At 37.3% G+C, this 57,671-nt stretch carries 59 protein-coding genes and 2 riboswitches (2 of these 61 cut by a window edge); of the genes, 53 read left to right on the top strand and 6 right to left on the bottom strand.

The features are described from left to right. Positions 1–575, top strand: the 3' portion of a protein-coding gene (locus SPI61_RS04775) for an ATP-NAD kinase family protein (protein ID WP_321136978.1). Its footprint begins 532 nt before the window's first position; only the last 575 of its 1,107 coding nucleotides appear in the window; its start codon lies off the left edge, out of view; the stop codon is at positions 573–575. 33 nt (positions 576–608) lie between these two features. On the opposite strand, the gene SPI61_RS04780 is transcribed toward SPI61_RS04775, so the two are convergent. After that, a complete protein-coding gene (locus SPI61_RS04780) occupies positions 609–1,211 on the bottom strand; it encodes an S-layer homology domain-containing protein (RefSeq protein WP_321136979.1) in 603 nt (200 codons plus the stop codon). Between the two features lie 239 nt (positions 1,212–1,450). On the opposite strand from SPI61_RS04780, the gene SPI61_RS04785 reads away from it, so the two are divergent. The 12 genes from SPI61_RS04785 (at position 1,451) to SPI61_RS04840 (ending at position 14,330) form a co-directional block, all read left to right on the top strand. Continuing rightward, positions 1,451–3,499 (top strand): S-layer homology domain-containing protein, encoded by a 2,049-nt coding sequence (locus SPI61_RS04785; protein ID WP_321136980.1) that lies wholly within the window; start codon positions 1,451–1,453, stop codon positions 3,497–3,499. 55 nt (positions 3,500–3,554) lie between these two features. After that, positions 3,555–4,811, top strand: coding sequence for a hypothetical protein (locus SPI61_RS04790; protein ID WP_321136981.1), 1,257 nt, complete (start codon positions 3,555–3,557; stop codon positions 4,809–4,811). Position 4,812: 1 nt separating this feature from the next. Further along, the gene (locus SPI61_RS04795; protein ID WP_321136982.1) at positions 4,813–6,141 is read left to right on the top strand and encodes a phosphoglucosamine mutase; all 1,329 of its coding nucleotides are present in this window, start codon (positions 4,813–4,815) and stop codon (positions 6,139–6,141) included. Between the two features lies 1 nt (position 6,142). Next, positions 6,143–6,970 carry a DegV family protein gene (locus SPI61_RS04800; protein WP_321136983.1) on the top strand — a complete coding sequence of 276 codons (828 nt, stop codon included), beginning with the start codon at positions 6,143–6,145 and terminating at the stop codon, positions 6,968–6,970. Continuing rightward, positions 6,970–8,001, top strand: coding sequence for a tRNA 2-thiouridine(34) synthase MnmA (gene mnmA, locus SPI61_RS04805; RefSeq protein ID WP_321136984.1), 1,032 nt, complete (start codon positions 6,970–6,972; stop codon positions 7,999–8,001). Before SPI61_RS04800 ends, mnmA begins: the two co-directional genes overlap by 1 nt. Positions 8,002–8,008: 7 nt before the next feature. Continuing rightward, entirely contained in the window at positions 8,009–8,968 is a 960-nt protein-coding gene (locus SPI61_RS04810; RefSeq protein ID WP_321136985.1) for an adenylyltransferase/cytidyltransferase family protein, read from the top strand. Further along, positions 8,955–10,088, top strand: coding sequence for a GNAT family N-acetyltransferase (locus SPI61_RS04815; RefSeq protein WP_321136986.1), 1,134 nt, complete (start codon positions 8,955–8,957; stop codon positions 10,086–10,088). The genes SPI61_RS04810 and SPI61_RS04815 overlap by 14 nt, the downstream gene beginning before the upstream one ends. 194 nt (positions 10,089–10,282) lie before the next feature. Further along, positions 10,283–11,452, top strand: a complete 1,170-nt coding sequence (locus SPI61_RS04820) for a TlpA disulfide reductase family protein (RefSeq protein ID WP_321136987.1) — start codon at positions 10,283–10,285, stop codon at positions 11,450–11,452. 32 nt (positions 11,453–11,484) lie between these two features. Beyond that, on the top strand, positions 11,485–11,601 hold the full coding sequence (locus tag SPI61_RS04825) for a CD1871A family CXXC motif-containing protein (RefSeq protein WP_414601517.1): 117 nt from the start codon (positions 11,485–11,487) through the stop codon (positions 11,599–11,601). After that, positions 11,594–12,502 (top strand): 4Fe-4S binding protein, encoded by a 909-nt coding sequence (locus SPI61_RS04830; protein WP_321136988.1) that lies wholly within the window; start codon positions 11,594–11,596, stop codon positions 12,500–12,502. Before SPI61_RS04825 ends, SPI61_RS04830 begins: the two co-directional genes overlap by 8 nt. A gap of 33 nt (positions 12,503–12,535) precedes the next feature. Beyond that, the gene (locus tag SPI61_RS04835) at positions 12,536–13,201 is read left to right on the top strand and encodes a response regulator transcription factor (RefSeq protein WP_321136989.1); all 666 of its coding nucleotides are present in this window, start codon (positions 12,536–12,538) and stop codon (positions 13,199–13,201) included. A gap of 4 nt (positions 13,202–13,205) precedes the next feature. After that, positions 13,206–14,330 (top strand): HAMP domain-containing sensor histidine kinase, encoded by a 1,125-nt coding sequence (locus SPI61_RS04840; RefSeq protein WP_321136990.1) that lies wholly within the window; start codon positions 13,206–13,208, stop codon positions 14,328–14,330. A 161-nt stretch (positions 14,331–14,491) separates the two neighbouring features. On the opposite strand, the gene metK is transcribed toward SPI61_RS04840, so the two are convergent. The 3 genes from metK to SPI61_RS04855 all read right to left on the bottom strand — a co-directional run bounded on the left by metK (position 14,492) and on the right by SPI61_RS04855 (position 17,401). After that, complete coding sequence (gene metK, locus SPI61_RS04845; RefSeq protein ID WP_321136991.1) at positions 14,492–15,664, bottom strand: methionine adenosyltransferase; 1,173 nt, start codon at positions 15,662–15,664, stop codon at positions 14,492–14,494. Between the two features lie 82 nt (positions 15,665–15,746). Then, positions 15,747–15,836: riboswitch (SAM riboswitch) on the bottom strand. Positions 15,837–15,873: 37 nt separating this feature from the next. Further along, positions 15,874–17,052 carry a cation:proton antiporter gene (locus SPI61_RS04850; protein ID WP_321136992.1) on the bottom strand — a complete coding sequence of 393 codons (1,179 nt, stop codon included), beginning with the start codon at positions 17,050–17,052 and terminating at the stop codon, positions 15,874–15,876. A 16-nt stretch (positions 17,053–17,068) separates the two neighbouring features. Continuing rightward, positions 17,069–17,401: a hypothetical protein gene (locus tag SPI61_RS04855; protein ID WP_321136993.1), complete on the bottom strand. Its 333-nt coding sequence runs from the start codon at positions 17,399–17,401 to the stop codon at positions 17,069–17,071. Between the two features lie 228 nt (positions 17,402–17,629). Between SPI61_RS04855 and guaB the strand changes: the two genes are divergently transcribed. From guaB to SPI61_RS04880, 5 genes are all read left to right on the top strand, one after another. Then, positions 17,630–19,087, top strand: a complete 1,458-nt coding sequence (guaB, locus tag SPI61_RS04860; protein WP_321136994.1) for an IMP dehydrogenase — start codon at positions 17,630–17,632, stop codon at positions 19,085–19,087. Positions 19,088–19,324: 237 nt separating this feature from the next. After that, on the top strand, positions 19,325–21,343 hold the full coding sequence (locus SPI61_RS04865) for a heavy metal translocating P-type ATPase (RefSeq protein WP_321136995.1): 2,019 nt from the start codon (positions 19,325–19,327) through the stop codon (positions 21,341–21,343). Between the two features lie 93 nt (positions 21,344–21,436). After that, the gene (locus SPI61_RS04870) at positions 21,437–22,018 is read left to right on the top strand and encodes a hypothetical protein (protein ID WP_321136996.1); all 582 of its coding nucleotides are present in this window, start codon (positions 21,437–21,439) and stop codon (positions 22,016–22,018) included. A 1-nt stretch (position 22,019) separates the two neighbouring features. Then, positions 22,020–22,658 carry a B12-binding domain-containing protein gene (locus tag SPI61_RS04875; RefSeq protein ID WP_321136997.1) on the top strand — a complete coding sequence of 213 codons (639 nt, stop codon included), beginning with the start codon at positions 22,020–22,022 and terminating at the stop codon, positions 22,656–22,658. A gap of 10 nt (positions 22,659–22,668) precedes the next feature. Then, entirely contained in the window at positions 22,669–23,652 is a 984-nt protein-coding gene (locus tag SPI61_RS04880; protein WP_321136998.1) for a uroporphyrinogen decarboxylase family protein, read from the top strand. Positions 23,653–23,688: 36 nt separating this feature from the next. Here the strand turns inward: SPI61_RS04880 and SPI61_RS04885 are convergent, their stop codons facing one another. Together SPI61_RS04885 and SPI61_RS04890 are read right to left on the bottom strand one after the other, a co-directional pair. Then, positions 23,689–24,468: an ABC transporter permease gene (locus SPI61_RS04885; protein ID WP_321136999.1), complete on the bottom strand. Its 780-nt coding sequence runs from the start codon at positions 24,466–24,468 to the stop codon at positions 23,689–23,691. Further along, positions 24,458–25,090 (bottom strand): ATP-binding cassette domain-containing protein, encoded by a 633-nt coding sequence (locus SPI61_RS04890; protein ID WP_321137000.1) that lies wholly within the window; start codon positions 25,088–25,090, stop codon positions 24,458–24,460. Before SPI61_RS04890 ends, SPI61_RS04885 begins: the two co-directional genes overlap by 11 nt. 172 nt (positions 25,091–25,262) lie before the next feature. Here SPI61_RS04890 and map point away from each other — a divergent pair, with 172 nt between their 5' ends. From map to SPI61_RS05065, 35 genes are all read left to right on the top strand, one after another. Continuing rightward, positions 25,263–26,021, top strand: a complete 759-nt coding sequence (gene map / locus SPI61_RS04895) for a type I methionyl aminopeptidase (protein ID WP_321137001.1) — start codon at positions 25,263–25,265, stop codon at positions 26,019–26,021. Further along, the gene (locus SPI61_RS04900; protein ID WP_321137002.1) at positions 26,014–27,357 is read left to right on the top strand and encodes an MATE family efflux transporter; all 1,344 of its coding nucleotides are present in this window, start codon (positions 26,014–26,016) and stop codon (positions 27,355–27,357) included. The genes map and SPI61_RS04900 overlap by 8 nt, the downstream gene beginning before the upstream one ends. Beyond that, positions 27,347–27,670 (top strand): DUF1667 domain-containing protein, encoded by a 324-nt coding sequence (locus SPI61_RS04905; RefSeq protein WP_321137084.1) that lies wholly within the window; start codon positions 27,347–27,349, stop codon positions 27,668–27,670. The genes SPI61_RS04900 and SPI61_RS04905 overlap by 11 nt, the downstream gene beginning before the upstream one ends. 177 nt (positions 27,671–27,847) lie before the next feature. Then, complete coding sequence (locus SPI61_RS04910) at positions 27,848–28,459, top strand: peptidylprolyl isomerase (protein WP_414601518.1); 612 nt, start codon at positions 27,848–27,850, stop codon at positions 28,457–28,459. A gap of 77 nt (positions 28,460–28,536) precedes the next feature. Further along, positions 28,537–29,757, top strand: a complete 1,221-nt coding sequence (hflX, locus tag SPI61_RS04915; protein WP_321137003.1) for a GTPase HflX — start codon at positions 28,537–28,539, stop codon at positions 29,755–29,757. A gap of 1 nt (position 29,758) precedes the next feature. After that, a complete protein-coding gene (locus SPI61_RS04920) occupies positions 29,759–30,382 on the top strand; it encodes a YigZ family protein (RefSeq protein WP_321137004.1) in 624 nt (207 codons plus the stop codon). Then, the gene (nadE, locus tag SPI61_RS04925; RefSeq protein ID WP_321137005.1) at positions 30,382–31,104 is read left to right on the top strand and encodes an NAD(+) synthase; all 723 of its coding nucleotides are present in this window, start codon (positions 30,382–30,384) and stop codon (positions 31,102–31,104) included. Before SPI61_RS04920 ends, nadE begins: the two co-directional genes overlap by 1 nt. A 1-nt stretch (position 31,105) precedes the next feature. Then, entirely contained in the window at positions 31,106–31,834 is a 729-nt protein-coding gene (locus SPI61_RS04930) for a YebC/PmpR family DNA-binding transcriptional regulator (RefSeq protein ID WP_321137006.1), read from the top strand. Between the two features lie 5 nt (positions 31,835–31,839). Further along, positions 31,840–32,502 carry a TIGR01906 family membrane protein gene (locus tag SPI61_RS04935; protein WP_321137007.1) on the top strand — a complete coding sequence of 221 codons (663 nt, stop codon included), beginning with the start codon at positions 31,840–31,842 and terminating at the stop codon, positions 32,500–32,502. Next, positions 32,489–33,133 (top strand): deoxyribose-phosphate aldolase, encoded by a 645-nt coding sequence (deoC, locus tag SPI61_RS04940; protein ID WP_321137008.1) that lies wholly within the window; start codon positions 32,489–32,491, stop codon positions 33,131–33,133. Before SPI61_RS04935 ends, deoC begins: the two co-directional genes overlap by 14 nt. A 192-nt stretch (positions 33,134–33,325) precedes the next feature. Beyond that, positions 33,326–33,775, top strand: coding sequence for a division/cell wall cluster transcriptional repressor MraZ (gene mraZ / locus SPI61_RS04945; RefSeq protein ID WP_321137086.1), 450 nt, complete (start codon positions 33,326–33,328; stop codon positions 33,773–33,775). Then, positions 33,762–34,694, top strand: coding sequence for a 16S rRNA (cytosine(1402)-N(4))-methyltransferase RsmH (gene rsmH, locus SPI61_RS04950; RefSeq protein ID WP_321137009.1), 933 nt, complete (start codon positions 33,762–33,764; stop codon positions 34,692–34,694). The genes mraZ and rsmH overlap by 14 nt, the downstream gene beginning before the upstream one ends. A 9-nt stretch (positions 34,695–34,703) precedes the next feature. Next, positions 34,704–35,135 carry an FtsB family cell division protein gene (locus SPI61_RS04955; RefSeq protein WP_321137010.1) on the top strand — a complete coding sequence of 144 codons (432 nt, stop codon included), beginning with the start codon at positions 34,704–34,706 and terminating at the stop codon, positions 35,133–35,135. Then, on the top strand, positions 35,135–37,345 hold the full coding sequence (locus SPI61_RS04960) for a penicillin-binding transpeptidase domain-containing protein (RefSeq protein ID WP_321137011.1): 2,211 nt from the start codon (positions 35,135–35,137) through the stop codon (positions 37,343–37,345). Before SPI61_RS04955 ends, SPI61_RS04960 begins: the two co-directional genes overlap by 1 nt. A gap of 1 nt (position 37,346) precedes the next feature. After that, complete coding sequence (mraY, locus tag SPI61_RS04965) at positions 37,347–38,318, top strand: phospho-N-acetylmuramoyl-pentapeptide-transferase (RefSeq protein ID WP_321137012.1); 972 nt, start codon at positions 37,347–37,349, stop codon at positions 38,316–38,318. Continuing rightward, the gene (gene murD, locus SPI61_RS04970) at positions 38,315–39,643 is read left to right on the top strand and encodes a UDP-N-acetylmuramoyl-L-alanine--D-glutamate ligase (protein ID WP_321137013.1); all 1,329 of its coding nucleotides are present in this window, start codon (positions 38,315–38,317) and stop codon (positions 39,641–39,643) included. The genes mraY and murD overlap by 4 nt, the downstream gene beginning before the upstream one ends. Next, a complete protein-coding gene (locus tag SPI61_RS04975; RefSeq protein ID WP_321137014.1) occupies positions 39,621–40,730 on the top strand; it encodes a putative peptidoglycan glycosyltransferase FtsW in 1,110 nt (369 codons plus the stop codon). The genes murD and SPI61_RS04975 overlap by 23 nt, the downstream gene beginning before the upstream one ends. Then, entirely contained in the window at positions 40,727–41,794 is a 1,068-nt protein-coding gene (locus SPI61_RS04980; RefSeq protein ID WP_321137015.1) for a UDP-N-acetylglucosamine--N-acetylmuramyl-(pentapeptide) pyrophosphoryl-undecaprenol N-acetylglucosamine transferase, read from the top strand. The genes SPI61_RS04975 and SPI61_RS04980 overlap by 4 nt, the downstream gene beginning before the upstream one ends. After that, positions 41,795–42,559 (top strand): cell division protein FtsQ/DivIB, encoded by a 765-nt coding sequence (locus SPI61_RS04985; RefSeq protein ID WP_321137016.1) that lies wholly within the window; start codon positions 41,795–41,797, stop codon positions 42,557–42,559. Further along, positions 42,549–43,268 (top strand): DUF881 domain-containing protein, encoded by a 720-nt coding sequence (locus SPI61_RS04990; RefSeq protein ID WP_321137017.1) that lies wholly within the window; start codon positions 42,549–42,551, stop codon positions 43,266–43,268. Before SPI61_RS04985 ends, SPI61_RS04990 begins: the two co-directional genes overlap by 11 nt. 4 nt (positions 43,269–43,272) lie before the next feature. Then, complete coding sequence (locus tag SPI61_RS04995) at positions 43,273–43,941, top strand: DUF881 domain-containing protein (protein ID WP_321137018.1); 669 nt, start codon at positions 43,273–43,275, stop codon at positions 43,939–43,941. A gap of 2 nt (positions 43,942–43,943) precedes the next feature. Beyond that, positions 43,944–44,294 (top strand): small basic family protein, encoded by a 351-nt coding sequence (locus SPI61_RS05000; protein ID WP_321137019.1) that lies wholly within the window; start codon positions 43,944–43,946, stop codon positions 44,292–44,294. A gap of 31 nt (positions 44,295–44,325) precedes the next feature. Further along, positions 44,326–45,402, top strand: a complete 1,077-nt coding sequence (gene ftsZ, locus SPI61_RS05005) for a cell division protein FtsZ (protein ID WP_321137020.1) — start codon at positions 44,326–44,328, stop codon at positions 45,400–45,402. An 87-nt stretch (positions 45,403–45,489) separates the two neighbouring features. Continuing rightward, positions 45,490–45,963 carry a transcriptional regulator NrdR gene (nrdR, locus tag SPI61_RS05010; RefSeq protein WP_321137021.1) on the top strand — a complete coding sequence of 158 codons (474 nt, stop codon included), beginning with the start codon at positions 45,490–45,492 and terminating at the stop codon, positions 45,961–45,963. After that, complete coding sequence (locus tag SPI61_RS05015; RefSeq protein WP_321137022.1) at positions 45,950–46,783, top strand: Cof-type HAD-IIB family hydrolase; 834 nt, start codon at positions 45,950–45,952, stop codon at positions 46,781–46,783. The genes nrdR and SPI61_RS05015 overlap by 14 nt, the downstream gene beginning before the upstream one ends. Continuing rightward, positions 46,777–47,241, top strand: coding sequence for a tRNA (cytidine(34)-2'-O)-methyltransferase (locus SPI61_RS05020; protein ID WP_321137023.1), 465 nt, complete (start codon positions 46,777–46,779; stop codon positions 47,239–47,241). Before SPI61_RS05015 ends, SPI61_RS05020 begins: the two co-directional genes overlap by 7 nt. Positions 47,242–47,331: 90 nt before the next feature. Then, positions 47,332–48,945, top strand: a complete 1,614-nt coding sequence (locus SPI61_RS05025) for a Na/Pi cotransporter family protein (RefSeq protein WP_321137024.1) — start codon at positions 47,332–47,334, stop codon at positions 48,943–48,945. Positions 48,946–49,041: 96 nt separating this feature from the next. Beyond that, a riboswitch (glycine riboswitch) is annotated at positions 49,042–49,136 on the top strand. Between the two features lie 221 nt (positions 49,137–49,357). Next, positions 49,358–50,296, top strand: coding sequence for a thioredoxin-disulfide reductase (gene trxB, locus SPI61_RS05030; protein WP_321137025.1), 939 nt, complete (start codon positions 49,358–49,360; stop codon positions 50,294–50,296). A 15-nt stretch (positions 50,297–50,311) separates the two neighbouring features. Beyond that, positions 50,312–50,626 (top strand): thioredoxin family protein, encoded by a 315-nt coding sequence (locus SPI61_RS05035; protein ID WP_321137026.1) that lies wholly within the window; start codon positions 50,312–50,314, stop codon positions 50,624–50,626. 227 nt (positions 50,627–50,853) lie between these two features. After that, a complete protein-coding gene (locus tag SPI61_RS05040) occupies positions 50,854–52,140 on the top strand; it encodes a glycine/sarcosine/betaine reductase component B subunit (RefSeq protein ID WP_321137027.1) in 1,287 nt (428 codons plus the stop codon). A 95-nt stretch (positions 52,141–52,235) separates the two neighbouring features. Next, positions 52,236–52,709, top strand: a complete 474-nt coding sequence (gene grdA / locus SPI61_RS05045) for a glycine/sarcosine/betaine reductase complex selenoprotein A (RefSeq protein ID WP_321137028.1) — start codon at positions 52,236–52,238, stop codon at positions 52,707–52,709. Positions 52,710–52,743: 34 nt separating this feature from the next. After that, the gene (gene grdB, locus SPI61_RS05050) at positions 52,744–54,054 is read left to right on the top strand and encodes a glycine reductase complex selenoprotein B (protein ID WP_321137029.1); all 1,311 of its coding nucleotides are present in this window, start codon (positions 52,744–52,746) and stop codon (positions 54,052–54,054) included. Positions 54,055–54,107: 53 nt separating this feature from the next. Beyond that, positions 54,108–55,649 (top strand): glycine/sarcosine/betaine reductase complex component C subunit beta, encoded by a 1,542-nt coding sequence (gene grdC / locus SPI61_RS05055; protein ID WP_321137030.1) that lies wholly within the window; start codon positions 54,108–54,110, stop codon positions 55,647–55,649. 11 nt (positions 55,650–55,660) lie between these two features. Further along, positions 55,661–56,842, top strand: coding sequence for a glycine/sarcosine/betaine reductase complex component C subunit alpha (gene grdD / locus SPI61_RS05060; RefSeq protein WP_321137031.1), 1,182 nt, complete (start codon positions 55,661–55,663; stop codon positions 56,840–56,842). 217 nt (positions 56,843–57,059) lie between these two features. Beyond that, a protein-coding gene (locus tag SPI61_RS05065) for an S-layer homology domain-containing protein (RefSeq protein WP_321137032.1) crosses the window boundary here: on the top strand, positions 57,060–57,671 show its 5' portion. The gene runs 759 nt beyond the window's last position; only the first 612 of its 1,371 coding nucleotides appear in the window; the start codon lies at positions 57,060–57,062; the stop codon falls past the right edge of the window.

Consider the following 57,671-nt stretch of genomic DNA (forward strand, 5'->3'; position numbering starts at 1 on the left):
AAGCGTTTAGAAAAGAAATTTTGAATGTAAAGCTCTACGGATATATGTATGTGCCATATGTTTCGAATTTGATGCAGGCGTTAAAGAGTCCGTCAACTGCCGGGGGACAAGCTGATATCGATACGATTTGTCACTGTGCCGTCGACAATATGGAAGAGGACGTGCTCTATTTTATAGGAACGGGCTCAACTCTAAAACCGATTGCGGAGATTTGCGGCTATGATGGTTCTCTTTTGGGAGTCGATGCGGTTTTAAATAAAAAACTTGTCGGGAAAGATTTATCGGAAAAGGAAATATTGGAACTCATTCAAAAATATGGAAAGAGCAAAATCATTGTCACGGTTATTGGTGGACAAGGTTATATATTCGGTCGCGGCAATCAACAGTTTTCACCTGAGGTAATAAAAAAAGTAGGAAAAGAAAATATAACGGTGCTTGCGACGAGAAAAAAATTAAATTCAATCCAAGGGCCTTTAAGAGTCGATACGGGAGACGAAGACGTAAATGATATGCTAAGAGGATATGTAAAAGTTTTAGTGGACTATGATTTCTACTCAATGAAAAAAGTTGAATAAATAAAAATAACTCTCAATCAATTCGATTGGGAGTTATTTTATGTCAAGATTCAAAACGTCTTTTAATTTTAGAGTTGAACCTTTTCTCTCTATATTAAGTGCATTTATAATCATTTTTGAAAGTTCGCCCCGCTTAATGCTGTCGCCGTCTTTTGCAGATACGCCTTCAGCAAGACCAAGCGAATCGGAAAGCGTTACGATTAAATCCGGATTCTTTGCCTCTTCTTCGTAGCCCAAAATTCTAAGCAGGATTGTTTCAAGCTGAAGAACTGTAACATCGTCGCCGACGCCGAATTTTGTCTCGGATTTTCCTTCCATAATTCCTTTTTCGGCAGCCCAGATAATGAACGGTCTGTAATAAGCTTTGCTGTCAACATCTTTAAATTCAAGCTTTCCTGTCATAGACTTTGCTCTTTTTTCCTCTGAATAAAGTCTTGCAATGATTATTACAAGATCCTGCCTTTGAAGAGTTTCGTCGAGCATCAAATCGCCCTTTGTATCGCCTTTCATAATATCAGCTTTTTCAAGAAGTTTCGCTTCGTTATAATATCTAGTTGGATAAGCTTTTACAGTTGAATTTATACATAATAAAATGACTAAAAACAAAGTAAAGAGCGAATTAAATATTCTCTTCAACTCAGTGAGCTCCTTTCAAGTTTATACAAAAACAATAAGTGCGTCCGCACCTACTTATATGATACTTTATATAGGGGCTTTTTTCAATAGAATTTGTATAAACGTCACGAAAATGTAATATAACGAAATTAATATTTCAATTGTGAAACATAAATGTAACACTCATGTGATTGACATTTCAATGTTTAAAGTGTACAATTATAGATAGATTCGAATGAATTTACTTAAGGAGGATGGAAATGAACAAGAAGATTACTAAATTTGCGGCTATAGCACTGGTTGTTTTAATGCTACCGGTTTCGACATTTGCCGCCAGTTTTAAAGATATCACAAATAAACATTGGGCAAAGACTTATATTGAACAATGTGCGGACCTTGGATTTATAAACGGATTCCCGGATGGAACTTTTAAACCGAATGCACCGATAAGATTTACGGAACTCGTTAAAATGTTGTCGAACTTTTTAAATGTATCCGAAGCTGATATGCAAGTTGCAGAAAGCACATATGGGGCGACTTTAAACAGTTTGAAACCGACGGCATGGGTAAGACCGTATCTTTTAAAATGTCTTTCAAAAGATGTAATAAGTGTGGATTTGCTAAATAATGCTGCTAAGAGCGGTTCGCCGTCTATGATAAAGGACAATGCACAATATCCGTTTTCAAGAAGCGACACGACAATGTTATTCTGTAGAGCCATGGGACTTGACCCGGTTCCTACAAATTTAACTTATAAAGATACAGAAAAGATTAAAACTTCTGTAATTCCTTATATTGGAGCACTTCAAAAAGTTGGAGTTTTAAATCCGCAAGGAGACGAAAACGGAAATTTCAGACCTACAGATCCACTTTCAAGAGCTGAAGTTGCAAAAATGCTATATGTTGCAAATTCATATATCCAAGCAAACGGAAACAAATTGAATAACAATCCGACACCGGTTCCTACAACACCGACAGCACCTTCAAATCTTGAAAATGTTATGGGTGTAGTAAAGTCAATGTTCGGAATGGGCAGCGGACAAAATTACATCTCAATAAATACTCCGAATAACGAACTTAAAGTTTATAACTTCCCGGCAAGTGCAAACGTTAAAGTTAACGGTAAAACAAGCAGCGCATCAAATGTTAAGGAAGGAATGGAAGCGGTTCTTACAATTTCAGGGGAAACTGTTTATTCGGGAGAATTTAAAGACGCTATAAAAAATATTGAAGGAACGATTAAAGAAATCAGAAGCAACAATTACGATGCAAAGATTGAATACAAGGAAAATAACAGCACAAAAACTATAACTCTCGACTTTAGAAACGCCGACATAAAACTCGACGGCAAGACTGCAAGATTTGATGAATTGAGAGAAGGATATGATGTAAAAGTAACTTATAGCGAAGACAAAGCAACAAAAGTTGAAGCTAAGAAAAATATTACATTTGCGGGATTCTTTGAAAAATTTGAATATGACTCAAGAAATAGAGAATACAGAGTTTATTATAGACCTGATTCAAATTCAAGCAGAAGTGAATATTATGTTTTAGACGACAATGTCTATATCAATAAATCAAACCGTAGCATAAGTGCAAGATCGTTAACATCAAGAAACGGAAACACTTATTTCACAAAAGGTCAACCTGTAAGCTTCGAGTTCTACAGAGGAAAAAATGATATTGTCACAGGAATCTACTACGATTTTGATGGCAATGTAAGAGACGGAAATATTTACGGATATATTTATAACGACGTAAGAAGAAATTACTCTACGATAGATATATCACCAAAACTATATAAAGATACTCGTAGAAGTGAATATATCTCAATAAACATCGATAGTTACACTGATGTTTATGCATACAATAGCAATAGAAGATTGGACTTAGTAAATCTAAGAAGAGATATGCTTGTTAATATAAAAATGAAAAACGGTGTAGCAACATCAATTGAAATTTTGAACAACACATATGACGGAATTCCGGCAGGAACATATGTTGGAGAATTGTATCAAATCTATTCTCGTGAAGGATATATAGATTTAGATACGTCTGTAAAAAGCAACTATTACTACAATTCTTATGACAATGCAAAGATTGAAAACGGTCCAAACCAAATTCCATTTGACGATTATAAAACAAAATTCTATTTGGATGGAAAAGCTATGTCAATCACTCAAATGATGCAAGCAATAGAAAATCGTTCATACAATGTTTACTTTGAAGCAGTTGTTAAGGTTGAATTGAAAGACGGCAAATATATTGCAACGGAAGTAAATGCTAAAACAACACCTTTTAACTATTAAACCAAAAGCCCTTCGGGGCTTTTTTTATTACATAGAATTCGGGTATAAATAAGATATGAACAAAAATTTTGAAATCAGATATTTAAAAAGAGCAATTTATATTTTAAACAAAATATATGAGTTGTCGGGATATGATGCATATTTGGTTGGAGGTGCGGTTCGAGATTTTCTTTTAAATCGAAGCACCTCTGATTTTGATGTTGCGATAAATGTAGAATCCGTTGACGTTTTTAAAGATAGATTTTTTAGAAATGAATTCAAATTTTTAAGATATGAAAAGAGTTATAAAGCTTTCAAGTTTATAGACAAAAAGACGGGGCTCAAGTTTGAATTTACGCCTATGCGTAAGGAGTTTTATGGAAAAGGGAATAAACCGAAAATAGTTTTCACGGACAGACCGGAGATTGATTACAAAAGGCGAGATTTTACGATTAATGCATTATATATGGATAGAAATGGAACAATTCTTGATTTTTCAAATGGTATTTCGGATTTATATAATGATAAACTTAGATTTATCGGTGATGCTGAGAAAAGAATTCACGAAGACCCAAAGAGAATTATTCGAGCGATTAAATTCTCCGAGTCTTTAAATTTGAAATTTGATAAAGAGACTTATAATGCTATAGATAAATATTTTTATTTGGTTAAAAATATAAATAAAGAATATAGATTTAAAAATTTTAAGAAATTTATTTTAAATCAAAATCCTATATTTTTTAATCTGATTTGCAAAGAAGGATTGGTATATAAAAATTTTTATTTAAGTAAAATTCAAGATAGAGAACAATTAATTCGAAATTTTTTAGAAAAAAACTATATAAAATTTGAAATTTTAGTCACTGCATTAATTATTAAAATGGAAATTACCAAAATGGAAGTATTTTTAGACTTTATAGGTTTTACAAACAAAGAGATTTTAAAAATTAAATCGCTTGTTAATTTTTATATTTCTTCAGAGGATTTTTTGGATATTTTAGTTAAAATTTTGGGTAAATATGGAATCGATACACTTTATGATTTATATGATGTTTTAAATTTCATTCGATTTGTGTGGGGACTTTCGGACGAAGAAAGTGAAAAAATTGACAAATTGGCAAAAATCATTCATAATATAGAGAGGGGTTTGATTCCAACTTCGATTAACGAGGTCGATATAAACGGCGAGGACCTAATGAAAATTGGATTCAAAGGAGCCCAAATCGGCGAGATTTTAAATGAGCTTTTCGAAGCTACATTGTTTGGAGAGAAAAATGAGAATGAACATCTAATCAATCTTGCTGAAATTTCTTATAAAGAAATCCGGAGGTAATATGAAAAAATATTTTGGTACGGACGGAGCTCGCGGAATAGCTAATAAGGAGCTTACAAACGAGTTTCTATATAAAACGGGAAGAGCGATTGTAAAATATTTAAAAAAGGACAGACCGACTGTTGTCGTTGGAATGGATACAAGAATTTCGAGTAAGATGCTTCAGATGAGTTTGATGTCGGGCGTAATTGCCGAAGGGGGCATTGTCTACGACTTGGGAATTGTACCGACACCGGCAGTCGCATATATTGCGAGAAAAAACAATGCCGATATTGCGGTTATGATAAGCGCAAGCCACAATCCGTATGAATACAACGGCGTGAAACTTATCGGAGGCGACGGTTACAAGCTTTCCGATGAAATCGAAGAAGAAATCGAGTCCATTATCGATTCGATTGAAGGCGATGAAAAAAGTTACGATGAAATTGGAGAATACCGCGACGGAACTGATTTTAAAGAAGATTATGTAAAACATATTTTGGAAATTCCAAAGCACAGTTTAAAGGGTCTGAAAGTCGGTATCGATTCGGGCGACGGAGTTATGAGTTATTATGCTGAAAGAATTTTCAAAGAGCTCGGATGCGAGGTTAAGAAGATTTTCTCAAACGGCGACGGAAGACACATAAACGAAAAGAGCGGTTCAACATGTCCGGAAAAGGTTGCTGAGCTTGTTTTAAAAGAAAAGCTTGACTTCGGAGTCTGTTTTGACGGGGATGCCGACAGAGTTATATTCTCCGATGAGAAGGGGAATGTGCTCGACGGGGATCATATTATTGCGTATTCTGCAAAGAATTACCTCGAAGAAGGTAAACTTAAAAACGACGGTGTTGTCACTACAACTATGAGCAATATGGCTTTCGAAGAATATTTGAAAGAAAATAATATAAAACTCGAAAGAGCCGATGTCGGCGACAGATATGTTATGGAGGGAATGAGAAAACACGATTTTGTGATTGGCGGTGAAAAATCCGGACATATAATTTTTCTCGACCACAACACAATGGGGGACGGTGTACAAACTGCGGTCATTGTTGCAGATATGCTCGCAGCGAGAAATGAAAAAGCATCGGTCATCGGTGAAGCCTACAAAGATTATCCGCAAGTCCTCGTAAATGCAAGTGCGGACGATAATTTAAAGAAAACTTTTAGAGAAAATAAAAATATTTCGCTTGCAATTGAAAAGATGCATGAGAGACATCCGAACTATAGAGTTTTAATCAGACCTTCGGGAACTGAAAAATTTGTAAGAATTATGCTTGAAGGAACGGATTTGGAAGAACTTAAAGCTGAGGCAAATACTCTTAAAGATGTAATAGAAAAGGAGGCATAACATGATAAAAATTGTTGTGGATTCTTGTTGTGAACTTAATTTGGATATGATGGAAGGCGTTGATGTTTCATTTGTTCCATTCAAGTTGTCAATCGGCAGTAATGATTTTCTAGATGATGAAAATTTAAATATCGAGGATTTCAGAATTAAGATGGAAGAATCGAAAGAACCGGTTAAAACGGCATGTCCGTCTCCGATGGATTTTTTTGAAAAATTTGAAGGCGATATAGTTTATGTAGTAACTATAACAAGCGAGCTTTCTGGAACTTATCAATCGGCAATGATTGCAAAGGAAATGTATTTAAAGGAATATCCGGGAGCAAAGGTTCACGTTTTCGACTCAAGAAGTGCAGTTGCCGGAGAGACTGCTGTTTTTCTAAATCTTGTTAAATGCATAAAAGAAGGTAAGTCTTTTGAGGAGACGGTCGCAGATACGGAAGATGTTATTAATCGTTCATCGACTATAATAAATCTTGCAAGTCTTTCGAACCTTGCGAAGAACGGAAGAATTCCGAAAATTGCGGGAAAACTTTCGAAAGTTTTAAATATTAGAATGATTGGAAAAGCGAAAGATGGGAAAATCGTGCCGGTTTCAATTGAAAGAGGCTTGAAACGCTCGGTAAAATCTTTAGTAAATAAAGCGCTCGATATATGCGACAAGAGTTTAAAGACGGCGATTGTCATCAGCGAAGCGAATGCACTTGAAGCTGCAAAAGAAGTGAGGGAAATGCTTCTTAAAGATTTTCCTGACAGAATTATAGAAATTACGGGCATGAAGGGTCTAAGTACCACTTATGCCGAAGAAGGCGGATTGGTGTTACATTTATAATGAAAGTATTATTAGCTATGAGTGGCGGAGTTGATTCGTCGCTATGTGGGCATCTCTTGCAGGAAATGGGCCACGAGGTCCACGGTGTTACATTTGATACGGGGATGACCGATAGAGAAAAATTTAAAAAGGATGTAGAAGATGCAAAAGCTGTGGCAGAGTCTTTAGGATTTGGCCACAGCGTTGTGGAATATAAAGATTATTTTAGAAAAAATGTTGTCAATCCATTTATAGACGCCTATCTTGCCGGAAAGACTCCGAATCCGTGCATTATTTGTAATCGTGTTCTAAAATTCGGGACTCTTATGGATTATGCAATTTCGCACGGATATGATATGCTTGCGACGGGCCACTATGCGAATGTTGGCAAAATTGGAGATAGATATTTACTTAAAAAAGCGAAAGATGAGAGAAAAGATCAGACGTATTTTATGTACGGTGCGTCAAATTTGGACCGCGTGATTTTCCCTCTCGGCGGTTTTACAAAAACTGAAACGAGAGAACTTGCCCACAAGATTGGAATCAAGACTATGGACAAAAAGGATTCTCAGGAGGTTTGTTTTATCAGTACGAATTATCGTGACTTTTTAAATGCTGAAAATGTGAAGCTCCCGGTTGAGGGTAATTTTATTGATATAGATGGAAATGTACTCGGAAAACACGAGGGAACTTTTAATTATACAATCGGGCAAAGAAAGGGACTCAATATTGCACTTGGTGCAAGAGCCTATGTCATTGATATCGATACAAAAAACAACACCGTGACTTTGGGAGATGAGTCATATCTTTTCAAGAAAACGGTTGTTGCTAAGATGCCGGAAACGGTGGACGCAAATCTTCTTGAAGACAAGGTTTATGAAGTAAAAACGAGATATAAGCTTCATGGAGACCCGGCAAGAGTAAGGTTTGACGGAAAGTATTTAATCGGCGAGTTTGAAAAAGGAGTAAGAGCTCCTGCCGTCGGGCAATCTATGGTTGTTTATGACGGCGATTATGTTATTACCGGGGGTGAGATAGTCGATGCCTACTAAAATTAATATGGATTTAGATTTTGAAAAAGAGGAATTTATAGATTTTTTGGAAAAAGAAAATCTCACTTTTGACGGATGCGATGAGGCATATGCAATAAGAGAAGATGGTAAAATCGTTGCAACCGGTGCGTACAAGGGAAATGTTTTGAAACTTTTTGCAGTGCTTGAAGAAAAGAGAGAAGAGGGATATATTCCGAAAATTGTAACTTTTTTAAAGGATTTACTTTTTAAAAAAGGAATAACCGAAACATTTATTTTCACAAAGCCTGAATACAAAAATGTTTTCACCTCGCTTTTCTATACGGAACTTGCTTCTACCGACAAGATGCTACTTTTAACGGACAATATAAAAGCCTATGAGGATTGGATTCAAAGCATCAGAGAGTTGGGCGATTTTAATGCCTGCGTTGTTATGAATGCAAATCCGTTCACAAAAGGTCATAGATATCTTGCAGAGACCGCGGCGCGTGAAATTACAAATATTATAGTTTTTGTGGTTGAGGAAGAAAAGAGTTTCTTCGATTTTAAAACCAGATACAAAATGGTCGAAAAGGGGCTTGAAGACATTTGGCTTCAAGTTGCGCCGGGCGGAAAGTTCATAATTTCAGAAACAACTTTTCCAAGTTATTTTCTAAAAAAGAGCGATGACATTTCTAGGGAATTTGCTAAACTTGATGCGGATCTTTTTGTTGGAAGAATTGCGAAGGATTTGGGGCTCAAGTTCAGATATGTCGGTGAGGAGCCGAATGATGAACTTACAAGCTCTTATAATGATGCTCTCATTGAAAGGGCAAAAGATACAAATTTGAAAATCAGGGTTGTTCCCAGAAAGGAAATAGATGGAGAGCCAATTTCGGCGTCCTTTGTCAGGGAACATTTAACGAATATGGAAGAGGTAAAAAAATATTTGCCTCAAACAACAATTGAGATTTTAGAGAAGGGAGGTGCATTTGATGATAGAAATTAGAGAGGTTGTTAGCGATAAAGATATAAATACATTTATCGATGTGCCGAATAAGATTTACAATGATAATGACTATTATATAAAGCCTCTGAGGGGGGATTACAAAAAGTATATCACCGGAAAGACTACCGCTGTGAATGAAGTCGGAAAGAGCAATATGTATATTGCTTATAAAGACGGAGAGCCGGTTGGACGAATTTTGGTCGGAATGAATGATGAACTCAATGAGTATCATGATCTTAAAGATGCATATTTTTCTCAATTTGAATCAATCGACGACAAAGAGGTTTCAAAAGCTCTTTATGACACAGCCGTTAATTGGGCGAAAAATCATGGGGCAAACAAGCTTAAAGGACCTATGAGTCTTCCGGGCGGAGATGACAACAGAGGATTCTTATTGGACAATTTTGACGATTATCCATATATCCAAAATGCCTACAATAAATCTTATTATAATGATCATATAGTTGATTACGGGTTTAAGAAGTATCGAGACTGTTTTGCATTTTCTGCAAAGCCGACGGACAGTATGATTGAAAGATATGAACGAGTTATTCCATATGCTATGAAAAAATACAAGTTCAGACTTGACAGTATTCGACTTGACAAAGAGGGAATCAAAAAGGATGCGCGTGACATCAGCAATGTAATTAAAATGGGTATGCCTAAAAATGAAGAATGGCAAGACTTGATGCCACCGTCAGACGAAGAGATTAACGATATCGTTTCTGCTCTAAGGCCTTTTGCAGACGCCGATCTTATTTATATTGCTAGAAATGAAAATGATGAGCCTATTGCTTTCAATATAACGATGCCGGACTACAATCAAATCATTAAGCGCATGAACGGTAAGATGAATCTATCCGGAATTATTAAGTTCTTATATTATAAAAAGAAGATCGACCGTTTAAGATTTTTTGTTTTATTTGTTATACCGGAATACAGAAACAAGGGTGTCACACAAGCGATGTATCTAAAGATGCTTAGAACCGCGATTGAAAAGGGTTATACAGAAGTCGAAGGAAGTACAATTTGGGATTACAATGTTCCTATGATAAACGACATTCTTAAAGTCGGGGGAGAACTTTCAAAGACATACAGAGTCTACGAAATTGACTTATAAAATGAAAAAATAAATAGAAAATAAGATAGATGAGCCGCGATTGAAATATGTCGCGGCTTTTAATTTATATAAATTAGTATTGTAAGATGTACAAAAATAGAGATTTAAAAAAATTTTAAAAAACTTTATTTTCTTAACACTATCTTTATATTCGATTTGTTATCATAGACGTATAAGATAAAGGAGGATTTCTTATGAAAACAAGTTTTAAAAAAGAATTAATAACATTTTTAATTTTAGCAATGACATTATTTATGTTTGCTTGCACAAAAGGTAGTGACCAAAAAGGTCAAGAGAAACCTGCAACGGAAAACGATGCAGAAGATTCAAAGGCAATTGTTGCTGATGAAAATGGAACGTCAATGGAAGTTTCGGAAGATGCGATGAATCAAAAAATAAAGGCAAGTGATTCATCATACCCGGTTATGGATGAATACAATATGGAAACTATGGGCCTTAAGTTTAAACTTTCTGAAAGAATCAAAAAGGCTCTAAACAACAAAGAAATGGTTATGCTATGCAATGAAATGCTGAAGGACGGATACACAGATATTTCTTATGCGCAGTTTGATTTTTACAAATTGACAGACGAGCAAAGGGAAACTGAAGTCGGAAAGATGGGCGACGAATATATGAATTGGGTAAACAGCCTTGAAAAGGTCGGCTCAATCGGCGTTTATGAAAAGGCTTTGGAAGATAAAATTGGGGAAACAACCAAGTGTGACAACAACAGAAAATTCGGTGAATCAAAAGACGGTGAATATCTATATTATCAAGGAATAAACACTTCATCCGACAAGGAACTTCAAGACGCACTTTTGGACAGCGAATTTGAAGTTATTGAAAAAGGTGAATTTAACGGAATGTCAGCATTTGACCCACCGAAAAAGGATATGAACGGAAGCTCGATTCTACCGCTTGAAACAGAAAATCTCGACGGTGAAAAATTCGGCGATGAAAATATTAAAAAAGCTGATTTGACTTTAGTAAATGTTTTTGCAACATGGTGCACCGCATGCATTCAAGAAATTCCGGATTTGGAAAGAATTTACAACGAATACAAGGACAAGGGATTAAATATTGCGGGCGTAATTATGGACACAGTCGATGCATCGGGAGAAAACAAGGAAGCGATGGAAAAATCTCAGGCACTTAAAAAGAAACTCGGCATCACATATGATTTGATCAAGCCGGACAAAACAATGATGAACGGTAGACTTGAAGGCATTTATGCACTTCCTGAAACATTCTTTGTCGACAAGGAAGGAAAAATTGTGGGCGATGCTATAAGCGGCAGCCACGATTACGAAGGTTGGAAGAAAATCGTCGAAGAAAAATTGGCACAAGTAAACGGAGGCAAATAGTGAAGACTATTACTCGAAAAAAGAGCTTTTCGATTGCAATTTCAATTATCGGAATAATTTTCATGGTAATTGGCGTTTACCGCGGAGAAGCTCTCACCGTTTTGCAAAAAGCGGTAAAGATTTGTATGGAGTGTATTGGAATTGGATAAAATAAAGAAAAAAAGTAAAGAATACAAAAGACATTTGTTTCAAAGCGCATGGGCGCTTGCAACAAACAGCAATTTCAACGGCTTCTTTAAGGGCAATATTTATACGGGCGATATGAAAAAACTCTGCGTTCCGGGCATGAACTGTTATTCCTGTCCGGGCGCAAGAGGCGCTTGTCCGATTGGAGCACTTCAAGCTGTCATCGGAAGTTATAAGTATAAGTTTTCATTTTATGTTGTTGGATTTTTAATTTTTATCGGTGCGATGCTTGGAAGATTTGTCTGCGGATATCTTTGTCCGTTCGGACTTGTTCAGGATCTGCTATATAAAATTCCATTCGTTAAAAAAATCGGCACATTTAAATACGACAAGATACTTAGAAAACTTAAATATATCATTCTTGGACTTTTTGTAATCATACTTCCGATGTTTGTGGTTGACGTTTTGGGGCAAGGCTCGCCGTTTTTCTGCAAACTCATTTGTCCTGTCGGAACTCTTGAAGGGGGACTGCCGCTGGTTCTTTTGAACAAGTCTATGCGCGGCGCAATCGGATTTTTATACTTATGGAAAAATACAATATTAATTGCATTATTAATTTTGTCGGTCATTATCTATAGGCCGTTTTGCAAATACATCTGTCCGCTCGGAGCTATTTATTCATTTTTCAATCCGATTTCCGTGTTTAAATACAGAGTTGATTCACACAAATGTGTAAAGTGCGGCCTTTGTAAAAAATGCTGCAACATGCAAGTTGACCCTGTTCAAAATGCAAATTCGCTCGAATGCATAAGATGCGGCAAGTGCAAAAACATCTGTCCTACCGGAGCTATCTCCTGCGGATTTAGAACAAAGGACGAATGCGCCGAATCAAATAAACAAATGACAGCACAGGTGGAAAAATAGTTTTTTAATTGGTATAATTAGTTGAGGTGAAATATGCGAATTCTAGTAATTGAAGATGAAAAAGAATTATGCGATTCAATAAAGGAAGGGCTTATTCTTGACGGATATGAAGTCGATGCCTGTTACAACGGCTTGGATGGCGAAGAGATGGCGACTGTTGAGACTTATGATTTGATTCTTCTCGATTTGACGCTGCCGGACATGGACGGAATGGAAATTTTGCAATCGGTCCGAAGCCAAAACGCACTGGTTCCGATTTTAATTCTGTCGGCAAGAGTTCAAACCGAGGACAAAGTTGAAGGTCTGGACAGAGGGGCAAATGACTACCTCACAAAACCGTTTGATTTCAGCGAGCTTGAGGCGAGAATCAGAAGTCTTACGAGAAGAAAATTTGTGCAAAAAAGCATTTATCTCTCTTTTGACGGGCTTGAACTCGATACGAAATCAAGAAGACTTCATTATAATGGCGAAGAAATTTTTCTTACAAAAAAAGAAATGGGCATCCTCGAATATTTGCTCCTAAATCAGGAGAGGGTTGTAAGTCAGGAAGAAATCATCGAGCATGTTTGGAATAATGAAGTGAATGAATTTTCAAATTCAATCAGAGTGCACATTTCCGCTCTAAGAAAAAAACTGCGCGAAAAAATGGGGCACGACCCGATTGTGAACAAGGTGGGACAAGGTTATATTTTAAAATAGCGATATGAAGAAATTAAATTTAAAATGGAAACTTACAATTTTATCATCAAGTATTGTCGCCGTGACGTCTTTTGTCATTTATATTTTGCTCGGCATTACAACTGTGAGCGAAATGAATAAAATACAAAGTGCCGTTATGGAAAATATGGACAATATTGAGCCGGCTGAACTACAAGGTGCAGTTATGATTGTTCCGGACCTTTCGTCAATTTTTTACAACGGCAAGAGTCTCTTTTGGCTTAAAAGCTTTGGTATAACTTTTATTGTTGTCGTTATTGCGGGCTTTGTGACATACAGACTGGTCGACAAATTTTTGGAGCCTATAACCGATTTGAAAAACAGAATGAAAGAGGTTAATGTTCAAAATCTTTCAAAACAAATCGAGGTCAAGGAAACGGGCGACGAGATTGAAGAGATTACGGTTTCTTTTAATGACATGATTATAAGACTTTCGCGCCTTTTTGGCGAAGAGAAAAGCTTTTTGCAAAATGCGGCGCATGAGCTTAGGACGCCTCTTGCTGTCTTAAAAACAAAAATCGATGTTTTTAAGAAAAACGAAAACAACACAATTGAGGATTACCAAAAAATGCTCGCATCGGTCACGGAATACAATGACCGAATGTCGCACTTGGTTCAAATGCTTCTTCAAATTCAGGAAAGCCAAACAGTCGAAAGAAAAGACGAGATTAATATATACGACCTCATTGACGAGATTATTATGGACCTTTCAATTTATATAGACGAAAAGCATTTGAGCGTGACGGAAGAAGGGGATAGAGCGCAAATCATCGGCTCTGATCTACTTATGTACAGAGTTTTTTACAATCTGATTGAAAATGCAATTAAATATAATGTTGACGGTGGTTATATAAATGTTTTGATAAATGAAAATGAGGATGATGTCGTCATTAAAATAGAAGACTCGGGACGTGGAATAGAGTCCGATAAGAAAAAGATTTTTGAAGCCTTTTATCGGGAGAGAAGGACTGCGAATGAATCAAACGGCGTCGGACTCGGGCTTCATCTTGTGAAACAGATCATCGAACTTCACTCGGGAACGATTGAGGTAAAAGACGGGGAAAAAGTCGGAACACAGTTTATTGTGACCGTTCCTAAAAATAATAAATAAAAAGAATCAATTTGAAATGTTCGAATTTCGAGCAAATCAAATTGATTCTTTTTTATTTCAGTCCGACTATAAAAATTTTATAATAGAGTATCGCCGAGAGGAGAAGCAACACTCCTCCGACGGCAAGTGCCCTTAAAAGCATTGTATCAATCGGCCTTTTATTACGCATTTTTGAGCGCCTCAACTTTGTCAAGCTTTTCCCATGGCAAGTCGAGATCATCTCGGCCGAAGTGTCCATAGTTTGTGCATTGCGAATAAATCGGTCTCTTCAAATCGAAGTTCTTTATTATTGCGGCAGGGCGAAGGTCAAAGACACCTGAAACTTTTCTTCTGATTTCTTCCAAATCAATTGTCTCGGTTCCTCTGCAATCGATGTCAATCGACGTCGGTGCTGCAACGCCTATTGCATAGGAGAGTGCAACTTCGCATTCCTTTGCAAGTCCTGCGGCAACAATATTTTTTGCAACATATCTTGCTGCATACGCTGCTGAGCGGTCAACTTTCGTTGGGTCTTTTCCTGAGAAAGCTCCGCCGCCGTGTCTTGCATATCCGCCGTAGGTGTCGACAATAATCTTTCTTCCGGTAAGTCCGACATCTCCCTTAGGTCCGCCGACAACGAAGCGACCGGTCGGATTTATATAGATTTTTGTGTCATCTGCAAGAAGTTCCGCCGGAATTACAGCGTCTATAACTTCTTTTTTTACGTCGCGTCTCAAAGTGTCGATATCAACGGATGGAAGGTGTTGAGTTGAAACGACGAGCGAGGTTATCTTTTTCGGTTTGTCGTCTTCGTACATAACTGTGACTTGCGCTTTTCCGTCAGGTAAAATGTAGTCAAGAATTCCTTCTTTTCTCACTTCTGCAAGTCTTCTTGTGAGTTTGTGTGCCAAATGAATTGCAAGAGGCATATAAACCGGGGTTTCGTCGGATGCATATCCGAACATCATGCCTTGGTCTCCGGCGCCGATTGCATCGAATTCATCTTTTGCGCCTTCTTTTGATTCGAGAGATTCTTTTACTCCCATCCAAATGTCAGGGCTTTGTTCTTCAAGTGAGGTTAAAACTCCGCATGTTTCGGCATCAAAACCGAACTTTGCACGGGTGTAACCGATGTCTGATAAAACTTCTCTTACGATTGCCGGAATGTCAACATAACAATTTGTTGATATTTGTCCGCCGACAATGATGTAACCTGTTGCTGCAAATGTTTCGCATGCAACCCTTGCTTCGTGATCTTTTGTTAAAATTGCGTCTAAAATGCTGTCTGAAATTTTATCACAGACTTTGTCAGGATGGCCTTCAGTGACGCTTTCCGATGTGTGAAATCTAATCATATTTCTCCTTCTTTACATAAAAATTATTTCAAATAAAAACAGTAGGCTCAATCCTAAACCTACTGCAAAATAGTCCTTTAAAAACTCATCTTTCAGTCGAACTGTAGGATTTGGCACCGTCTGGGTTGCCGGGTTTCAAAGGGCCTATTCCCTCCACCACTCTTAATGAGTAATTTAATTATAACATTATTCATTTTGCTTGTCAAATACTAAGCGTTTTCCTCTATACAACCCGCACGTTTAAGTGCAAATTTCGCAAGAAGAGGTCCTATAAGTTCATAAACGATTGTCGCTCCTAAAATTATGGTTCTTATATATTGTCCGTGTTCACCGTCAATAATATTTGCGGCGATAAGACTTAAACCGAGAGCAACCCCAGCTTGAGGAACAAGAGTAAGACCGAGATTTCTTTGAACACTTTCATCAAAGCCGGACATTTTTGTAGAAATCATTGAACCGAGATATTTACCGATGACTCTTGAAACTACATAACCGATTCCGACAATTCCGACGGATTTAAGGTTTGCGAGATTTAAATCTGCACCCGATAAAACAAAGAAACATACAAAAATCGGCGGGGTAATTGCATTTACAAGTGTCAAATAACGTTTATTTACATGACCCACATTTGTAATTACAACACCCATAACCATAAGCGTTAAAAGTCCTGATAAATTTAGCTTCAAGGCTGCGGCGGTTACAAGGAAAATCATTGCTAAAGTGAAGGAGAGATTTTCTCCGTCGTTTCTCACTTTTTTTGCAATGAGTGAATAAATGAAACCTGCAACTGCGCCGAGTCCGATTGACATCAATATTTCCAAAAGCGGCTTTCCAAGCATTGTTGCAAAATTCAAGCTTTCACCTTTTATGAGAGCGTTTGCCATAAACGAAGCGATTCCGAATGCGACAATACAAACTGCGTCGTCCAATGCAACAACCGGGATTAAAACGTCTACGAGAGGACCTTTTGCTTTATATTGTCTTATAACCATAAGAGTTGCGGCAGGAGCCGTTGCGCACGAGATTGACCCGATTGCGAGCGAAAAAGCCCAGTCTTGTTTAAATATCAAAAGCATTGTTGCGGTTACAAAAATGAATGCACCCAATGCTTCGAAAATTGTTACTATTATAATTTTTGAACCCATTTTTTTTATTGCTCTCAAGTCCATTTCAGATCCTATTGAAAAAGCGATGAAACTAAGGGCAATTGTACTTAATACTTCTAAGCTGTTAACTTGATCTTGTGATAAGAGTCCCAATACTGAAGGACCTATTAAAATTCCGCCGATAAGATATCCTGTGACATCAGGAAATTTTAATTTTCCTAAAAGGCGCGAAAAAATAAGGCCGCTTGCAATGAGAACTGCTACTGCATAAATTGATTCCATATTAAATTATCCTTCCTTATTTTGTCAAGCCTTCAAATGACTTAACGTCGATGGAAAACATAATTCCGACATTTTCCTTTTCAATATTTCCAACGACTCTTCTTACACATTCTTTTGCCTTTTTGACATCTTCTTCACTTAAAATTAAAAATATTGTTTTGTTGTAAGGTCTTCCGCCGTTTAAAAGATTTCTGAAAAAATCATAACCGACTTCTGAATGTTCCGCAAGAGTAGCCGCAAGTCCTTGGCTCTCCAAAATTGTTCCGCCGTGAATACCTTCTGCGGAAAACTCTCTAAGCACTTCATCGAAGTGTTGTTCGTGATTTAAAACTATAAATAAGACTTCCATATTATCCTCCTTATATACCGTGTCGATTATGGCACTTTTAAGTCTAGACTTATTATACTACAAATAAAAAAATATTGCACATTTTTACAAATAGTGATTTAATTGCTTGATTTTATAAGATGGGATGTTATATAATAAAGTAAAGAAGAAAGCTACTCATTAGAATAGCTTTATTATATCTAAAAATAGATTTTTTCTATTTAATTATTACTACACATGGAGGGGTTTATGGAATTTTACAAAGAAGCACTGACTTTTGACGACATTTTACTTGTTCCGGCAGAAAGCCACGTATTACCGAAAGAAGTCGCAACAAAAACAAAATTGACAAACAAGATTACACTAAATATTCCTATTATGTCAGCGGGAATGGACACTGTTACCGAATCAAAAATGGCAATTGCTATCGCAAGAGAAGGCGGTATCGGAATCATCCACAAAAACATGACTATTGAAGAACAAGCTCATGAAGTTGACAAGGTAAAAAGAAGTGAACATGGAGTTATAACGGACCCGTTCTACCTTTCGAAAGACCATACATTAAAAGACGCCGACGATTTGATGAGAACATATAAAATCAGCGGTGTTCCAATAGTTGAAGAAAATGGGACACTTATCGGCATTATTACAAACCGCGACATCAGATTCGAAGACGATTTAAGTAAAAAAATTGACGACGTAATGACAAAAGAACGTCTTATTACAGCTAAAGAAGGCGTTACGATGGACGAAGCAAAAGAAATTTTGATGAAACACAAAATTGAAAAATTGCCTATCGTTGACGATGACTATAAATTAAAAGGTTTAATTACAATAAAAGATATTGAAAAATCAATCGAATATCCAAACAGTGCAAAAGACGCACAAGGAAGACTACTAGCAGGTGCTGCAATCGGTGTTACAGCTGATATGCTCGATCGTGTAAAGGCACTTGTCGAAGCAAAAGTCGACTGTGTTGTTTTGGACACAGCTCACGGACACAGCGCCGGAGTTATTGAATCGGTTAAAAAAGTAAAAGAAGCATATCCGGATCTTCAAGTTATAGCAGGAAATGTTGCAACATATGAAGCAGCATGTGCACTTTTTGAAGCCGGTGCAGACTGCGTCAAAGTAGGTATCGGACCGGGCTCAATTTGTACAACTCGTGTTGTTGCAGGAATAGGTGTTCCACAAATCACTGCAATCATGGATGCAAGCAAAGCCTCAAAAGAATACGGTAGACCTATCATCGCAGACGGCGGTATTAAATACTCAGGAGATATTACAAAGGCAATTGCAGCCGGCGGTTCGGTTGTAATGCTTGGAAGTCTTCTTGCAGGAACTGAAGAATCTCCGGGAGAAGAAGTTATCTACGAAGGAAGAAGATATAAAGAATATAGAGGAATGGGAAGCTTGGGAGCAATGAGCGCCGGCTCAAAGGACAGATATTTCCAAGAAGGCGTGAAGAAATACGTTCCTGAAGGAGTTGAAGGAAGAGTTCACTTCAAAGGAAAAGTCTCCGAAGTTATCTACCAACTCATGGGCGGTCTAAAATCCGGAATGGGATATTTAGGATGCAAAGATATCGATGAACTAAAAGTAAAACCACGCTATGTAAAAATCACAAGCGCATCTCTCATCGAAAGCCATCCGCACGACATCACAATCACAAAAGAATCACCGAACTATTCACCGTCTTCTAAATAGGACAGAATAAGATTTTAAATTTATACTATTAATATTTTGGAAAGAATCAATCGGTTCTTTCCATTTTTTATGAAAAATTTTTAGAGAGAGTAAAAATATTTTAAAAATCTATATATTTTCTGTTGACTTTTAATTCGATTATGGGTATAATAATATTAAATTGAAAAAGAATTGAAAAACTTTTCAATAACTTATCATTTTGAAAATGATTATCTTTATTGGATTAAGGAGGTCAATATGACAGAGTATATTTTAAAAGGCGAGTTGTGTCCGAATTGTGCAAGGAAGATTGAGGAAAAATTAAATAAGCACGAATCGGTAAAAAGTGCAACTCTAAATTATATCGACAGAAGTTTGGAAGTCGACGGAGATTTAAAGAAAAATGAAGTTTTGGAGATTGTTCAGTCGATAGAGCCGGATGTGGTTTTAGTAGATGTAAAACATGCGGAAGATTCGAGTCAAGCGGCAGAATATATGGAAGAAGAGGAAGGAATTGATTTTAAAAGTTTTGAATTTTTAAGTATTTTATTCGGCGGAGCTCTTCTCATTTTATCGTTTGTGTTTAAAAATAATTATATCGCGATTGCATCCCTTGTTATTTCCGGATTTGTTGTTTATAAAAACGCAATAAAGGTTCTTATGAAAGGAAATGGACTCGATGAACAAGTTCTAATGATGGTTTCTTCAGTCGGTGCCGTTTTAATCGGGGAAGCGAAGGAAGGCGCGGCGGTTATCGTTCTTTATAGAGTCGGAGAATTTTTAACGGATCTTGCAGTTGAACGCGCAACGAGAGATTTGAGAAATACTGTTACGAAGAAGGAAAGACGAGCAAGAGTTGTTCTTGAAGACGGTTCCACAGTTGAAAAGTCTGCAAGCGATGTCAAGGTCGGTTCAAAAATTGAGGTTGAACCGTTCGAAATGGTAACGCTTGACTCAATATTGCTTGATGAGTATGCATCAATTGACACATCTTCATTTACAGGAGAATCGGAACCTAGAATATTTAATAAGGGCGAAATTATTTCGGCGGGTTCGATTGTCGTTGGTAAAAAAGCAACGCTTGAAGTTTATAAGGATTCCGACCATTCGCTCTTAAAACAAATGGACGATCTTGTAAGAGAAGCTGCGAAAAAGAAGAGTAAACAGGAAAAATTCTTGACGGTTTTTGCAAGAATTTACACTCCGATTGTTGTCGGTCTTGCAGTTTTAATTGCAGTTGTACCGCTTATAACAAAGGGCGATTTCAACGATGCGATAAGAAAGAGTCTTGCATTTTTGGTAACGTCCTGTCCTTGCTCGGTTGTGCTCGGTGTTCCACTCAGCTATGCCGTTGGCCTTGGGTCTCTTTCAAGACAAGGTATTCTTGTTAAAGGCTCTGAATTTATCGATGCTACGAGTCATATAAAGACAATCGGATTTGATAAAACCGGAACGGTTACTGAAAATAAATTGTCGCTTGTAAAGGTTGTAAAGAAGGCTGATATGAGCGAAGAAGATTTGAAACTTTTAATGGCGATTGGAGAAAAGAGATCGACTCACCCGATTGCAACCGCTTTTAAAATGGACAATGTGCCGGAACCTGAAGAACTTTCAGAAATTCCGGGAGCGGGAATAGATTTTAAATATCAAAACAAGAGTTATGAAATAAGAGGCGGCGGAGAAAGTCTTGTCATCCATCTTTTTGAAGAAAATAAGTTGATTGGGGAATTTTATCTTGAAGAAAAACTTAAAGACTCCGCAATGGATGTCATAAGAGAGATTAAAGATTTAAATATTGAGCCGGTGCTTGTCTCGGGCGACAATGAATCAAAGGTAAAGGCCCTTTCAGACTTTTTGGGATTTGAGCATTACAAAGCTGAAATGAGTCCGTCGGATAAGCTTGAATATATGCTGGAAAAAAGAGAAAATGGACATATGAGTTTTGTCGGCGACGGAATAAACGACAGTGCGGTGCTTGAAGCGGCGAATGTCGGAATTTCGATGGGAAAGATGGGCTCGGACGCGGCAATTACATCGAGTGATGTTGTCATTATGGATGATGATATTAGAAAGATTCCAATGACAATAAGAGCGTCGAGAAGGATTTTAAAAAATGTAAAATTCATCGTTGCATTGTCACTTTTAACAAAGATTTGTGTTTTGACGGCGATTTATCTCGGGGCAAAGAACGGAATGTATCTTGCGGTTCTTGCAGACGTTGGACTGAGTCTAGTATGTGTATTGATTGCACTTCTCAATAATAAATGTGCAAAATAGAGTTTAGAGGTTGAATTTTCAACCTCTTTTTATTTGATTTTTTTATATCAATATGCTAAAATCAAATTATAGAGTAAAATTATTAGAGGTATTATGAAAGACTATAGAGAAGAAGTCGTAAGAGACGTAAAAGCAAAAAAGGACACTGTTATAAAATTTTTGGGATTTAAAGACAGAGAACCGAGACCTGTTATGATGAAAAAAATTGATCAAGGTCTTCTGGATTTTGAAAAATATATAAATTTGAGTTATGGATATCGTTTAAACGAAGACGAGATGTATGCGGACATCGTCTACACAATCGGAGAAGATTTTGAAAAAGAAATCGAAAAGTTGATCGAAAGCGGGATGGCATTTCCGGCGATGGTTTTGGACAAAGTAGGGATTGTAACACTCGATATGTACAGAAAACATATTATGAAAGAGATTTATGAAATCTCGGGACTTTCCGTAAAAAAATACGTATATCCGGGAACAAAGACGCATCCCGTTAGTTTTCAAAAAGAAATCTACGAAAATGTCGGGATTGATACGGTCAAGATTAACGAATACAATCAACTGTACCCGGTTAAATCTGTCGCAATAAGAGCGCTGCTCCAAAAGAGTGAGGGTTTAAAGGAATTTTCTCCGTGCGATGGGTGCGAAGCGAAGTGCGAAATGAAAGGGAGTTTTTAATATGAATGAATATATTGAAAAGATTGCAAATGCAATTGTTGAAATGGATGAAGACAATATTTTAACTTATATAGATGAAGCACTCGCTGCCGGGGTTTCAGAAGACGATATCTATAATGTCGCACTGAGCGAAGGGATGCTTCGAGTGACACATCTTTTTGAAGAAGAGGAGTATTATGTCTCCGAGGTAATTGTTTGTGCAGACACTTTAAATATGGCGATAAATTATCTTCAACAAAAGAGCAGCCACAAGATGGAATCGGACGGACCAACCATTGTTCTTGGAGTTGTTGAAGGTGATTTGCACGAAATAGGAAAAAATATTGTCAAGATAATGTTCGGAGCTGCAGGTTTTAAAGTTATCGACCTTGGACAAAATGTTAAAGCTTATGAATTTATAAAAAAAGCTGAAGAGGTAAATGCGGACTTTATTGGTCTTAGCACAATGATGACGACAACAATGCCTAATATGGAGGAGGTTGTAAAGCTAAACAACAATAAAAACAAGCCGCTTATTATCATCGGCGGCGGACCGGTTTCCGAAGAATTCAGACAAGAAATTAAAGCTGACGGATTTTCAAAGAATGCGGTTGAAGCTGTAGAACTTGTAAAGGAGTTGATGAAACGTGAATTGGCATAATATGACTCTAATGGAATATATAAAAAGCGAAAACAGAAGATTTTTCTTGACGGATTTGGGAACAAACGGTTTAAAATTTGTCGACAAGAAAGTTTATGAGGTGTACAATTCGCCGGAAACGCAACTTAAGATGGCGGAAAGGCTCGACGAGGAGTTTCCGGGAGATTTTATCTATCCTTTGAGCGACGGAAATATTATAAGTGAATCGCTTGGGGTGAAACTCTTAAAACCGGATTATGATTTCCCAAGTCCACTTGAACATAAATTCACGACAATTGAAAGCATTAGAAATCTTGAAATTCCTGACCCATATAGTCTGAAAAGAATGCCGACAAATTTGAAAAGCCAAAACTTAATCAGTTCAAATATCGACAAGCCTTTATATGTTTCAATATTCGGACCGTTCACACTTGCAGTTCAACTTGCGGGTGCGACGCATCTCTTGCGCGAAATTATAAAAAATAAAGACTTTGTAATTGAAATTTTGGAATACACAAAAAACGCTGTTCGCGAATATGCGAAGGCGGTTGTCAAGGCGGGAGTAAAATATATGTCGATTGCAGAACCGGCAAGTGTTACTCTAAGCCCTGAAAATTTCAGAGAGCTCGTGCTTCCGAGATTAAATTATGTATATGATTCGGTGGATTGTTGGAAACAACTTCACATTTGCGGCGACACGTGGAAGTTTTTGGACATGATGATTGAAACGAACACTGACGCGATAAGCCTCGACCAAATAATGAATATGGAAGAGGTTATTAAACATTTTCCGAGCGACAAAATTTTGGTTGGCAATCTAGACCCGATAAGACTTATCGGAAAGGGCACGCCTGAAGAAGTAAACAAGAAGACGACTGAGCTTTTGGACAAGATGGAGCCGTATGACAACTTTATGGTGGCTTTCGGATGCAATGCACCGAACGATGCGCCGGATGAAAATATAAAAGAAGCGATAAGAGTTACAAAAAATAGATTTAGAGATTATGGAAATTAAAAAATTCCCTCCACAAGAAATGTGGAGGGTTTTATTTTACTCTATATCTATAATTTGCGCTCTGTTGTTAAAAAATGCCATGTGTGCAATTTCAGAAACCAAAATTACGCTGATTGCATTACTCGAAAACGAGGCGAGCATAATTATAATTTGGTAAATGATTGCGGTATTCGGACTTATGCCGGAAAGAATTTGTCCGGTCATCATGCCAGGCAAAAATATTATTCCCATGCCGAACATTTTATTGAGTGAAGGGAGGAGCGCGTTGTCAATTGCTTCTTTTGCAATAAATTTTGTAGCAGCTTTTGGTGAAGCACCAATCATAAGGCTGCCGTTTATGAGCTCTTTGTTGTCTTTAAATCCGGTCATATATGTCTTTAGTGCGAGCGTCACACCTGTCATTGTGTTTCCGATGACCATTCCGGAAATAGGGATGAAAAATTGCGGATTGTACCACGGGGTTATTTTTATAACTACCAATAAAAAGTAAAATACAACTGTAACTGAACCCACGAGGATTGAAATAGCCGTAAGCTTTTTCATCATTTTGTTTTTTATTTTCAAACGTTTTATCGCGTTTAAAATTGCGAAAGTTTCGATTATACCGAGAATCAAAAGAGTTATATATGGACTTGGTTTATCGAAGATATAACTCAAAATATATCCGACGAGTATAAGTTGCAATGTCATTCTAAAAGTTGAATATGCAAGGATTTTACTCAGGCGAATTTTTTTGATATTAAAAACCAAAATCATAAAAGCGATAAATATAAATGCATAAATAAGATTGTATAGACTGATATCACTAACGTTCATGACTTATAACTCTCCCGTCTTTCAGAGTAATAATTTCATCGGAAATGATTTCCGGATTTGCGGAGTGTGAAATAAAGACTAAAGTTTTATTCCTCTTTTTTATTTCGGCAATGACATTGTTCATCAATATTTCTTCAGTCTTCGAATCAAGAGATGCACCCGGTTCGTCCAGAAGAAAGACATCCGGCTTCACCAAAAAAAGTCTTGCGATTGAGAGTCTTGTCTTTTCTCCGCCGCTTAAATTTTGGGCGTCATCGTTTAAATCTTTTTTCAGATTTACAATTTCCATCGATTTTAAAAGTTTTTCGTCGGAAAGACCTTCCTCGCCGCGAAGAGTAAAGATAAAATTTAAATTTTCTCTCACATTTCCGGGAAATATGGTCGGAAATTGCGACTGCATTATAACCTCTCTTCTAAGAGTTATAGGATTTATATCGTTCACGTCGACTCCGTTGTACATAACTATGCCGCTGTCCGGAGAAATTATATTATTTAACAGTTTAAGCATTGTGGATTTGCCGGAACCGCTTTCACCCTTAACAACTGTCACGACATTTTCATTTATTTCAAGATTTTCTATATCGAGTATATTCTTAAATTTTATATCTTTTAATAAAAACAAATAATCACCTCTAATTTTAATTTTAATTTAATAAATATTAAATTTCAAGTTTTACATAAAAAGGATTATAGAATTATAAAATACCTCGCAATAAATCGAATTTGTAATAAATAAAAGTTGAAAAATATAAAATATTATCTTATAATATTACCTATAAGGAATAGGTGATAAAATGATATCAATAAAGACGCCTAGAATGATAGAAGGAATGAAAGAGTCGGGAAGACTTCTTCGTTCTGTACACGAAAATTTGAGCAAGATTATCGTTCCGGGCATAACTACACTTGAAATAGACTCATTTGTAGAAAAGTATTTGGAAGAACACGGAGCAACGCCTGAGCAAAAAGGATATATGGGATTTCCTTTTGCAACCTGTGCAAGCGTGAACGATGAAATATGTCACGGATTTCCATCGAGTAGAGAACTTAAAGACGGAGACATTGTTACAATCGATATGGTTGTGAACAAAGACGGATATCTTTCCGATTCCGCTTGGAGCTATGCTGTCGGAGATATAAGTGACGAAGCAAAGCTACTGATGGATGTCACAAAGGAAGCTCTTTACAAGGGAATTGAAGTTGTAAAACCGGGAGCACATTTCGGTGACATCGGAGTTGTTATAGAAGAATATGTTTCAAAGTTCGGCTTTTCGGTTGTGAAGGACTTTATCGGACACGGCATCGGAAGAAAGATGCACGAAGATCCGCAAGTTTTTCACTACAATACAGGTATTCGCGGAGCGAGAATGAGAGAAGGCATGGTTTTTACCATTGAGCCGATGATTAATGTCGGAACATGGCAAATGAAAATGGATAAAAACGGCTGGACGTCGAGGACAAAGGACGGCAAGCTTTCATGTCAATACGAGCACACAATGGCTGTTACAAGTGACGGCGTGCGGATTTTGACTGATGAGGGCTTAGATGGCTAGAGTTGTAGATCTGACCGAGGGAAAGATTTCCCAAAAAATGTTGAAGCTGGCAATACCTCTTATGGGAACCAGCTTTTTAACAATGGCATACAATTTGACAGACCTTTATTGGGTCGGCACTATTGACACATCGGCTGTTGCGGCGGTTGGAATTTGCGGACTCTTTTGGTGGCTGGTTCAAAGTTTTTCACTGATTGCACAAGTCGGTCTTGCAGTCACGGTTAGCCAAAACTTCGGAAGAAAAGATATTGATGCGGTTCACGGATATATCAATTCGGGAGTAAAACTAAATGCGATAATAGCAATCATATTCTCGTCAATTGTTTTTTTCTTTTACAAAGAGCTTTTGTCATTTTTTAATATTATCGACACGAACACATTAAAGAATGCATACACATATCTTAGAACCATAAGTGTCGGATTTTTATTTTTGTTTATGAATCCGATTATGTCTGTAATTTTAAATTCGACGGGCAATTCACGTGCGACATTTATAGTAAATGGAACGGGGGTTTTTGTGAATATGGTTCTTGACCCGCTTTTTATTCATTTCTTTGATTGGGGAGTGTTTGGAGCGGCACTTGCAACTACGATTTCACAACTTTTTGTATTCTTTGTATTTATACATTTTGGAAAGAAGCATGAATTTTTATATGCACAGGTCGACTATTTAAAAAAGTGGGAGCCGAAAAAGGTAAGAAGAATTCTAAGCCTCGGTATTCCGCCGGCTCTTCAATCGGGCATGCACTGTTTTATTTCGATGTATTTGAATAAAATGGTAAACGCCTTCGGTGCGGCACCTGTTGCAGGACAGTCCATCGGAACGGAAATTGAAAGTATTTCATGGATGACAGCAGGGGGCTTCAGTACGGCGAATGCGACTTTTATAGGACAAAATTTCGGTGCAGAAAAACACGAAAGAGCGAACAAAGCTTACTTTACGAGTTTGAGAATAATGATTTGTGTCGGTCTTTTTGCGAATGCACTTCTATATTTCGGAAGATATCCGATCATAAAACTGTTTTTGCATGAACCGGAAGCAATAAAATATGGTGCTATGTATTTGATGGTGCTTTCGTTCAGCCAACTTTTTATGTGTATTGAAATAGTGACGGAAGGGGCTTTTAATGGTATTTCTATGACAAAACCGCCGTCTTTAATCGGAATTACGGGAAATCTTTTAAGAATACCTCTCAGCTATGCGCTTATTCCACATTTTGGAATTGCGGGCATTTGGATAGCCGTAAGTGCAACAAGTATTTTAAAAGGAATCGTATCATTCACTTGGTTCAATATATTTAAACACAGGAGGTTAAATCTTGGAAGTGGTTTGTAAAAACTGTCCGGTCGGTTGCCATCTTGTGGTGAAAGACGGGGAAGTTTATGGAAACAAGTGCGCTCGCGGATTGTCGTATAAAAATTACGAGGAAAAATCTATTTTTTATACGCAAGTAAATGTAATCAATTCGTCAAAAGGGCACTTGAGTGTGAAGTCTGACAGAGAACTCGACGAGTTGGAAAAAGAAGAGTGCAAGGAGTTTTTAAAAAGTATAACACTTGAGCCACCTATAGGGGCAAACGAAGTTGTTATAGAAAACTTGGGAAATACGGGGATAAATTTTATATCTCAAAGAAAAATATCGAATTAAACGGAGGAAAATATGAAACATTTATTAAAACTTATGATAGTGTTGGCTTTCTTTTCAATAGGATGCCAAAAACAAGACACAGGCAAAGGAAATGTAGCAAAAGACGACAAGAATGGAATTACGGAGGATGAATATATGACCGAAGAATCAATCAAGAAGAATTTTACAGAAGAAGAAATAAAGAATATGCCGCAACTTCAACCGCTTAAGGAAGGCGATGAAATTGCAATTTTCCATACAAATATGGGCGATATTAAAATTAAGCTTTTCAGAGATTTGACACCGAAGACAGTTGAAAATCTCACAAAGCATATCGAAGACAAATACTATGATGGCGTTACATTCCACAGAGTTATAAAGGATTTTATGATTCAAGGCGGAGACCCTGACGGAACAGGTATGGGCGGAGAAAGCATTTACGGCGAAGGTTTTGAAGACGAATTTGTACCGAATTTAATTAATATCAGAGGTGCGCTTTCAATGGCAAACACAGGACAACCTATGTCAAACGGAAGTCAATTTTTCATCGTTCAAAACAGCAATATACCGGCTGAAGCAATGCCTCAATATGAAGCATATGTGGATCCTTCATATGTAAATGACACATGGAAGAAGATGTACACAGTCTTCGGAGGAACACCGCATCTCGACGGACATCACACTGTTTTCGGTCAAGTTGTTGAAGGTATCGACGTTGTTGATAAAATTGCAAACACAAAGACCGGTGAAATGGACAAACCGGTTGAACCTGTAGTTATTGAATCAGCAGAGGTAATAAAATATAAATAAGTCAAAGGGTCGATTTCAAATCGACCTTTACTTGTCAAGTTCGCTCAAATACTGTATAATGTAGTGGGTGAACATGCTTGGATTTTAAAGATAAAAAAGCGATTATAATTGCAAACGACATTTCCGAAGATTCTCCGCGCCAAAAGGAGAATATAGAGCTTGTAAAAAGTCTAGGTGCGGAAGTTATTTCGGTTTTGATTCAAAATATTCAAAGAATAAATCCGAAATACTATTTCGGGAGTGGAAAAATTGAATATTTTTCAAATATTTCGAGCGAACTGAAAGCGGACTTCGTTGTTGTTTGTGAGGATTTGAGTCCAAGGCAACTTCAAAATGTTAAGGACGAGTTTGATATGCTCGTTATAGACAGAAATCAACTTATACTTGAACTTTTTAACCAAAGGGCGACGACGGCGTTCGGAAAACTGCAAGTCGAACTTGCAACACTCTCTTATATGTATCCGAGACTTCGGGGCATGCGAAAAGACATGGACAGACAATTCGGAGTCATGGGTATGAGAGGCGCCGGTGAACAAAAGCTCGAGCTCGACAGACGTGTTTTAAGAAAGCGAATAGATAAACTCAAAGAGGATGTTAAGGCGGCACAAGTAGTTCTCGATACGAAGTCGAAGATGAGGACTGAAAGCAGCATTCCAATTGTTTCGTTAATCGGATATTCTAACACGGGAAAGTCGACACTTTTAAATAGAATTATCGAGCTCTCCGGAGCCGACGAAGAGAAGAGTGTTTATGCAGACGACCGGCTTTTTGCAACGCTCGACACGCATGCCAGAAGAATAGAACTTCCGCACGGGGGCGAAATGATTTTGACGGATACGGTCGGGCTTATCAGTGATCTTCCACATCAACTTGTGGATGCGTTTCGCTCAACTCTTTCGGAAATAAAGAGTGCGGATCTTCTTGTTCAGGTTCTGGATATTTCCAACAAAAATTTGGATGTTGAAATTGAAACAACTGAAGAGCTCATTAAAGAGTTGGGGCTTGGCGACAAAAAAATAATAAAAGTTTATAATAAAGCCGACAAAGTTACAGATAAACATATTTATGCGGATGCGGATATGGTTATAAGCGCATATAATGATGCAGACGTTTTAAGTTTATTGACTGCAATTGAGCTCGAACTCTATGGAGAAGCGGTGGAGGAAACAAAGTTTTTTCCTTACAGCGAGGCGAAAGAGCTCAGTTTGTTTATGGAAAGAAACGGAATAATTTCCAAGAAATATTCCGACGAAGGCACAGAGGTAACATATATAAAATATTTGAAGAGGGGTTTATGATATGGATATAAAACCTTTTAAGTCGGTTCAATCTACCGAGGAATTCAGATATGAGATAAGGAAGTCGATATTTTTAGCGGAAGCGAGAATGATTCAATCCGAAGAAGATGCGATAGAATTTATAAACCATGTTAAAGAAAAGCATCCAAAGGCTACACACCACTGTTACGCTTACACTTTCGATGTGGGCGGACTTCGGGAAAAGGCGGAAGATGACGGAGAACCGTCGGGCACCGCGGGACTTCCGATTTTAAAGGCTTTAAAAATGAATGAACTTGAAAACTGTATGATTGTCGTTACGAGATATTTTGGAGGGATAAAACTTGGAGCCGGCGGGCTTACAAGGGCATATATGTCTTCTGCGACAGGTGTAATTGAAGAAGCCGGAATTAGGAGTTTCAAGACTTTTTATGATATAATGATAGATGTGGGTTATGATTTATATGATATTCTTTTGAATTATATAAATAATGCCGCAATTCAGATTTTGGATACGGAATTTTTTGAAGACGTAAAAGTCGTTGTCACTGTTCCGGAAAAATCAAAAGATAAATTCATTTCCGATGTGGCAGATCTCACATCGGGCACTGCAAAAACGGAAATTGTTAAAGAGGTTTTAAGATAGTGATTGATTTTAATTGTGAAATAAATAAAATAAGAGAATTTCTTTTGAACTACTCCAAGGAAACACATACGGACGGATATGTGCTTGGAATTTCAGGGGGGCTCGACTCGTCTGTTACGTTTAAAATTCTGGAGCCTTTGCCGCTTAAATTTATTGCGATAAAGATGCCGATTCACTCGCTTAAAAGTGACGAAATTGATGCGGATTTACTTACAAAGGATTCGGATAGAGAAATTTTAAGAATAGATTTAAGCGATATTTATGATGAGTTTATAAAGGTGCTTCCGGATACAGGTAGCGCGCTTGCAAACACGAATCTGAAACCTAGGCTCAGAATGACGACTTTATATCAGGTTGCACAGACAAACAATTTATTGGTTTGCGGAGCGACAAATAAGAGTGAATATCTGACCGGATATTTTACAAAGCATGGCGACAGCGGAGTTGACGTTATGCCACTCAGGGAATATATAAAGAGCGAGATTTATAAAATGGGAGAACTTCTTGAAGTCCCCGATGCGATTTTAAAAAAACCACCGTCGGCAGGACTTTTCGAAGGACAGACTGATGAAGATGAAATGGGAATTTCATATGCTGAGCTTGACGGATATCTGTCGGGCGAAAAAATAGATGAAAAACAAAAACAAAAAATAGAATCAATGATTAAAAAAACAGAGCACAAAAGATGTGTACCTATATTTTATAAAAGAGAGGAAGAATAATATGTCAGGACATTCAAAATGGAACAATATTAAAAACAAAAAAGGTAAAGAAGACGCAAAGAGAGCACAAGCATTTACAAAAATTGCTAAATATATAATGGTTGCTGTTAAAGAAGGGGGAACAAATCCTGATTTTAACCCATCTTTAAAGGCTGCAATAGATAAAGCTAAAGCTGTAAATATGCCTGCCGACAATATCGACAGAGCTATTAAAAAAGGTGCAGGTGAACTCGACGGCGTAAGTTATGAAGAAATAACTTATGAAGGATACGGTGGAGACGGCGTTGCAATTATGGCACACTGTTTGACCGACAACAGAAACAGAACGGCAGCAGATGTACGTCACGTTTTTGATAAATGCGGCGGAAATCTCGGAACAACTGGCTCGGTTTCATATATGTTTAATATGAAGGGCTACATTGCAATCGAACAAGATGAAGACAATCCGATTGATGTTGACGAACTCATGCTTGAAGCAATTGATGCCGGCGCAGAAGATGTTCAAGCTGAAGACGATGTAATTGAAATTTTTACGGACCCGAAAGACTATGACACTGTAAAGACAGCGCTTGAAAACAAAGGTTATGCAATTGCTGCATCTGAAGTTACATTCATTCCGGACACGGAAATTGAAGTTGAAGAAGAAAAGCGAGCAAAGATTGAAAGGCTTATAGATTCTCTTGAAGAACTCGATGACGTTCAAGAAGTTTATCACAATTTGGCAGATTAATAAATATGAAAACTAAACTAAAGCCCGTTACGTACGGGCTTATATTTTTAATATTTATATTTGCTCTGATTTTTTCCGTACTCGTTTTGTCGTTTAACAAAAGAATTTATAAATCTGTTTATAGGAGCGATGAAAATATAAAGGAATTCAGCGGATTTACCGAAGAGGAGTATCTTGGGGAAATAAAAAGACTTAAGGGATATCTTTTTAATACGAGAGAAGATTCGAGTTTAATTGATTCGGTCTATAGCGAAGACGAGGTCAGCCACATGAAAGATGTCTATAGGCTTTTTCGAATGGTAAGAATTATTTGTATTTTAAGCTTTTTTTCGGCGGCGTTTATTATAATCAAAAATAAAAAGTGTATTTCATCAATCGATATTTCGAGAAGATGGTATTTGTTTATAGTATTCCCGGTTTTAATTTTTGCGCCTGCGATTATAAATTTTGAAAAGTTTTGGACTGCGTTTCATAAAGTTTTATTTTCTAATGATCTTTGGCTCATGGACCCGAGATATTCTCTAATGATTAATTTATTGCCGGAGAAAATATTTTATTCGATATCGATGATGACTATAATTGTTTATTTTATTATAGTTTTGGTTGCAGTTCTATGTTTTAGATTTTTTTCAAAAAGAGAGGAGAAGGTTTCCTATGGAACTAAGTAAATATTTTGACCACACGAATTTGAATCCGAATGCTGTTGAAAGTGATATAATAAAACTTGTGGATGAAGCGAAAAAGCTGAATGTTAAAAGCGTTTGCGTAAATCCATCGTTTGTAAAATTGGCTCACGAACTCTTAAAAGACAGCGATGTTGAGGTTTGTACGGTCGTCGGTTTTCCGCTCGGACAAAACACAACTGCCACAAAAGTTTTTGAAACAAAAGATGCGATCGAAAACGGTGCGGATGAAATTGACATGGTAATAAATGTGGGAAAACTTATTCAATGCGATACAAAATATGTTTCGAACGAAATTAAGAATATAAAAAAAGTTTGCGGAGAAAGGGTTTTAAAGTGCATAATCGAAACTGCACTTTTAACAGACGAAGAAATTCTTTCGGCATCAAAGATTGTTATGGAATCGGGAGCGGATTTTGTTAAAACTTCAACAGGTTTTTCAACAAGAGGTGCATCGGTTCATGACATATTGCTTATAAAAAGTGTTGTAAGTGGGGAATGCGGGATAAAAGCCGCAGGTGGAATAAGAGATAAAAAGTTCGCAATGGATCTAATTGAAGCCGGAGCAACAAGAATTGGAGCAAGCAAATCAAGTTCAATACTTACGCAAAATTAGGAAGTAATAGGATAAAAACGGGGTTATAATGCCCGTTTTTTTTATTACTTTTTTTTATTGTCATAAAACGGTAATAATTAGTGGTAAATCGCCATTCTTTACGGTAAAATATAAGTAAGTGGAGGGAAGTGGTGCTAAGTGGCACTAAGTGGAGATATGGCTGATTTAGATTTTGCTTCAATTGAAAATAGCATGTTGGGCTCATATGAACACACTGTTGACGGAAAAGGCAGACTTATAATTCCGTCAAAGCTGAGAAGCTCGCTCGGTGAAAGGTTCTTTGTAACAATAGGACTTGATCACTGTTTATTTGCGTATAATGAAGAAAATTGGATAAAATTCCAAAATCATATTTCATCGCTTCCACTCTCCAAAAAAGATGCAAGACGTTTGCAAAGAAGCTTCTTCTCAATGGCTGCAGACGTTACAACGGACAAACAGGGAAGGATACTTATTCCGGCAAAGCTGCGAGAATATGCCGGACTTGACAAAGATGTTATTTTACTTGGACTTGCAAACAGAGTTGAAATATGGTCCAAGGAAAGATACGAAGATTACAACGATTTTGAAGACAGCGAAGACGCACTTGAAGAAGTTATGGAAAAGTTTAATTTCGGAGGTGGTCTTGATGGAGACATTTAGCCACAAAAGTGTACTCTTAAATGAGACGATTGACGGTTTAAACATAAAGCCTGACGGATTATATTTGGACGGAACTGTCGGCGGTGGCGGACATAGTTATGAAATTGCAAAAAGACTTACAACGGGTCGTCTTGTATGCATCGACCAAGATGAGGATGCTCTAAAGGCGGCAAAGGAGAAGCTTAGAGAGTTTAAAGATAAGACAACTTTTATAAGAGGCAATTTCAAAAATATGAAAGAACTTTTGATGCCATATGGATTATTCGGATTTGACGGAATAATGCTTGATATCGGAGTAAGTTCATATCAAATTGATGAAAAATCAAGAGGGTTTACAATTAGGGATGACGCTCCACTTGATATGAGAATGGATAGAAGACAGTCTCTCACAGCTGAAGAAATCGTAAATGAGTACAGTCTTGAAGAGCTTACAAAAATTTTCTTTGAATACGGCGAAGAAAGATTTTCAAAAAAGATCGCTCAAAATATTGTAGACGAAAGATTAAACGGAAGAATCACAAGCACAAATCAATTAAATGACATAATAAAAAAATCGGTTTTAGGGGCACCGGACAAAAAGACGAAGTCGCTTTTAAGAATTTATCAAGCTCTTAGAATTGAAGTAAACGATGAATTAAATGCACTTCAATCGGCAATAGAGGACGCATTCTTTCTTTTAAAAAGCGGTGGACGACTTGCAATTATATCGTTTCATTCGCTCGAAGACAGAATCGTAAAAAACGCATTCAGATATTACGAACTCGATTGTATCTGCGATCCGAAGCAACCCGTTTGTACATGCGACAAAGAAAAAACGGGGAATGTTATTACAAGAAAACCGATAACAGCTTCTAAAAATGAACTTAAGGAAAACAGTAGAGCTCACAGTGCAAAGCTCAGAATAATAGAAAAAATATAAGGAGGAAATATGACAAATTTAGCATATGAAATTAAAAATGAAGATTTGGATTCAAAGCGCAAAAAGGCTCTTGCAGTAAAAAAGAAGAACGAAAAAGCGCTTAAAAGAAAGTTGATGAGAGATGCTTCACTTGCATTATTTGTGATTATTTCCTTTGCATTTTCTTATATAAACGGCAGAGCCGGAGTATCAAAATTGCAATCTGAAGTAAATCACATAAAAACAAATATTGCCACAGTTCAAAAGGAAATTGATTTGAAGGAAGCAAAGCTTGAAAAAATTCGCTCCTCAAAATTGGTCGAAGAACAAGCTCAAACTCTTCTTGGAATGATTTATCCGGGAGAGAATGACAAGATTTATATAAATTCACAAGAAACACAAGAAAAAGTTTTAGTAAAAAAGAAGACTTTTGATACAATCTTTGGAGCATTATTCAGATAATGAAGAATAAAATAAATAAAAGGATTAAAAAGACAAACAAACTTAGAAACGGTAGAGTTTTGTTTGTGGTTTTTGGAATTTCTTTATTCGCTATATATGTTTTGTTTAAACTTTTTGATGTTGCTATCATAAAAGGGGCGGCATTAAAAAAAGATGCACTTTCCCAATGGACAAAAAGCTACAGTATAAATAATACTCGTGGGGAGATTTTGGATTCGGAAGGAACCAGACTTGCTTTTAATATTCCGGCATACACAGTTTGGCTAAATCCAAATACTTACAAGGGAACTGCAGAGGACGGCTCCGGTGGAAACAAGAATAAGGAAAAATTTGTTCAGGAAGTTGCTGAAGTTTTTGATTTGGACACGGAAGACATTTTAAAAATTCTTGAAGGCGAAAAAAGAACTAAAATTGTTCAATGGGCGCCGGAAACAAATGTGGAAGAAATAAGAAATTTGGAAGACTTTGATACGAAAGGTCTTGAAATAGAGGAAAGAGAAAGACGCTTTTATCCGGACGGATTTATGTATGACCATATTTTAGGTTTTACGGACATTGACCAAAACGGTCTTTCCGGACTTGAACTAACGATGAACGACAGTCTTTTCGGTGAACCGCAAAGAGTTATAAAGATGACGGACATGTATAACAAGATATTGCCGTTTTCGGAAGTAAAGACATTTGGCGGCGACGGAAGAGGGGACGTCATTTTAACAGTTTCTGATAAAATTCAACGAATTGCAGACAGAGAAGCATTAAGAGCGAAAGAAGAAAACAATGCGAAGAGTGTTTCGGTAATTGTTATGGACCCGACGAACGGGGACATTCTTGCGATGACCGACACAAATAAATATGACAATAACAATCCGCGAGCTCCAAGAGATGAAGCGCAGGCGGAAGAGTGGAAAGATAAAACTAATGATGAAATGATCGGGGAGTGGCAAAAGAATTGGAACAATTTAAATGTGAATGTTCTTTACGAGCCAGGCTCCACTTTTAAGACGGTCACTTTATCTGCGGCAATAGAGGAAGGACTTGCAGACGATTCTACAGACCTTTATTGTAATGGTGCCGTTACAGATATTCCGGGAATTGTGTTAAGATGTGTAAGGTGGCAAAATCCGCACGGGAAACTTGACATCACGCATGCATATTCCGAAAGCTGTAACGTTGCATTTATTCAAATCGCAAGAAAACTTGGACGTGAAAAATTCCTTAAGTATATAAAAGCGTATGGCTTTGGAGAAAAGAGCGGCGTTGATTTGAACGGTGAACAAAGCGGTATTATACCGCAAACTGTTTTAGATATGACACCGGCAACACTTGCGACTGTAAGCTATGGACAAGGAATTGCGAGCACAAATATACAATCTTGTATGGCGATGTCAGCCGCCGTTAACGGAGGATATCTTTTAAAACCGAGAATTGTGAAAGAAATTCGCTCAAACGGAGAAGTTATAAAAAGATTTCCTGTGGAAATCAGAAGAAAAGTTATTTCCAAGAGAACGTCTGACAAGATGAGAGAAATTATGGAAGTGACAGTAAATGAAAACAATAAACTTGGACGTGTTGAGGGCTTCAGAGTCGGCGGCAAATCGGGAACGGCGATGGTTCCGGACAAAGGAAAATATTTAAAGGATAAATACATTGCTTCATTTGTCGGTGTTGCGCCGATTGATGACCCGAAAGTTTTGGTTTTTGTTTCAGTTGAGGAACCTGGAAATGGTATTCCTTACGGAGGAACGATTGCCGGACCTGTCAGCTCGAGGATTATGTCGGATATTTTCCCGATTTTGGGAATAAAGCCAAGCACAGAAACAACTGAAGAAAAGGAAGAAGTTCTTTCGGTTCCGGACATTATGGGCATGAGCCTTAAAGATGCAGCAAAGCTTTTAAATGAAAGCAAAGTTAAATTTAGACTTGACCAAGACGACATTAAAGAAAATTCAATTGTAGAAGAAGTCAATCCGGCGGTCGGTTCGTATATCGGTAAAGACGATATAGTGCTTATCGAGGTTAAAAATTTAAAACCTGAGGAAGAAGTTCCGAATTTTAAGGGACTCACTATTGACGAAGCGAAGGAATTGGCAAAGAGTCGTGGAATAAAGATTAATACTTCAGGCAAAGGCAAGTGTGTAAAGCAAACTGCTGAGCCGGGAAGTGAAATTAAAGATGACATGAGAATAGATTTAGTATTTGAAGAGGAATAGAATGGATTATTTTTATCTTATAGCAGCATTTGTTGTATCCGTATTTTTGGGTGAATGGACTGTTGCTTATTTGAGAAAACTGAAAATGGGACAGGAGATAAGAGAAGAGGGACCTAAAAGTCATTATGTGAAGGCGGGCACTCCTACGATGGGCGGAATATTTTTTATTGCCGCCTATGTGATTTTATCGATTGTTTTTATGATATTTAAAGAATGCGATATTAAAGTTGCGATATTTCTATTGGTTGCGCCGCTGCTTTTCGCAGGAATCGGTTTTTTGGACGACTACGAAAAGATTGCGAAGAAAAACAATTTGGGGCTAACCGCAAAACAAAAACTCGTTCTCCAAATAGTATTCTCATTTGCAATGACTCTTTATGTGAGATTTGTACTCAAATTCGATACGGATATATATATTCCGTTTATGAAAAAAACAGTTGATATCGGGATATTTTATTTTCCGTTTATGATTTTAGTTATAACGGGTTCAACAAATGCAGTCAATTTGACTGACGGACTCGACGGATTATGTGGTGGAGTAAGTGCAGTTGTGCTTGTGGCTCTTGGAATTGTGTCGCGTCATATGCCTCAGTTTGAAGTGGAGTATATGTCACACATTCTTTCAGGGGCGCTCCTTGGATTTTTGGTTTACAATATATATCCTGCAAAAGTTTTCATGGGAGACACGGGTTCTCTATTTCTTGGAGGATATTTGGCAACGGCATTTATGCTTATGAAGCAACCGATTCATCTTGTTATTCTTGGATTGGTTTATGTAATTGAAACACTTTCTGTAATAATTCAAGTTTTATATTTCAAAAAAACGGGAAAGAGATTTTTCAAGATGGCACCGATTCACCATCACTTTGAAATGAAGGGACATCATGAAAAGGATATAGTCACGGCATTTGTAATAATAACTTTTGTTATTGCAGTAGTTTATATTATTTTTACAAGGAATGGTATATTATGATTCTGGTTATGGGTTTACAAAAAACGGGACAAAGTATCACGGACTATCTTACAAAAAAAGATAGGTCTTACTGCGTCTATGACAAAAAAGAAGAAGTTCTTTTAAGATATGAAGTTTTGGGGATAAAGACTTACAAAGACGACGAACCGATTACAGATCGCTCAATCGACCTTGTTGTAAAAAGCCCGGGAATACCTCCTTATGAGCCGCATATAAAATATTTTAAATCAAAGGGTATTCGCGTGATTTCAGACGTTGAATTCTTTTATATGGAATTTAAGCCGAAAAATATAATTGCGATAACGGGCACAAATGGAAAAACAACTACGACAGAGATGGTGTATGAACTTTTGAAAAAAAGAGAACCTGTGCTCGCCGGAAATATCGGAATGACAATTTTTAGTAATGACATGGACAGAGACAGGGACGATATTTATGTGTTCGAACTTTCGAGTTTTCAACTTGAAAACACCGACACGTTCAGGCCGAGAGTTGCAGTTTTGTTAAATATTGAAGAAGATCATCTCGATTGGCACGGAAGTTTTGAAAATTACAAAAAGGCAAAGTACAAAATCTTCAAAAACCAACGTCCGGGAGATGCACTTATAATAAGTGCGGACCACATTAACGAATCGGAAATTCGCACAGCTGCAGATATCTACAAACTCTCTCTTGACAAAAAGGAAGGCATGAATGCATATTTGGATGGCGACGACGTCGTTTTTGATATAAATGATTTCAAAAAAAGAGTTCCTATTTCAAAGCTCAGATATAAAGAAAAGCACAATATTATAAACTTTATGGCTGCGGTTTTGGCTGCAAGCTTTTACGAACTCACGGACGAAATGTTAGATGATTTTCTGGGTACTTTTAGACTTGATTATCACCGAGTCGAATTTGTCGATGAGGTAAGTGGGGTCACATTTATTGACGACTCAAAAGCTACAAATCCGTCGGCGACAGTTTCGGCTATAATGAGCACGCCGGAAAACACAACACTTCTTCTCGGCGGTTTTGATAAAAAGACCGATTTTACAGATTTGATAAAACTTGGCGGGGAAAAAGTTAAAAGTATGATTTTCTTCGGCGATATAAATGGAAAACTTAAAGAAACTGCTGATAAACTGGAAGTTATGAACTATTTTATGGCGGACAGATTAATTGATGCATTTACAAAAGCGGTGGAAATTTCAGAACCTGGAGATACTGTTCTTTTGAGCCCGGGCGCATCAAGCTTTGATGAGTTTAAAGGCTACGAAGAAAGAGGAGATTATTTTAAAGAACTTGTAAGGGAATTAAAAGATGGAACAATCAAACGTATATAGAATAAGACCAAAATTTGATTATGTTTTGTTTTTATCTATATGGGCGCTTGTTCTTATCGGAATTTTGATGGTTTATTCGTCGAGCTATCCAATCGGAATAAAAGAAAAAAATAACGGCACTTATTTTTTCATGAGACATTTGGTCTTTATCCTTATTGGAACGATAGCGATGTTTGTTGCAATGGTTTTTCCATTAAAGACACTCAGAAAATACAGTGGATTTATTTGGCTTATGACAGTTGGACTATGTATTATACCGTTCTTCTCTCCGCCGATTGAAAACACATACAGATGGATAAATGTTTTTAATAAATTTACGTTGCAGCCGTCGGACTTATTAAAAGTTTCGGCAGCACTACATTTTCCGGTAATTTTGTCGAGGACGAGAAAGTCCGATGTTGAGAGACTTGTTTTTTCGTTGGGATTTATAGGGCTTAATGTGGGACTTGTATATCTTCAAAGAGACCTTTCAACCGCGCTTGTAATTGCAGCAGCTCTTTTCGTAATGTATTTTGTGACTACTATGAAAATAGGCGAAGCAATGGTTTATGCAATGGCTGTCCCTGTAGGGGTATTTTATATAGCAAACAAGGGATTTAGATCGAACAGAATCAAGGCGTTTTTGGATCCGTTCTCAGACAGTTTAAATGTAGGATGGCACACGATTCAAGGAATGTACGCGGTTGCAAACGGAGGACTTTGGGGAGTTGGAATCGGAAATTCGATTCAAAAATACTTTTATGTATACGCTGCGTACTCCGACTATGCATTTGCAATAGTTGTCGAAGAGCTTGGATTTGTGAGAGCAGCATTGATTCTACTTTGTTATTTTTTTATATCTTTTAAATTTATAACATACGGACTAAGAATGATGGACACATTCACATCCACATTTTTGATTGCAGTTGGAACATATATCGGATTTCAAAGTTTAGTTCATATGGGAGTTGTTGTTAATGCGGTCCCGTCGACCGGTATAACGCTTCCGTTTATTAGCTACGGGGGAACCTCGATTTTGGCATATTTCACTATGGTTGGACTTGCTTTTAATATTTTAAACCATTGTCCGAGAAGGGAGCTTAAATGATATATTTTATAAGCGGTGGAGGAACTGCGGGACACATTTATCCTGCGATTTCAATTGCCGATTCAATTCGAAAAATAGATGAAAATGCAAAATTTTATTATGTCGGAATCAAAGGAAAACTTGAAGAAGAAATCGCGAAAAAAGAAGGATATGAATTTTTGCCGGTAACTTCTATGCCGCTCATTTTAAAACCGTCGGTCAAAGCTGTAAAGAGTTTTAATTCGTTTGTTAAAGGTGTAAAAACATCAAAAAAGTACATTGATAAATACAAGCCGGACGCAATAATATGTACCGGCGGATATGTTTCGGGACCGATAGGATACGCTGCAAAGCTTAGGAAAGTTCCGCTATACATTCACGAGTCAAATGCATATCCCGGCATTACCACAAATTTTTTGGATAGATTTTCAAGAATCACATTTCTTCCGTATGAAAGTGTAAAAGAAAATTTTAAAAACAAAAAGAATAAAGTTGTTGCGGGTACTCCCATAAGAAGTCAATTCAATATGGAAATTAAAGATGAAAATCATAAACTCACTGTTTTGTCTTTTGGCGGAAGCGGAGGTCAAAAGTCTTTGAACGAGGCAGTAGGTGGAATATTTAACGAATATAACGATTTTAAATATGATTGGATACACATTTGCGGCAGAAATTGGGAGAAGGAGTTTCATGAATTAGTTCCTGAATTACCTGAATACGCGACGGTTTATACTTATTATCACGAGTTTTATGAACTAATGAAAAAAGCGGATTTAGTAATTTGCGGATGCGGCGCACAAACTTTGAACGAAGTGAGCGCTATGAAAAAACCGTCGGTACTGATTCCTAAGATGAATGTTGTAAAAAATCATCAATATTTCAATGCAAAGAAATATGAAGATGAAAATGCCGGGGTCCTAATAAAGGAAACGGATTTAAATAAAAATATTTTGCTTGAGGTTGTCGACAAACTAATGAACGACAGAGAAAAGCTTCGAGCTATGGGAGAAAATGCGGGACACCTTTTTGTAAGGGACTCAGCGGATATTATTGCAAAAAATATTTACGAGGATTTGAAGAGATAGATGAGAAGAGTTTCCGGAAAAGAAAGAAGAAGAATAAGACAAGCAAGAAATTTGGGCATTACAATAAGTTTGTTTTTGTCCATAATTTTGCTTGCTTTTTTGTATATTGGAAGCATTTTTAATATAGAGAACATTGAAACTTCCGGAAATCACAAGACATCATCGAGTGACCTTATAAACGGTAGCGGCATTCGTTTCGGCGAAAATATTTTCAAAGTAAGCACAAAAGAAGCCGAAGAGAATTTGCTTAAACTTCCGTATGTGAAAACGGCGAGTGTTACGAGAGAAAAGAAGAACACAATCAGAATTACTGTTGTTGAAAGGGAAGAGGTTTTCAGCATTCTTTCAAACGGGGTGATATTCACATGTGACAGAGACGGAAGAATACTTTCAAAGAGTAAAACTACAAGTGTTTATCCGATTGTTAAGGGAATTGATGTAAACGATTCGGATTTGGGGCTTAATATTTTTGAGGAAAATGAAGATATTGAACCTTTAAGAGATATTATAACCACCGCAATCGATATGGATATAATTGACAAATATCTCGAGATTCGTTTGCAAAAAAACAAGGAATTCGGTCTTACAAGAGTTGGAAATATAAAGATTGATTTTGGGAAGAGCGAAAGAATCAAAAACAAGTTTAATTTTATTGAAAAAACATTAGAGTCTTTGGAGGCAAAGGGAAAAACGACAACGCTTATAAAACTCAATATGGATCCGCCTGTAACATTTTTAAAGGACGGTGAGAAAGTTGAAGAATAAGCTTGGGCTTGCGATAATTGCAATTCTTTTGGGGCTTTTAATCGGGCTTCAAATAAGAACTATAAATTTAAATACTTCACAGAAAAAAGACGGGAGCACTCTTCGAGCGAAAGAGCTTGCGGAGCTTTTGAAGAAGTCTCAAGAAGAAAGGGACCGACAAAAAGAAGAGATTCAAGAGCTTAATAAAAAGTTATACGAATATGAAAACAAGTTAAAAACAAAAGATAATTCGAACAGCGAGCTTTACGACGAAATAGAAAAGCTTAAAATAATTGCAGGGCTAACAGATGTAAAGGGACGTGGAATTGAACTTAAAATTTCGGTTCCGTCAAATGTGTCGAATGTAACGGAAGATGTTATTGCGGACAATCCGGAAACTCTTTTAAAGCTTATCAGCGCATTAAACGCAGCGGATGCGGAGGCAATCTCGATAAACGGACAAAGAATAACTTCGACATCCGAAGCCGAAAGAGCGGGCAATTTTCTTCAAATCAACGGAGTCGCAATCGCTTCGCCATATATTGTTAAAGCAATTGGCGATTCAGATACACTAAAGTCGGCTCTAAAGATTAAGTCGGGAGTGGTTGATACACTTAATGCACTTGGTTTGGTTGTAGATTTGACGGTAAAAGAAGATGTTGAAGTCGAGAAGCTTCAAAAAATGCCTGATATTCATTTTACAACGGAAGTGAAGACGGATGACAAATGATGTTATGAAAAACATTTTGTTTGGAGTGCTTTCGGTAATTTTAGGAGTTTTAATTTCTATGAGCGTCAAGGAAAAGTCGGAGATAATGAGTCCAATGTCTATTGAAAAAATAGAAAATTACAACAGAGAACTTAGTGTGATTGAAAATCAAATAAATGTAGATAGAGAAATTATCTCTCACATTAAATCTTCAATCGAAGAAAAAAGCAGTCCGGAGTACCTGGAGGAGATGAAATTAAGCCTTCAAAATGAGCTCAAGGAGCTGAAAATTTTATCCGGCAAATATGATATAAAAGGCGAGGGAGTTATTATCGAAATTGATGACTCAAAAGATGAAGATTTTAAAAACACAAATCTCGGTGTTATTCATGACATAGATATAATGATAATTTTAAATGAACTCAAATGCGCGGGCGTTGATGCGATAAGCATTAACGACATACGAGTTATGGGCGAGAGCGAAATAAAATGTATGGGACCGACAGTTCGAGTTGACGGACATTCTAAAGCAACGCCGTTTATAATAAAAGCGGTTGGAGATATGGAGATGATTTATAATATGATGAACGACAAAAATTCGTATTTAAAACTTTTGGAGTCGACATATTATATGGATGTAAAAATAGAGAAAGATAAGAATATAGTAATTCCGAAAAGTGATAGGAGGATTTAGTTGTGTCAATTGTACTTGTTGGAATTTTAATCGGTATTATAATCGGAATTTTTATTCCGTACACATACAATACTGTTTACAGCCTTTATGTGTCAGTTATAATATTAGCTTCGCTCGATTCTATTTTGGGAGGACTTAATGCGGATCTACAAAATAAATTTGATACAAAGATATTTATGTCCGGTTTAATCGGAAATACTTTTATCGCTGTTTTTTTAACATATTTTGGAGATAGAGTCGGAGTTCCGATTTATTATGCCACAATAGTTGTGTTTGGGACACGTATTTTTAACAACTTTGCTGAAATAAGAAGAATTTTGATAAAAAAATTAGAAAAAAAAGAAAAAGTATGATATAATATAAATAAATATATGGAGGATTAATATGATTGATTTTGATATGGACGTTGATAAGTTTGCCAAGATTAAAGTAATTGGTGTTGGCGGAGGCGGAAACAACGCCGTGAATAGAATGATTGAATGCGGGGTAAAGGGCGTTGAATTTATTGCGCTTAATACCGACAGACAAGCATTACAAACAAGTAAAGCAGAATCAAGAGTTCAACTCGGCGAAAAGATTACTAAAGGACTTGGCGCAGGTGCAAATCCAAGCATTGGAGCACAAGCTGCACTTGAAAACAAAGATGAAATAATTGAGCATTTGCAAGGAGCCGACATGGTTTTCATTGCAAGTGGTATGGGTGGAGGCACAGGAACAGGAGCTGCTCCTGTTGTTGCTGAGCTTGCAAAGGATATGGGTATTCTCACTGTCGGGGTTGTTACAAAACCATTCACATTTGAAGGCAGACAAAGAATGAAAAATGCAGAGACCGGAATTAACGAACTCAAAATGAAGGTCGACACATTGGTTACAATTCCAAATGACAAGCTTTTACAAATTGCTGAAAAGAAGACAACAATGAAAGAAGCTTTCATGATGGCAGACGATGTTTTAAAACAAGGTATTCAAGGTATTTCCGATTTGATTTCGGTTCCTAACCTCATCAACCTTGACTTTGCTGACGTCAAGACAATCATGGCAGATCAAGGAATTGCTCACATGGGTATCGGTTACGCTCAAGGTGACAACAGAGCTTGCGAAGCTGCTAAGGAAGCAATCGAAAGTCCGCTTCTTGAAACTTCAATTGAAGGTGCAAAGAGTGTTCTTATTAATATCACAGGCGGAGATGACCTTGGAATGCTCGAACTTAACGAAGCTGCTGACTTCATCAGACAAGCTGTTGATCCGGATGCAAATATCATTCTCGGTGCAGGAATTGACGAGTCTCTCGGAGATTCAATCAAGATTACCGTTATTGCTACCGAATTCGGTGAAAAGAAGGAAAAGAACGGAGAAGAAAAGACTTCTGAAAAAGAAGAAAAGGAAGAAGATAAATCAGCTTCCACATCATCAAAGGGTTTACCTTGGGACTTAGATATCCCGCCGTTTCTTAAGAACTAATTTCGATTAGAAGACAATAACAATAGGTCCGTACAAATTAATTAATTTAGTTTGGCGGACCTTTTTTTAGCGCATAAGGAGGTTTATATGTATTGTCCTAAATGTGGATATATAGATTCTAAAGTTGTCGACTCAAGACAAAGTGAAGATCGGAAAACTATCAGAAGAAGACGCGAATGCCTTAAATGCAAACATAGATTTACGACATATGAAAGATACGAGGAAACTCCTTTAGTTGTACAAAAGAAGGACGGTACAACTGAAGAGTTCGATAGAGAAAAAATACTTAAAGGAATTATAAGAGCTGCTGAAAAAAGACCTGTTTCAATTGAAGCGATGAACGAAATTGTCGACTCAATTGAGAAAGAACTGTCAAACTCAATGGCAAGGCAAATTAAAAGCAAGAAAATCGGCGAGATGGTAATGGACAGATTGAAAGATGTCGATGAAATAAGCTATGTCAGATTTGCAAGTGTATATAGAAGTTTTAAAGATACTCAAAGTTTTTATGACGAGCTGAAGAAGATGATAGAAGAAAGAGGAAATAATGGCGACAAATAAAATAAAATTGGCGGCTTTTGATATGGATGGAACTCTTTTAAATGATAAAAAGGAGATAACACCAAAAACCGAAAAAGTTTTAAAGGAACTTCAAAAACAGGGTGTGGAACTCGCTTTTATCACAGGTAGAGTATATGTAAGTCCTTATTATTATGCAAAAGTTCACGGACTGGATTTGATGATTGCGGCGACAAACGGCTCTCATGTTGTAGATAAAAATGGCAATGTAATATATGAGGCGAAGCTCGACAAGGAAACTGTCAATAAAGTTCTTGATTTACTTAAGGACACCGGTTTTTATTTTCATCTCTATCCGATTGACGGTCTTATTACAAGCGAAGAAAATTCGAGCAATCCGCTCTCGGAGATTCATGGTAGAATGCCTGAGGGCTATGAAGATAAAATGCGCCGTGTGATTCTTCCTTATGATGAACTTTATAATATAGATGACGATATTTATAAGATTATAATTATCACGGATGACAACGAAGCGAGACTTAAGTTCAGAGAACTTCTCGATAATGAAGGGATATTCAACTCCTCTTCGTGGCAAAACAATATCGAAATTACATCATTTAAGGGCACGAAAAAGTATGGCGTAGAAGCTATGCTTAAAAATCTCGGAATCAGTTGGGACGACGTTTGGGCTTTCGGAGACAACGAAAATGATCTGCCGATGCTTCATCTTGCGGGGCATCCTTTTATTATGGGAAATGCAACGGATGAAATAAAAAAAGAGAGTAGGGCGACAGTAGTTGGCGACAATGATGAAGAGGGTGTTGCCAATGCACTTATTAAGGAGTTTAATTTAAATTGTTAAATATAGTATTTTTTGAACCGGAAATTCCGTATAACACAGGTGCTATTGCGAGAACTTGCGCACTTACAGACACGAGGCTTCACCTTATAAAGCCTCTAAGTTTTTCGATTGACGAAAAGGCGGTTAGACGTGCGGGACTTGACTATTGGCCACTTGTTGATTTGCATTTGTATGAAAATTATGAAGATTTTAAATCCAAAAATCCGGGGGTAACTTTATATTGTGCGACAACAAAGGGGCAAATCAGATATTCGGATGTGAAATTTAAAGATGAAGACTTTATAATGTTTGGACGTGAAACGTCAGGTCTTCCGCCGGAAATAATGGAAGAAAATCATGACAATCTTATAACTATACCTATGATACCGGAGTTAAAAAGAAGTTTGAATCTCGCAAATTCGGCAAATATAATTTTGTATGAAGCGCTTAGACAACTCGATTTTCCATTTGTTCACTAGTTTATAGAAATTTAAAAGTGCTTTAAATTACTTTTAATAATTATTTTTTTATGATATTATTTAGGTGTAGTTTATTTTTAAGGAGATAATATGGAAATTGCTATGAAAGTTATCTGCGGCTTGGGTCTTTTTATGTATGGTATGACCCTTATGGGCGAAGGACTTCAAAAAGCTGCAGGAAGTAAGCTTAAAGCCATTGTAGGTGCTCTTACTCAATCCACATTCAGAGGAATACTTGTAGGTGCACTGGTTACATGTTTAATTCAATCAAGTAGCGCAACAACTGTTATGGTTGTCGGTTTTGTAAATGCAAACATAATGACTTTGAATCAAGCAGTTGGAGTTATTATGGGTGCAAACATCGGAACGACAATAACATCGTTTATCATTGCACTTAATTTGGGACAGTATTCGCCTATTTTGGTGGGAGTCGGAACTCTTTTTTATCTTATAGGCAAAACAAAATCTACAAAGTCACTCGGTGAATCATTTTTGGGATTCGGTCTTTTATTTCTTGGAATAATGATGCTTGAGCAGGGGTTGGAACCTTTGAGCAACAATCAACTATTCTCAAATTTCATGCAGCAATTGAATTCGCCGTTTTTAGGTTTACTTATAGGTGTTATTGCAACAACAATACTACAAAGCTCATCTGCAACTGTAGGAATTATGCAGGCTCTCGGGATGCAAGGGCTCATGCACATAGGAGCGGCTTTTCCAATGCTTCTCGGTACAAATATAGGAAGTACGACTACTGCGATATTGAGTTCTCTTGGTGCACATAAAACTGCAAAAAGAGCTGCGCTTATTCACTTTTTATTTAACTTTATAGGTTCTATAATTTTTATGATAATATTCATAATAATAAAACCGTGGTATGTTGCTTTTATGGAGGCGAATATCTCAAGTCTCCCTACTCAAATAGCAGTGTCTCACCTTGCATTCAACCTTATAAATACAATACTTTTTCTTCCGTTTATCAATGGACTTGTAAAAGTGACTGAAAAGATTATACCGGGGGTTGATAAGGATCAAGAACAAGTTTCAATTTATCTTGACGACCGTATTTTACAGACACCGGCAATTGCTCTTGGACAGGCTACAAAAGAAATGGAAAGAATGAGCGATATGGTCAAAACTTCACTCCGTGAGGCGGAAAATTTAATAGTTTATGGCGACAGAACGAAGTTTGACACCATAATGGAAAGGGAGTCAATAATAAATAAAATGCAAAGAGAGATAACGGCATACCTTATAGAACTTAGCCACTCTCCACTTTCCGACGAGCAACATAAAGATGTTGATGACCTATTTTATATGATAAGCGATATTGAAAGATGTGGAGACCATATAAAAAACATTGCGGAACTTATAGACGACATAGATAAAGACTCTATAAAATTTGACGATGTACTAAGAGAGCAAATGAAAAATATGTTCGATGAATGTTCTCTTTCATTCGAAACGTCAATAAAAGCATTTGTAGGAAGAGATGCTGACCTTGCAAGAGAAGTATTTAAGATAGAAGACCATGTTGACGATATGGAAGAGGAATACAGACAAAATCACATAAGAAGACTTTCAAACAAGTACACTGACGCACCGCCGGGAATTATATTTTTGGATTGCATATCAAATCTTGAAAGAGTCAGTGACCACAGCAATAATATCGCCACATACGTTGTCAATAGGGAAAACGTATAGGAAATATTTATAAAAAAAATTAAAAATATTTGAAAAAGCTATTGCATTCTTAGCGCATAAATGATACAATGTAAGTACAAGCTAATAACGACTGGTTGATTTCAAACGGGAGAGACCGCAATATATAGTGGCGCCGAAGGTATAATAAGGATGTCTTAGAAGGACTCAGGCAAAAGGACCGTTTGAGGGACAGACCTCTGGAAAGGAATTTATTCGCCGAAGGAGCAATCGATATAAAATTTGAGAATCTCTCAGGTAAAAAATACAGAGCCAAAATAGGTTCTGTATTTTATTGTTTAAAAGCTTGTAAACTTTCGAAGTTGTTACAGTGTAGTAACAATGTTTAAGAATTGTTTATTATATGCCACAAAGGGTATATGTATAATAGATAATCGTATTAAGGAGGAATATTATGTACGACGTGATCGTTATTGGTGCGGGTCCTGCAGGACTTGCAGCAGGACTCTATGCTTCAAGAGCTAGACTTAAGACACTTATTCTTGAAAAAGAAAAGGCTGGTGGACAAATTGTTATTACGGATGATGTTGAAAACTATCCGGGTTCAGTTGAAAATGCTTCAGGTCCAAGCCTAATTAAAAGAATGAAAGACCAAGTTGATAACTTCGGTGCTGAATTCGTTTTAGATTCAGTTCAAAAAGTTGAACTTGAAGGTAAAGTTAAGAAAGTAATCGGTAAAGACAACACATATGAAGGAAAGACAGTAATTGTTGCAACAGGTGCAACACCAAGAAAAATTGGCTGTCCGGGAGAAGTTGAATTCACAGGAAGAGGCGTAAGCTATTGCGCAACATGTGACGCTAACTTCTTTGAAGATATGGAAGTTTATGTTGTCGGCGGTGGAGATTCTGCTTTCGAAGAAGCGATGTATCTTTCTAAATTTGCAAGAAAGGTTACACTCGTTTACAGAAAAGGCAAGGAAGAAGCTCGCGCTGCTGAAAGTATCAAAGAAAAAGCTTTCAAAAATCCGAAACTTGACTACATCTGGAACGCAAATGTTGTAGAAGTAAAAGGTGATGGAATTTTAACAAGCATTGTTCTTGAAGATACAAATACACATGAAAAACGCGAAATCTTCGCTGATGAAAACGACGGAACATTCGGTCTATTCGTATTCGTCGGATATATTCCTAAGAACGAATTGGTTGAAGGAATCCTCGATATGGAAAACGGATATGTTGTTACAGATGAAAACATGCACACAAATATTCCGGGAGTATTCGCAGCAGGAGACAACCGTAAGAAAGAATTAAGACAGGTAGTTACAGCTACTGCAGACGGCGCTATTGCCGCAACACAAGCTGAAAAATATATAAACGAACACTTTGAATAATAAGGAGGTTTCAAGATGTTAGAAGTAACAAAAGACAATTTTGAACAAGAAGTTAAAAAAAGTGAAGGATTTATCCTAGTTGACTTTTGGTCACAAGCATGCGAACCATGTAAGGCACTTATGCCACATGTTCACGCAATGGAAGAAGATTTCCCTAATGTAAAATTCTGTTCATTCGATATCGGAACAGGCAGAAGAGTTGCAATCGGAGAAAAAGTTTTAGGACTCCCTGTTATTGCTATCTACAAAGATGGTGAACAAGTTTACAGATTAGACAAAGAAGAAGCAACTAAAGAATCTGTACGCGAAATGCTTGAAAAGACAAAATAGTCTTTTAAATAAACTCACAACCCCGGAGAAAAGGGGGGAGACCAAAAGTCGAAAAGCCCTGACGGGAACCTGAACTATTCCCTTATGGGGCGCCCTATCACATAAGTGATATAATCTATAGAATGGTGCGGCATTAACCGCAAGGAGATTGACATATTTAACTGCCTGTTTGTGAGATACGTTCAGGCGGTTCAAATATAAATTAAGTTTTTTAAGGAGGTGAGTTTATGCGTCTCGAAATTGGTAATATCATCATTAAAGATATTCAATTCGGTGATAAAACCGAGATAAAAGATGGTACACTTTTTGTTAACAAACAAGAAATCATCGACTTGGTTTTAGAGGATGAACACATCAAATGTGCTGATGTATTTTTAGCACGTCCGGGTGAAAGTGTAAGAATTACACCTGTTAAGGATGTTGTTGAACCACGCGTAAAAGTAGAAGGTCCAGGCGGAGTTTTCCCGGGCGTCTTGTCAAAAGTTGACATCGTCGGAAGCGGTAAAACTCACGTACTGAAAGGTTGTGCAGTTATGACAACCGGTAAGATCGTCGGATTCCAAGAAGGAATCGTTGACATGACAGGTCCGGGAGCACAATATACACCGTTCTCAAAAACTCTAAATATTGTTCTAAAAGCAGATCCAATCGATGGACTAAAACAACACGAACATGAAAAAGCTCTCAGATATGCAGGTTTTAAAACAGCTGCTTATCTAGCAGAAGCCGGAAGAAATTTAGAGCCGGATGAGACAGAAGTGTATGAAACACTCCCATTCATGGAAGGAGCAGAAAAGTTCAAAGGACTACCGAGAGTAGCTTATGTACAAATGCTTCAATCACAAGGATTGCTCCACGACACATATGTTTATGGAGTAGATGCTAAGCAAATCGTTCCTACAATTTTGTACCCGACAGAATTATTTGACGGTGCAATCATCAGTGGTAACTGTGTATCAAGTTGTGATAAGAACCCGACATATGTTCACATGAACAATGAAGTTGTTAAAAACTTATATAAAGTTCATGGAAAGGACATAAACTTCGTCGGTATGATTATTACAAATGAAAACGTCTATTTAGCTGACAAGGAAAGATCATCTAACTGGACAGCTAAGTTATGCAGAATGCTTGACTTGGACGGAGTAATCGTATCACAAGAAGGTTTCGGAAACCCTGATACTGACTTGATTATGAATTGCAAAAAGATAGAAAAGCAAGGAGTAAAGACAGTTATTATTACTGACGAATATGCAGGAAGAGATGGCGGAAGCCAATCACTTGCCGACGCAGATCCTTTGGCAGATGCTGTTGTTACAGGTGGTAACGCAAACCAAGTAATTGATTTGCCGCCGATGGACACAGTAATCGGAGACACTCAATATGTAGACATTATTGCAGGTGGCTTTGACGGATCACTTAGAGAAGATGGTTCAATCGAAGTTGAAATCCAAGCAATAACCGGCGCTACAAATGAAACCGGATTTAACTATTTAACCGCAAGAGGAAAATAGTATAATTCAAAATAAAAACTAGAGGGAAACCTCTAACCATTTCATTCATTAAATTGAAAGGAAAAACACTATAAATATTTTAAGGAGGAAACCATATGTTATTTACAGATAGCACAAAGGTCATCATCATTGGTGACAGAGATGGTATCCCAGGTCCAGCTATGGAAGAATGCATAAAGACGACTCCGGCTGAAGTAGTATTTAGTGCTACAGAATGCTTCGTCTGAACCGCCGCAGGAGCTATGGACTTGGAAAACCAAAACAGAGTTAAAGAAGCCGCAGAAAAATACGGCGCAGAAAACGTTTTAGTTTTACTAGGTGGGGCAGAAGCTGAAACAGCAGGATTAGCTGCTGAAACAGTTACAGCCGGTGACCCTACATGGGCAGGTCCGCTCGCTGGAGTCTCGTTGGGACTCAAGGTGTACCACGTTTTAGAAGAAGAAGTTAAAGCTGAAGTCGATCCTGACGTTTACGATGAACAAATCGGAATGATGGAAATGGTTCTCGATGGGGATGCTATCAACGCTGAAATTAAAGCGATGAGAGACGAACATTGTCAATATCTATAGATTATAAATAACCTTAAAGAAAGGGGGTAAGAATATGGGAGATGTAATTAGAGTAGTTCACTATATCAACCAATTCTTTGCAGGTATCGGAGGCGAAGAAAAAGCCGACATTAAACCTGAAGTAAGAGATGGAGCAGTTGGTCCAGGTAATGCACTCAAAGGCGCATTCAAAGGACAAGCAGACATTGTAAAAACAATCATCTGCGGAGACTCATACTTTGGTGAAAATATAGAAGAAGCTAAAAAAGAAATTCTCTCTATTGTAGAAGAAATAAAACCTGATTTATTCGTTGCAGGTCCTGCTTTTAACGCCGGACGTTACGGTGTAGCTTGTGCTACTATCGCAGATGCAGTGCAAAATGAATTAGGAATCCCATCAGTAACAGGAATGTATGTTGAAAACCCTGGTGCAGATATGTTTAAGAAATCTGTATATATCGTTGCTACAGGAAACTCTGCAGCAGCTATGGGTAAAGCAGTTCCTAAGATGGCAGCACTTGGACTTAAACATGCCAAGGGCGAAGAAATTGGAGATCCGGACACAGAAGGATATATGCCAAGAGGTATCAGATACAACATGTTCAGCGACAAGAGAGGTGCTGAAAGAGCTGTTGATATGCTCTTAAAGAAATTAAGAGGCGAAGAATTCGTAACAGAATACCCAATGCCAAATTTCGACAGAGTTGATCCAAATCCTGCTGTTAAAGATCTTGCTCATGCAAAGATTGCTCTTTGTACATCAGGTGGTATTGTTCCTAAGGGAAACCCTGATCATATTGAATCTTCATCAGCAAGTAAATACGGTGAATATGATATCACAGGTGTTAACGACTTGACAGAAGAAACATATGAAACTGCACACGGCGGTTATGACCCTGTATATGCAAATGAAGACCCTGACAGAGTTTTACCTGTTGACGTTATGAGAGAATTTGAAAAAGAAGGAATTATTGGTTCACTTCACAACAAATTCTACACTACAGTCGGTAATGGTACAGCTGTTGCAAGTGCAAAGAAATTTGCTGCTGAATATGCTAAGAAATTAAAAGCTGACGGAGTAGATGCAGTTATAATGACCTCTACCTGAGGCACCTGTACACGTTGCGGTGCAACGATGGTAAAGGAAATTGAACGTGCTGGACTCCCAGTTGTTCATATGTGTACTGTTGTTCCTATTTCTCTTACAGTTGGTGCAAATAGAATTGTTCCTACAATTGCTATTCCTCACCCGCTCGGAGATCCAAAATTGGATAAATCGGAAGAATATGCACTTAGAAAGAAACTTGTTAGCAAAGCACTTGAAGCCCTAACAACAGAAGTTGACGGACAAAAAGTATTTGACTAATTATTTTAGACCGGGGGCATTAGTCCCCGGTCATATTTTTATGGAGGTGTAATTTGAGTTACTCAGTAAACAAAGGTAGTGGTTATGTTCTTATTCAAGCACCGGATATGGTTCTTCATAACGGTACAACACAAACCACAGAAATGGTAGTTAATCCAGAAAGCGAATATTTAAAGAAATTACCGGAACATTTAAGATCATTTGACGATTGCGTTGCATATCTTCCAAACCAAGTTTATATTGGAAACAAAAGACCGGAAGATTTAGATGAAATTCCGGAACCATGGACAGATTATAAGGTTGAAAATGCCGACAGACATGGTAAATTCGGTGAAATCATGCCGCAACATGAATTTATCGGACTTATCAAGATGGTCGACGTATTTGATCTTGTAAGACTTGAACATGAATTCTCAAATCATTGTAAACAAGCAATCCTTGACCACCCATTAATTGACAATAAGCATGCTGAGAGATTAAAGGATGGAGCAGATATTGAAGAAATTGAAGATCTTGTCAAGAATCACGGCGCTGAACCTTTGATGGACAACAACAAACTTGTCGGTTGTGTAAAACGTGCTCATGACGTTGACGTTAACTTGACAGCTCATATCATTTTTGAAAACCTTGTAGCAAAGGCTTCAGGTGTATTGGCAGCTTTAAACTGTATTGATAAGAGTGGATTTGACCCTAAGGAAATCGATTATGTTATCGAATGCTCTGAAGAAGCTTGCGGAGATATGAACCAAAGAGGCGGAGGAAACTTTGCTAAATCTATTGCTGAATTCGCAGGACTTGAAAATGCAACAGGTTCCGATATAAGAGGATTCTGTGCTGCACCTTCACACTCATTACTCGCTGCAAGTTCACTTGTAGCAGCAGGAACATTTAAAAATATTCTTGTTGTAGCAGGAGGATGTACAGCAAAACTCGGTATGAACGGTAAGGACCACGTAAATAAAGGACTTCCAATTATCGAGGATTGTATTGGTGGTTTTGCAACTATTATCGGGGAAAATGATGGAAAGAATCCAATAATGAGAAACGACATTGTTGGACGTCACACAGTTGGAACAGGTTCTGCACCTCAAGCTGTTATTCAATCACTTGTAACAAATCCGCTTGATGCAGCCGGATTAAAAGTTACAGATGTCGATAAATTTGCTCCTGAAATGCAAAATCCGGATATCACAAAACCGGCTGGAGCAGGAGACGTTCCTGAAGCTAACTACAAGATGATTGCAGCACTTGCTGTAAGAAAAGGCGACATGGAAAAATCAGAATTAAAAACTTTCTCTAAAGATCACGGCTGGAGAGGATGGGCCCCTACACAAGGACATATCCCTTCAGGGGTTCCGGCACTCGGCTATATGAGAGAAGATATGCTTTCCGGAAAAATTAAGAGGAGTATGATTATCGGTAAAGGAAGCTTGTTCCTAGGAAGAATGACAAACCTATTCGACGGTGTTTCAATTGTTCTTGAAGCAAACGACGGCAAGAAGGGAGAAGAGTCACAAGGAGTTTCTGAAGATACTATTAAGAAGTATGTAGCAGAAGCTATGAGAGATTTTGCGGCTTCTTTTAAAGCTGAATAGGAGGGGAATTCATGTCTGAACAAAATATCAAAAAGATGATAGCTGATGTTTTTGAAGATATTGCAACAGGTATTGAAACAGGTGGATTCGCAAAAAAAGTTAGAGTTGGTGTAACAACTATCGGTTCTGAACATGGTGAAGAAAATGTCATCAAAGGTGCTGAAATTGCACAAGAAAAAGATCCTTCAATAGAAGTTGTACTGATTGGACACAAATGCGATTCTAAATTAAAACAATACAATGTTGAATCTGATGAAGAAGGCTATAAAGTAATGGAAGAACTTCTCGACAGTGGTGAAATTGATGCATGTGTTACAATGCACTATAGTTTCCCAATCGGAGTAAGTACAGTTGGACGTGTTGTTACACCTGCAATGGGTTCTGAAATGACACTTGCAACAACTACAGGTACATCTTCTCCGCACAGAGTTGAAGCAATGGTATTAAATGCAATCGCAGGAATTATCACTGCAAAGGCAATGGGCAATCCTGAACCAACTCTTGGAATTCTTAATGTCGATGGAGCAAGACAAGTTGAAAGAGCACTTAAAGAAATTGATAAAGGCGGATACAAAATTCATTTCGCTGAATCTGCAAGAGCAGACGGTGGTTGCGTGATGAGAGGAAACGACTTGTTGATGGGAACTCCTGATATCATGGTTACTGATACTTTGACAGGAAACCTGTTGATGAAAGTTTTCTCAAGTTATGTAACAGGCGGCAGTTTCGAAGCTCATGGATACGGCTATGGCCCTGGAATCGGTAGTGGATACGAAAGACTTATCTACATCATTTCACGTGCAAGCGGTTACCCTGTAATTGCAAACGCTATAAAATATGCGGCAGAATGTGTACGCGGAGATATTAAGAATCTTATTAAAGATGAATATAAAAAAGCAAACAAAGCGGGACTTGAAAAAGTTATAAATGACTTGGAAGAAGCTTCAAAGAAGACTTCAGGTCCTAAGGAAGAAGTCAAGGCTCCTGCTGAAGAAGTAACAGACGGTTCTATCGGTGGAATCGACATTCTTGAAATGGAAGATGCTGTTCAAGCTCTTTGGAAAGAAGGCATCTTTGCATCAAGCGGAATGGGTTGTACAGGACCGGTTGTTATGGTTAACAGCTCAAAACTTGATGCAGCTAAAAAAGTTCTTGCTAAAGCAGGATTTATGGCTGAAGAAACACCTTGTTAGTATTAAAAAGATCGACTTATGTCGGTCTTTTTTACATAAATTATCGATGAACGGTTTTACTGCCACATAAATATCATAGAGCTAATATTATGGAGTCTATTTTATACAAATAGTAGTTGAGGACATTCCGAAAATATTGCACTAAATCGTTTCATATTGTAAAATTTGTAAATTTATATTATAATAAAGAATGAAATATATTTTACAGGAGTTAATTATGTTTAAATTGAAGAAACAAAAATTGTTTATTGTGTTTGTTTTGGTAATGCTAATAGTCGGCGGTGGAGTTATTGAGGCAGCTCAAATTGAGTTTAAGGACATTTCAGGTCACTGGGCTAAGGATATTATCTTACAGACTGCAAGTAAGGGATTTATAAACGGTTATGAGGATGGGAAATTCAAACCGGACAATATGATTTCTGTAAAGGAAGCACTTGCAATTTTGGGAAGATATGCCATGTCGAATCAAGAATTGGTAAATAATCAAGTTGCTGACTACCAAATTGAACCGAACAGTAAAAACTGGGGATTTATAGAAGTAAATTTTGCAATGGACAGAATGCCTTTGAATATTTTTGAGGGTTCTGAAACTTCAAGGGCAATCACAAGAGAGGAAACGGCATATATTATAAACCATTTATTTAAAGGAATAGACGGTACCGGAATAGTATATATTAAAGATATTGAAAATTCACGATTTAAGAATGAAATATTAAATCTGGTTTTTGCAGGAATAATAAATGGATTTCCGGATGGAACTTTTAAACCGACACTTCAAATTACAAGAGCGGAACTCACCAGTCTTATTTTTAAGCTTGAAAAAAATCAT

Source organism: Ezakiella sp. (assembly GCF_034180565.1).
GTDB lineage: Bacteria > Bacillota > Clostridia > Tissierellales > Peptoniphilaceae > Ezakiella.

Bases quoted from the DNA above. Each gene is read 5' to 3' on its own strand.
- SPI61_RS04785 (WP_321136980.1), top strand. From the start codon at position 1,451: ATGAACAAGAAGATTACTAAATTTGCGGCTATAGCACTGGTTGTTTTA.
- SPI61_RS04790 (WP_321136981.1), top strand. From the start codon at position 3,555: ATGAACAAAAATTTTGAAATCAGATATTTAAAAAGAGCAATTTATATT.
- SPI61_RS04795 (WP_321136982.1), top strand. From the start codon at position 4,813: ATGAAAAAATATTTTGGTACGGACGGAGCTCGCGGAATAGCTAATAAG.
- SPI61_RS04800 (WP_321136983.1), top strand. From the start codon at position 6,143: ATGATAAAAATTGTTGTGGATTCTTGTTGTGAACTTAATTTGGATATG.
- mnmA (WP_321136984.1), top strand. From the start codon at position 6,970: ATGAAAGTATTATTAGCTATGAGTGGCGGAGTTGATTCGTCGCTATGT.
- SPI61_RS04810 (WP_321136985.1), top strand. From the start codon at position 8,009: ATGGATTTAGATTTTGAAAAAGAGGAATTTATAGATTTTTTGGAAAAA.
- SPI61_RS04815 (WP_321136986.1), top strand. From the start codon at position 8,955: ATGATAGAAATTAGAGAGGTTGTTAGCGATAAAGATATAAATACATTT.
- SPI61_RS04820 (WP_321136987.1), top strand. From the start codon at position 10,283: ATGAAAACAAGTTTTAAAAAAGAATTAATAACATTTTTAATTTTAGCA.
- SPI61_RS04835 (WP_321136989.1), top strand. From the start codon at position 12,536: ATGCGAATTCTAGTAATTGAAGATGAAAAAGAATTATGCGATTCAATA.
- SPI61_RS04840 (WP_321136990.1), top strand. From the start codon at position 13,206: ATGAAGAAATTAAATTTAAAATGGAAACTTACAATTTTATCATCAAGT.
- metK (WP_321136991.1), bottom strand. From the start codon at position 15,664: ATGATTAGATTTCACACATCGGAAAGCGTCACTGAAGGCCATCCTGAC.
- SPI61_RS04850 (WP_321136992.1), bottom strand. From the start codon at position 17,052: ATGGAATCAATTTATGCAGTAGCAGTTCTCATTGCAAGCGGCCTTATT.
- SPI61_RS04855 (WP_321136993.1), bottom strand. From the start codon at position 17,401: ATGGAAGTCTTATTTATAGTTTTAAATCACGAACAACACTTCGATGAA.
- guaB (WP_321136994.1), top strand. From the start codon at position 17,630: ATGGAATTTTACAAAGAAGCACTGACTTTTGACGACATTTTACTTGTT.
- SPI61_RS04865 (WP_321136995.1), top strand. From the start codon at position 19,325: ATGACAGAGTATATTTTAAAAGGCGAGTTGTGTCCGAATTGTGCAAGG.
- SPI61_RS04870 (WP_321136996.1), top strand. From the start codon at position 21,437: ATGAAAGACTATAGAGAAGAAGTCGTAAGAGACGTAAAAGCAAAAAAG.
- SPI61_RS04875 (WP_321136997.1), top strand. From the start codon at position 22,020: ATGAATGAATATATTGAAAAGATTGCAAATGCAATTGTTGAAATGGAT.
- SPI61_RS04880 (WP_321136998.1), top strand. From the start codon at position 22,669: ATGGAATATATAAAAAGCGAAAACAGAAGATTTTTCTTGACGGATTTG.
- SPI61_RS04885 (WP_321136999.1), bottom strand. From the start codon at position 24,468: ATGAACGTTAGTGATATCAGTCTATACAATCTTATTTATGCATTTATA.
- map (WP_321137001.1), top strand. From the start codon at position 25,263: ATGATATCAATAAAGACGCCTAGAATGATAGAAGGAATGAAAGAGTCG.
- SPI61_RS04900 (WP_321137002.1), top strand. From the start codon at position 26,014: ATGGCTAGAGTTGTAGATCTGACCGAGGGAAAGATTTCCCAAAAAATG.
- SPI61_RS04920 (WP_321137004.1), top strand. From the start codon at position 29,759: ATGGATATAAAACCTTTTAAGTCGGTTCAATCTACCGAGGAATTCAGA.
- SPI61_RS04930 (WP_321137006.1), top strand. From the start codon at position 31,106: ATGTCAGGACATTCAAAATGGAACAATATTAAAAACAAAAAAGGTAAA.
- SPI61_RS04935 (WP_321137007.1), top strand. From the start codon at position 31,840: ATGAAAACTAAACTAAAGCCCGTTACGTACGGGCTTATATTTTTAATA.
- deoC (WP_321137008.1), top strand. From the start codon at position 32,489: ATGGAACTAAGTAAATATTTTGACCACACGAATTTGAATCCGAATGCT.
- mraZ (WP_321137086.1), top strand. From the start codon at position 33,326: ATGTTGGGCTCATATGAACACACTGTTGACGGAAAAGGCAGACTTATA.
- rsmH (WP_321137009.1), top strand. From the start codon at position 33,762: ATGGAGACATTTAGCCACAAAAGTGTACTCTTAAATGAGACGATTGAC.
- SPI61_RS04955 (WP_321137010.1), top strand. From the start codon at position 34,704: ATGACAAATTTAGCATATGAAATTAAAAATGAAGATTTGGATTCAAAG.
- SPI61_RS04960 (WP_321137011.1), top strand. From the start codon at position 35,135: ATGAAGAATAAAATAAATAAAAGGATTAAAAAGACAAACAAACTTAGA.
- mraY (WP_321137012.1), top strand. From the start codon at position 37,347: ATGGATTATTTTTATCTTATAGCAGCATTTGTTGTATCCGTATTTTTG.
- murD (WP_321137013.1), top strand. From the start codon at position 38,315: ATGATTCTGGTTATGGGTTTACAAAAAACGGGACAAAGTATCACGGAC.
- SPI61_RS04975 (WP_321137014.1), top strand. From the start codon at position 39,621: ATGGAACAATCAAACGTATATAGAATAAGACCAAAATTTGATTATGTT.
- SPI61_RS04980 (WP_321137015.1), top strand. From the start codon at position 40,727: ATGATATATTTTATAAGCGGTGGAGGAACTGCGGGACACATTTATCCT.
- SPI61_RS04985 (WP_321137016.1), top strand. From the start codon at position 41,795: ATGAGAAGAGTTTCCGGAAAAGAAAGAAGAAGAATAAGACAAGCAAGA.
- SPI61_RS04995 (WP_321137018.1), top strand. From the start codon at position 43,273: ATGAAAAACATTTTGTTTGGAGTGCTTTCGGTAATTTTAGGAGTTTTA.
- ftsZ (WP_321137020.1), top strand. From the start codon at position 44,326: ATGATTGATTTTGATATGGACGTTGATAAGTTTGCCAAGATTAAAGTA.
- nrdR (WP_321137021.1), top strand. From the start codon at position 45,490: ATGTATTGTCCTAAATGTGGATATATAGATTCTAAAGTTGTCGACTCA.
- SPI61_RS05015 (WP_321137022.1), top strand. From the start codon at position 45,950: ATGGCGACAAATAAAATAAAATTGGCGGCTTTTGATATGGATGGAACT.
- SPI61_RS05025 (WP_321137024.1), top strand. From the start codon at position 47,332: ATGGAAATTGCTATGAAAGTTATCTGCGGCTTGGGTCTTTTTATGTAT.
- trxB (WP_321137025.1), top strand. From the start codon at position 49,358: ATGTACGACGTGATCGTTATTGGTGCGGGTCCTGCAGGACTTGCAGCA.
- SPI61_RS05035 (WP_321137026.1), top strand. From the start codon at position 50,312: ATGTTAGAAGTAACAAAAGACAATTTTGAACAAGAAGTTAAAAAAAGT.
- SPI61_RS05040 (WP_321137027.1), top strand. From the start codon at position 50,854: ATGCGTCTCGAAATTGGTAATATCATCATTAAAGATATTCAATTCGGT.
- grdD (WP_321137031.1), top strand. From the start codon at position 55,661: ATGTCTGAACAAAATATCAAAAAGATGATAGCTGATGTTTTTGAAGAT.